This is a genomic window from Rhizobium acaciae, assembly GCF_025941625.1.
Taxonomy (GTDB): domain Bacteria; phylum Pseudomonadota; class Alphaproteobacteria; order Rhizobiales; family Rhizobiaceae; genus Rhizobium; species Rhizobium acaciae.
The window spans coordinates 1-56,224 of record NZ_JAPCZO010000012.1; the positions used below are offsets into that span (position 1 = coordinate 1).

The following is a 56,224-nucleotide window of genomic DNA, read 5'->3' on the forward strand; positions in this document are numbered from 1 at the left end:
ACCGGATCGCCGCCGCAAGACCAGCCGGGCCTGCACCGACGATCACAACGTCAAATTCCATGCTCTCGCGTTCGGGCAGCTCAGTCGTCTCGGTCATTCACTCGTCTCCGCTTGGCGGCACGCGGCCGTCATCCCGTCATGGCACTTTCTTGTCAAAACGAGAAAGCATTGTCGAGCCGGGATACGACAGCCAATCTTCCAATTCGCCCAATGATGAGGCCTCGTGGAAAAGAATTACATAACGCTTACGTCAACGTCAATTATCAAACGCTGCCGAACCGGTTACATCCCCTTTCCTTTTCCGCCGCTTGCGCCTTATACATCGCTCAAAGCTATCGGAGGACAATCATGGATCTCGGCATCAAGGGCAAACGGGCACTCGTCCTCGCCTCCTCGCGCGGCCTCGGCCTGGGCATCGCCGTGGCGCTGGCGCGTGAGGGCGCGAACGTGCTGCTCTGCGGGCGCAGCGGCGAACAGCTGGAGGCCAATTGCAAGGCGATCAATGGCGAAGGCAAAGGCCGGGCCGACTGGATCTGGGCCGATCTCGGGGACGAACGCTTCGTCGAGATGGTGACGACGGCGGTGAAGGAAAAGTTCGGCGGGCTCGATATCCTCGTCAACAATACCGGCGGACCGACGCCCGGTACGACGGAGGACATGACGGGCGAAAAGCTCGAAAGTTATTTCCTCTCCATGGTCGCTCGCGTGATCACGCTCACCAATGCGCTGCTGCCCGGCATGAAGGCGCAGGGCTGGGGCCGCATCCTGACGGTTGCCTCGTCCGGCGTGATCGAACCAATCGCCAATCTGGCGCTGTCGAATACGCTGCGCCCGGCCCTTGCCGGCTGGAGCAAGACGCTTGCCTCCGAAGTGGCGGGCTTCGGCGTCACCACCAACCTGCTCTTGCCCGGCAGCATCCTGACGGCGCGGCTCGACGATCTCGACGGAGCTGCGGCAAAGCGGACCGGCAAGAGCATCGAGGAGATCCGCACCGACAAGGAAGCGCGCATTCCGGTCGGCCGCTACGGCAGGGTGGAAGAATTCGCCGCAACGGCGGCCTTCCTCTGCAGCCAACCGGCAAGCTATATCACCGGCTCGCTCATCCGCTGCGATGGCGGCGCGGCACGATCCGTCTGACATTCCCTCTCAGCCGACGCGGGCAGCCGCCGCCCATGTCGCCACACTTCGGATCATCTGTTCGACGTTCGCCGGATCGTCCGCAAGTTCGGCGAGCTCGGACAGGCGATGGAAGCCGGTCAGGATCGCAATGCGCCGCCGGTCGAGCCTGCGTCCGGTCAGCATTTCATAGGCCGATACGATGCGTGCGGTCAGATCGGGCGAGATGAAGTTCGAGTAGATGAATTCCTGGTGCAGCGGACCAAAGCCGGAATCGGCGAAATCATAGATGCCGTTCAGCCTCCTTTGCGCATGGTCGAAGGCCATGTTCCAGCCATGACCGTCGAAGAAGCCGTAGATGTTGCCGTAGGGATCGGGCGGCAAGGCTTCGAAATCGGAAATAATGGCCTGCGCAAAGCTCCTGATGTCGGGCGGCAGCAGCGGCAAAGCCTTTATTCGCACCGTCTCGGGCGATTGCCATGGCTGGATAGCCCCGGCACCGGCGGACCGTATGCGATCGGCATCGAGCACATGCAGCTCGGCGTAAAAACGCGCGAGATCTTCAGCGAGGCGCTGACGATCGCCTTCGCCAAGCGCATCGTAATCTTCGGCAATGAGATGTTCGCCGTCGAGCTTGGCATGGCTGGAGAAGATCGGCGGCCCGTCGTGAATGCGCATGTCGGGAACCGCCATCGACAGCGACGGCCGAACGACATCGAGCAAGGCAGCTTCCTTCACAAGCGCTCTTTCCGCACTCGAATCGCGGGGAAACTTGAAGATCAGCGTGTCATCGACGTCGACGGCAAGCGAATCCCAGCCCTTCGCCGCCAGCCTGAAGACGGAGGCCGTGAGTTCAGGATATATGCTCGTTATGAGAGAGCGAAACTCGCTGGCGTCCAACTCAGTCATGACGATCTGCCTTCTCTGGTTTTTCCGCGTTCTTCCCGCGCGATGGACGGCATACGGGTCGGCATCGTCGCCGGGCGAACCGCCTTCGCCTCCGCCGTCGGACGGCATCGGATTACACTGGCTCTATATTAGTATAGTTTGAATATTACGGAATATTCATTACAAAATTTTAAGCCGTTATAACCACTTAGTGATCGCGCACCGGGAATTATGTCTTTTTTGCGCCGCAATATAAGCAGCTCAATCAGAGCATAAATTTTGCAACCTTGCTCAAGACCGGTTCTCGCCCATGAAGAAATTTTGGATCACCGTCAGCGTTATCGCAATTGCCGCTATCGGCGTCTGGCAATTCGGGAATCTGGTCCCTTATGCCTCCCGCATTCCCTACCTCTCGCAGTTCATCAAGCAGCCGGCCGGCGGCAATGGCGGCGGGCAGCAGGCACAGGCCGATCAGCAGGCCAATCAGGCGCAAGCCAATCAGGGGCAGGATGGTGGCCAACATCAGGGCGGCGGGCGCAGACGCGGCGGCGGCGGCCCAACCGTCGTCAAGACCGTCGCAGCCGTGAAAACGACGCTGCCGATGGATGTCACGGCGACCGGCTGGGCCGATGCCGATGACAATACGACCATTGCCGCACAGGAACAGGGCCTGATCGTCAGCATCGATGCGCAGGATGGGGCGACTGTGAAAGCCGGCGACCTGATCGCCAAGCTGGACGACCGGACGGCCAAGGCCACCGTTGACAAGGACAATGCGATGATCGTGCGCGACGCGGCAACCCTTTCGGAAGCCGAGACCGCATTGACGCGCGCGCAGGACCTCTTCAACCAGAAGGCCGGCACTCAGCAGAGCCTCGACCAGGCAGTCGCCGCCCGCGATACCGCCGCAGCCACTGTTGACGCCGACAAGGCTTCGCTGGCCTCCGATCAGATCTTGCTGGAGCACACCGACATCCGCGCTCCCTTCGACGGCCGGCTCGGCGATATTGTTGTCAGCAAGGGCGCTTTCCTCAGCGCCGGCGCGGCAATCGTCACTATTGCGAAATACGATCCGATCTATGTGAAATTCCATCTGCAGGAACGCTATTTGCGGGAGCTGAAGAGCGCTCTGGCAGGCGGACCGGTCGAGGTCAGCACCGCCCCCAATTCCACCAAGGGGCAAGTGCGAAAGGGTGAGATCAGCTTCTACGACAATACGGTCGACACCGCCTCGGGCACGATCCTTGCCAAGGCGAAATTCGAGAATGCCTCCGGTGCGCTCTGGCCCGGCCAGTCGGTCAACATCGTGGTGCATTTCAACAATGACGAACAGCAGGTGGTGGTGCCGACGGTTGCCGTCAGCCCCGGCCCGGAGGGGTTCTTCGCCTTCGTCGCCAAGGACGGCAAATCGCATCTGACGGCCGTCACCGTTGCCCGCGCAAATGGCGGCTTCACTGCCATAGAATCGGGTCTTCAGGCAGGCGACCACGTCGTCGTCGAGGGCCAGGGCCAGCTCAGCGACCAGCAGGCGATCAACGAGCAGTTCGATGAAAAGGCGCTTGATGTCGCCTCCGCCGAAGAGCCTCGGCAACAGCAGCCCTCCGAGACGATCGCGGTGGGAGCTCAGCAATGATCCCGAATTTCTGTATCCAGCGCCCCGTCGCGACGACGCTGCTTGCGATCGGCGTCATTCTGGCCGGTCTTGCCGGTTATCAGCTCGTACCCGTCGCAGCGCTACCGCAGGTCGATTTTCCCACCATCAACGTTTCGGCGCAGTTAAGCGGCGCCTCGCCGCAGACGATGGCGACCTCGGTTTCGACGCCGCTGATCAAGCAATTCGAGACCATTCCCGGGATCACCGAAATCAGCGCCTCCAGTTCGCTCGGCAGCACCAGCATCGTGCTGCAGTTCGACCTCAGTCGTAATATCGATGCGGCCGCAGCCGATGTGCAGGCGGCGATTTCGCATGCCACCCGGCAACTGCCCGACAATCTGACGACGCCGCCGAGTTATCGCAAGACGAACCCGGCCGATGCGCCTGTCATGCTGCTCTCGGTGCAGAGCAACACCATGCCGCGCAGCAAGCTTGACGACATCGCCGAGAACATCATCTCGCCGTCGCTTTCGACGCTTCCCGGCGTTGCCCAGGTCAGCGTCTACGGTGCGCAGACCTATGCCGTTCGCGTCGAGGTCGATCCCAACAAGCTTTTGACCCGCGGCATCGGCATCGACACAGTGAACAAGGCGCTTGCTGCCGCCAACAGCCAGCAGCCTGTGGGAACGCTGCAGAACAATTCGCAGAGCATGACCATCACGGCGAACACGCAGCGCACCAGCGCCGAACAATTCCGTTCGCTCGTCATTGCCAATCCGAACGGCGCGCCGATCCACCTCGGCGATATTGCCGATGTGCAAGACAGTGTTGAGAATCAATATACCGGCAGCTGGTATGACGGCCAGCGCGGCATCATCCTCGCCATCCAGCGCCAGCCGGATGCCAATACGGTCGATGTCGTTGATGCGATCAACGCCAAGCTGCCGCAGCTTCACGCCGAAATCCCACCCTCGGTCAACACGGTCGTCATGAATGACGCCGCAAAGCCGATTCGCGATGCCATCTCCGACGTGAAGTTCACGCTGCTGCTGACGATCGGCCTCGTCGTTCTCGTCATCTACCTCTTTACCGGCCATGCGACAGCAACGATCATTCCCGGGCTTGCCGTTCCGCTGTCGCTGATCTCGACCTTCGGTATGATGTATGTGCTGGGCTACAGTATCGACAACATCTCGCTGCTCGGGCTGACGCTCGCGGTGGGGCTCGTGGTGGACGACGCCATCGTCATGCTCGAAAACATTCTGCGCCATGTCGAGGAAGGCATGCCCGTGCGGGAAGCGGCGATCAAGGGTGCGGGCGAAGTCAGCTACACCATCATTTCCATGTCGGTTTCGTTGATCGCGGTGTTCATCCCGATCCTGCTGATGGGCGGCGTTGTCGGCCGCGTGTTCAACGAATTCGGCATGGTGGTTGCGATTGCGATCATCTCCTCGGCAATCGTCTCGCTGACCGTGACGCCGATGCTCGCCTCGCGTCTGTCCAACCACCAGAGCCGCCCGCCGCTCATCATCCGCATCTTCGATGCCGGCTTCGAACGGACGCTGCGCGGTTATGACAGGGCTGTCGGCTGGTGCCTTCGCCACCGCCCCACGATCCTCGGCGTTTTCCTCGCCTCTGTCGCACTGACGATCTATTTCTTCATGACGCTGCCGACGAGCTTCTTCCCGCAGGAAGATATCGGCCGCCTGACGATCAGCACGCAAGCTCGTCAGGATATTTCCTATTCCGCCATGGCGGCGCTGCAGCAGCAGGCGGCAGCCGTCGTCAAGGCGAACCCGGCGGTCAACCATGTGATGTCGACGATCGGCGGCAATCCCAACAAACCGCAGAACAACGGCTCGATGTTCGTCGAACTCAAGGACAAGAAGGAACGTCCGCCGCTTGACCAGACGCTGCGCGAACTGCGCACGGCGATCAACAAGATCCCCGGCCTGCAGGCCTTCGTGACACCGAACCAGAGCCTGCGCTTCGGCGGTCGCCAGACGGCCAGCCAATATCAGCTGGTCGTGCAGGCACTGAACGCCGACCAGACCAACCTCTGGGCCGGCAAGATCCAGGCGGCGATGCGCAAGGATCGCCTCTTCACGGACGTGACGTCGGACGCGCAGAACAACGCCCTGCAGGCCAATATCGTCATCGATACCGAGCGGGCCTCCGCCTACGGGATCGACAATGACACGCTGCGCACGACGCTGCAGGAATCCTTCAGCGGATATGCAGCGGCGGAAATCCAGTCGACCGGCGACAGCTACGACGTCATCGTCGAATATGACACCAGCAAGCCCTGGGACGACCAGAAGCTCTCGGAAATCCGTGTCGCCTCGGCCAATGGCAGCCTGGTGCCGCTTTCAAACTTCGCGCATGTCGAGCGCACGGTCGGCCCTGTGACAATCAACCAGACGGGCCAGCTTGTCTCGACCACCGTTTCCTTCAACCTGCCGGAAGGCGTCTCGCTCAGCGACGCGACGGCGGCAATCGACCAGATCAAGACGGAAATGAGCATGCCGGCCGACGTCTTCACCTCCTATGGCGGTACAGCGCAGATCTTCGAGCAGTCTCAGGGCAATACGCCATATCTCATCCTGGCGGCGGTGCTGACCATCTATGTCGTGCTCGGCGTGCTCTACGAGAGCTTCATCCACCCGCTCACCATCCTTTCCGGTTTGCCTGCGGCGGCATTCGGTGCGCTGCTGGCGCTAAAGATCATGGGTTTCGACCTGTCGATCATCGCCCTTATCGGCCTGCTGATGCTGATCGGCATCGTCAAGAAGAACGCGATCATGATGATCGACGTGGCGGTGGAGACCATGCGCACGACCGGCGAAAAGGCGACGGTGGCGATCCACGAGGCCTGCGTGCGACGCTTCCGGCCGATCATGATGACGACCTTCTGCGCCCTGCTCGGCGCCCTGCCGATCGCGCTCGGCACCGGCGCAAGCTCGGAACTGCGCCAGCCGCTCGGCATCGCCGTCGTCGGCGGCCTGATCGTCTCGCAGATGCTGACGCTCTTCATCACCCCAGTCATCTTCGTCGAGATGGACCGCTTCGGAAACTTCCTCGGCCGCCTGATCGGCCACAGGAAGGTCGTGGAGCCGGAGCTGGAAGAGGCAAGGGCAATGGCCGCCGAGTGATGACGGCCCTCTGAATTCGGCATTGCCGATTGACCCTTGCGGCGCACTTCTTCTTCTAACCGGGAGAAGAAGTGCGCCCGCGATCACATCAACTTCCGCTCCTCTTGAATATGTCACGCCCCTGTGGCATCACCCGCCCTCCTGATTCCGGGGCGTGCTTACGCCCTCTCGCGGAGCGATGCTCCGTCTCCAATAACAATCGGCATGAAGAGGTGCGGGCATGGCTCAGGCGCTGGGTTTCGACTTCGGCACGACGAATACGGTTCTCGCCATGGCGGATGGCGGGGCGACACGTTCGATGGCGTTCACGAGCACGGAGGGTACGGCAGACAGCATGCGCACGGCGCTTTCCTTCATGAAGGATGCCCAGCTCGGCGCTTCGGCGCTGAAGGTGGAAGCAGGCCATGCGGCGATCCGCCAATTCATCGACAATCCCGGCGAATGTCGCTTCCTGCAATCGATCAAGACCTTTGCGGCAAGTGCGCTGTTCCAGGGCACGCTGATTTTCGCCAAGCGGCATAATTTCGAGGATCTGATGGAGATCTTCGTGCGGCGGCTGCGCAACTATGCCGGCGACAACTGGCCTTCGGATGTCGGTCGCATCGTCACGGGCCGGCCGGTGCACTTTGCCGGCGCCAGCCCCGATCCGGCGCTGGCGACCGAGCGCTACAACGCGGCGCTGTCGCGCTTCGGCTTTCCCGAAATCCACTATGTCTACGAGCCGGTCGCCGCCGCCTTCTATTTCGCGCAGAACCTGAAGCAGGATGCCACCGTGCTGGTCGCCGACTTCGGCGGCGGCACGACCGACTATTCGCTGATCCGCTTCGAGACCGTCGCCGGCAAGCTGACGGCAACGCCGATCGGCCATTCCGGCGTCGGCGTCGCCGGCGACCATTTCGACTACAGGATGATCGACAACATCGTCGCACCGCTGATCGGCAAGGGCAGCCATTTCAAAAGCTTCGACAAAATCCTCGAAGTGCCGTCCAACTACTATTCCAGCTTCGGCCGCTGGAACCAGCTGTCGATCTTCAAGACGACGCGCGAATTCGAGGATCTGAAGAAGCTGGTGCGCACCAGCCTGGAACCGGAAAAGCTCGAAATCTTCATCGACCTGATCGATCATGACGAGGGCTACCCGCTCTATCAGGCGGTGTCGGCGACGAAGATGGCGCTCTCGGCATCAGAGGAAGCGCCCTTCGATTTCGCGCCGCTTGGCCGCAGCGGACATCGCAGCATCAAGCGGAGCGACTTCGAAGGCTGGATCGCCGATGATCTCGCCCGCATCGAAAGCGCACTCGATGACGTGCTCGACAAGACCGAGACGAAGCCTGCGGAGATCGACAAGGTGTTTCTGACCGGCGGCACCTCCTTCGTGCCGGCGGTGCGCCGCATCTTTACCGAACGCTTCGAGCGCGACCGGATCGAAAGCGGCGGCGAGCTGTTGTCGATTGCCCATGGCCTGGCGCTGATCGGCGAACGCGACGACATCACGCAATGGACTGTGCAATAGAGCCGGCAAGGGCGGGCAATCGGCCGCCCGCCCTTTCAATGCCACTGTCACTCCGCTAAGCTTGCCCGCATGATCTCCGCCAACGACCTTTCCCCAGCCGAGCTCGCAGCGCTTCTGCATTTCCATGCCGATGCCGGCGTGGAATGGCTGCTGGAGGAAGAGGCGATCGACCGCTTCGCCGAGTTCGAAGCGATGAAGGCCGCCCGCCGCCCGGCGGCGGCACAGGCGCAGCAGCAACGTCCCGCCGCTGGGGAACGCCCTGCCCCAGGTCAGGCACCGGTGCGCCCGAATGCAGCGGTGCGCCCAGCGCCTGCCGAACGCGCAGCGTCCGGTCCGCAACCGGCAATCCCGGATGGCGAGGCGGTGCAGCAGGCGCGCTTCGTCGCCGAAACCGCGCGATCGCTCGTCGAGCTCAAGACCGCGATCGAATCCTTCAACGGCTGCAACCTCAAACACAGCGCCCGCTCGACCATCTTTGCCAGCGGCGATGCCGAAAGCAGGATCATGGTGATCGGCTCGGCGCCGAGCGCCGAAGACGATCGCGAGGGCATGCCCTTCTCGGGAAAATCCGGCCAGCTGTTCGACAAGATGCTGGCGGCGATCGGGCTGACGCGCTCAGCCATTCTCTTGACGCAGGTCATCCCCTGGCGACCACCTGGCAATCGTGCGCCCTCGGCCGCGGAAATGGACATCTGCCGACCCTTCATCGAGCGGCAGATCGCGCTTGCCGAACCGAAGGCGATCCTGCTGCTCGGCAATTTTTCGGCGCGTTTCTTTTTCGGCGAAAGCGACACGATTCACGGGTTGCGCGGCCGTTGGAAGGAGATTGCCGCTGCGGACTGTGTCATTCCTGCCATAGCCAGCCTGCATCCGCAGGATCTGTTAACCGCACCTGTAAACAAGCGGCTGGCCTGGAATGACCTGCTCGCCTTTCAAGCGAAGCTTAAGTCCCTCTCTTTGCTTAGAAATTAGCCAAAGTTGAATAATTTGTGAATCAATCTATGCGATTTTCGCATGGCTGCATCCCGCCGTGATGCATTGCGGAATCTATGCTGCATCGCAATATCAGCTGTGTCTTGGGAGGAATCACAGGAACCAAGGCCATGAACAAGCGTTTTCGTCCTATCCATAGCGGGTTTGAAACCCTTCGCCTCGCCGGCGACCAGGTTCGTTCCACTCAGGGCTACAGCCGTTTCGGCTTTGCCACGAACGAACAGATGATTGCCCGCGGCACCGGCATCAACAGCCGTACGGCGCGCCCGAACGCCGTTTTTTCGGACTTCCAGCAATATTGAGCGGCAGGCACTTCGCCTGCCCTTTCGTGTCAAGAGTACCCAACATGTCGACGATCCTGATATCGCTTCTGCGCAACATCGAAACCTTCGAGCACATCCGCGTCGCCGTCTGCGCCGCGCGGGAATATGAACGCGAGCTTTTGGTCAAGCCGGTCGATGTCGGCGCGCCTATTAGAGCAGACGCTACAGCCATCGTTCTCTGATCAGACCGCCATTTCCTCGATCTGGGCCTTCGCCCATTCGAAGGCTTCGTCGACATAGGCGAACTTGACCGCCTGCCAGGCGCAATATTCCTCGACGAAATCCCGCGATATCCAAAGGTGCGTCTTGCGCGGCTCGTCCTGCCAGCCGACGCAGCCGCGTTGCGCCGCTTTTGCCAGCAGCCGCTGCAGATGGGTGCGCGACATCATGAAATCGGCCGCGAGCGCGCGGGTTTCGACACGGCCGACGGACAGCCTCTTCGGCTCGCTGCTTTCCATGGCCATCCGGGCGATGAAGTTGTCGACGACGAGGCCGCCGGCTTCCGTCCAGAGGAAGAGCGCCACCTGCTCCGGCGGCTCGCGCCAGGCGGCATCTTCGAGGCAATGGCGGGCAATGCGCGGCTGAATGAGCCGCATCAGTGATGGATTTGCCTGGAAAAAGGCGGCCCTTTGACCGCCGTCGAGCAGGTCGAGCGCGCCGAGATTGGAAAAAAGCCAGGCAAACATTCCCTGATGGCTGACGTCGGCCGGCTCGAAATGACGTGGCCGCCGCCGCTCGTCACCGGGCGTGTGGGTTATGAAGCGGTAGGTATAGAGTTCTTCGATGAAAGCGAGCACGGTGTTGCGGCTCGCTACCTTGTGCGCGGTGATGCGCCCGGTCAGCCGAACGGCAGTGAAACCCGACGTCGGGTCGCGCGGATCATATTCCAGGTGGAGGGCATAGGCAGTCTGAGTCAGAAGCCAGCGTTGATGGGAGGCGAGCAGTCGCGCCAGCCGCGGACCGGCATCGAACATGCCGCGCATCTGCCCAGCCAAAAAGCGAATGCTCATCAGAAAGGAAGAGTTCCCCACCAATTGCTCCGCTGTGAATGCCATTATGCTTTTCTCCACCCCCGCTCGCCGGCCAGCGTTCGGAGCAACGACACCGAGAGCTCCTCCGGCATCAGCGGCCATTCAGACATGCACAGCTTGGAATAAATGATACTCTCTCATGTTCAACAATCATATTCCACAGGCCGACGGTATCCCAAGAATTCACCATTCTTTTCACTCTTTGAGCGCAAGTTTCAAGCCGCCGCAATCCCTGCGTTAAAACCTTGATAAACATGCGCTTGCAGGCGTCAGGCTTGCGGCGTCGTGGCCTTGCGCGCCTCTCTCTGCTCGATGCCCAGCTGATGCTCGCGATAGATGATGAAGATGCCGGCGGCGACGACGATGACGGTGCCGATCAGCATGGTCACGCTCGGCACGTCGCCGAAGACGAAGTAGGCGACAATGCCGCCGAGCAGGATCGACGTATATTCGAACGGCGCGATGGTGGAGACATCGGCATGGCGGTAACTTTCCGTCAGCAGGATCTGCGCGACGCCGCCGCAAAAACCGGCGGCGATCAGATAGAGCGCCGTCGGCCATGCCAGGATGAGCCAGCCGAAGGGAAGAGAAGCCAGCGAGAAGACCGAGGCGGTGATCGAGAAATAAAGCACGATCGTCGCCGTCTTCTCTTCCTCGACGAGGCGGCGCACCTGGATCATCGCCACGCCGCCGAGAACGGCAGACAGCAGCACGCAGAGCGCGCCGACGGCCTGTTCCGCTTCCATGCCGCCGTCGCGAAACAGCGTGAGTTTCGGCCAGGAAACGATAGCGACGCCGACGATGCCGACCAGGACGGCGCTCCAGCGATAGATGCGCACGGTCTCGCCGAGAAAAACGGCAGCGAAGATGACGGCGACGAGCGGCAGCGCGTAGCCGAGCGCGATCGCCTCCGGCAGCGGCAGATGCAGCAGCCCGTAGAAACCGAAAGCCATCGACAAGATGCCGATCGTGCCGCGCTTCAGGTGACCGATTGGATTGGCGGTGTAGAAGGCGGCGCGCAGCTGCCTGTTATAGGCCAAATAGGCCATGATCGGGAAAAGCGCGAAGAACGACCTGCAGAAGGTGACCTGCCCCGGCGGGATGTCTGAGCCCGCCAGCTTGATGAAGGTCTGCATGGCCAGGAAGACCACGACCGACGAGACTTTCAGCGCAATGCCTCTCATCGGGTTTCTGAGAACCGAGTGCATGATCCTGGCTCTTGATACTGACTTAACCGGAACGGGGAGACGCGTTCGACTCGGGAACGCAGCAGGTGACGTCACCCATCGTAGCGAAAGAAAAACCCGATTGGCGAAAAAACCGCAATCAATATGAGAGAATCATGGAATCGCCGTCAGCCGGGGGCTCAACCGTGCTGCATGCGCGCCACTGCTCTGAAATTTCCCTATTTGAGCCATTCACCCCCAAAATGTTCATCTCCCAGCGCTCGGCGTTAACCAATTGAAAACCATAGGCAAGCATCGTTTTTTATCGCTGATCTCGAAATTTTCTTCACCGCACAAACAATTGCCCGCTCCTTTCAGGATCCCATTTAATGAAGCCGCTTAGCGCCGAAACCATTGCCCAGTCGCAGAATGCGACCCCGCGCTCCATGCGCGTCGTCACCGACGGCATCAGCACCGACCTCGAGCGCTTCAGCGCCGACAACACTCATATCGTCAAGCAGATCAAGCTGCTGGCGATCAATGCGCTGATCGAGGCGGCCAGGGCCGGCGAGACCGGAAAGGGCTTTGCCGTCGTTGCCAACGAGGTGCAGCGGCTGGCGCAGATCGCAACCGATATCACCGGCAGGTTCGAGAGCAACGTGCTCGGCCGCATCGGCCTCAGCCGCGCCATGGCCGATTCGCTGGTCGAGGAGATGGAGGGCGTTCGCCTCACCGATCTGGCGCAGACACTGGTGCAGCTCATCGTCCGCAATCTTTTCGAGCGCACGGCCGATGTGCGCTGGTGGGCGACGGATCCAGCGCTCTGGCAGGCGCTGCAGAACCCGGGCCGGGAAACCGTCGCCTTTGCGGCGGAGCGTCTCGGCGCCATCAACCGCTTCTACACTGTCTATCTCGATCTCGTCATGACCGATCTCTCGGGCAAGGTGATCGCATCCGCCAATCCCAAGTTCCAGCGCAAGATCTCAGGCACGAGCCTTGCCGGCGATCCGTGGTTCCGCGCGGCGTCGGCCTGCTCCTCCGGCGACGCTTATATCGTCGATGATGTCAAAGCGAGCCCGCTCCACGACGCCAGGCATGCGCTCGTTTATGCCACAGGCATCCGCGAAGAGGGCAAGCTCGACGGACGGCTGGTCGGCACGCTCGGCGTCTATTTCGACTGGCAGAACCAGGGCCAGGCGATCGTCGAGAAAGAGGCGAACCTGCCGCCGCAGCTGGCGGAAAAAACGACGGTCATGCTGCTCGACGGCAAGAGCCGGGTGATCGCCACCACCAATCCCGCCTTGCTCTTTTCCCATTTCGCGCTCGCCAATCCGGCCGGCCAGGCGAAAGGCAGCTATTACGACAATAACGGCTCGATCGTCGCCTTCGCGCGCACTCTCGGTTACGAGGATTACGACGGGCTCGGCTGGTACGGCGTCGTTGTGCAGCAGACGGAAAACGACGCGATGATCAAGGCCTCCCTCAATCTTAAGTAGCACTCATCCTGCGCCGGTGGCGTTCATCCACGTCCAATAAGATATTTTGCCCGCGAACTTGGTGTTCGCGGGCAATTTGCTTTAAGTTTAGTTCAGACTTTAATGTAATCATTCCCGGCAAAATTTATGGCAGAGTGCGCCCGCCTCTGTATTCCGCGGTTATCAAATAACGGTCTTCAGGAAACACCATGCGAACAGATACCGGCCAGGTCATTCATCTGGCAGATTACCGTCCCACCGACTTCGTGCTGGAACGTGTGGACCTGACTTTCGAACTCGACCCGACGGAGACAAAGGTCGAGGCACGTCTGATCTTTCATCGTCGCCCGGGCACCGATCCGGCAGCGCCGATCGTTCTCGACGGCGACGAACTGACGCTGTCGGGGCTGCTGTTCGATCAGGTGGAACTGGACCCTTCGCGTTACGACGCAACACCGGAAAGCCTGACGGTGCGCGACCTGCCGGAGAGCGCGCCCTTCGAACTGACGATCACCACCGTCATCAACCCTGAGGCCAATACCAAGCTGATGGGCCTTTACCGCACCGGCGGCATCTACTGCACGCAATGCGAGGCGGAGGGTTTCCGCCGCATCACCTATTTCCCCGACCGGCCCGACGTGCTTGCGCCGTTCACGGTCAACATCATCGCCGACAAGGACGCCAACCCGCTGCTTTTGTCGAACGGCAACTTCCTCGGCGGCGCCGGTTATGGCCCCGGCAAGCATTTCGCCGCCTGGTTCGATCCGCATCCGAAGCCGAGCTATCTCTTTGCGCTCGTCGCCGGCGATCTCGGCGTCGTCGAAGACACGTTCACGACCATGTCCGGCCGCGAGGTGGTGCTGAAGATCTATGTCGAGCACGGCAAGGAGCCGCGCGCAGCCTATGCCATGGACGCGCTGAAACGCTCGATGAAGTGGGATGAAGAGAGGTTCGGCCGCGAATACGATCTCGACATCTTCATGATCGTCGCCGTCTCCGATTTCAACATGGGCGCGATGGAGAACAAGGGCCTCAACGTCTTCAACGACAAATACGTGCTTGCCGATCCCGAGATCGCCACCGATGCTGACTATGCCAATATCGAAACGATCATCGCGCATGAATATTTCCACAACTGGACCGGCAACCGCATCACCTGCCGCGACTGGTTCCAGCTGTGCCTCAAGGAAGGCCTGACGGTCTATCGCGACCACGAATTCTCTTCCGACCAGCGCTCGCGCGCCGTCAAGCGCATCGCCGAAGTGCGCCACCTGAAATCGGAGCAGTTCCCGGAGGATGGCGGCCCGCTCGCCCATCCGGTGCGGCCGACGACATATCGCGAGATCAATAATTTCTACACGACGACCGTCTATGAAAAGGGCAGCGAAGTCACGCGCATGATTGCGACGCTGCTCGGCAAGGACGGCTTCAAGAAAGGCATGGACCTCTATTTCGACCGCCATGACGGTGAGGCCGTGACGATCGAGGATTTCGTCAAATGCTTCGAGGATGCAAGCGGGCGCGACCTCACGCAATTTTCGCTCTGGTACCATCAGGCCGGCACGCCGCTCGTCACCGCATCGGGCAGCTATGATGCGGCGGCCGGCAGCTTCACCCTGTCGCTCGAACAGATGATCCCGGCAACGCCCGGCCAGCCGAGCAAGGAGCCGATGCATATTCCGCTCAGCCTCGCGCTGTTTGGCGAAAACGGCGGCAAGATCGAGCCGACCTCGGTCGACGGCGCGGAATATGCCGGCGAGGTGCTGCATCTCACAGGCCGCACGCAGACGGCCGTGTTCCATGGCGTTGGTTCGCGGCCGGTCGTTTCGATCAACCGCAGCTTCTCGGCGCCGATCAACCTGCATTTCGATCAGAGCCCGGCCGATCTTGCCCATCTCGCCCGCCATGAGACCGATCACTTCGCCCGCTGGCAGGCATTGACCGATCTGGCGCTGCCGAACCTGCTGAAAGCGGCACGCGACGCCCGCGAGGGCAAGCCTGTGATCTGCGAGGCGACCTTCGTCGAGACGCTGATTGCCGCCGCCGCCGACGAGAGCCTCGAGCCCGCCTTCCGCGCCCAGGCGCTGGCTCTGCCGAGCGAATCCGATATCGCCCGTGAACTCGGCGGCAACAACGATCCCGATGCCATCCATGCCGGCCGGCAGGCGGTCCTGAAACAGATCGCCGATGCCGGAAAGGATGTCTTTGCCGGCCTCTACGCAGCGATGACGACATCAGGCGATTTCAACCCGGATGCGAAAAGCGCCGGGTTGCGGGCGCTGCGCAATAGCGCCCTCACCTACCTCTCGCATGCCGAAGAGACGCCGGCCCGCGCCAAGGCCGCCTTCGATGCGGCCAACAATATGACCGATCTCAGCCATGCGCTGACCATCCTCGCCCATCGTTTTCCCGACAGCGCGGAGACGAGCGAGGCGCTCGCCACCTTCCGTGACCGCTTCGAGGAAAATGCGCTCGTCATCGACAAATGGTTCGCGATCCAGGCCGGCATTCCGGGCGCAAAAACCCTGGGACGGGTCCGTGCCCTGATGGACGATCCGCTCTTCAAGCGCACCAATCCGAACCGGATGCGGTCGCTGGTCGGCACCTTCGCCTTTGCCAACCCGACCGGATTCGGCCGCGCCGATGGCGAAGGCTATCGCTTCCTCGCGGATCAGATTCTCGATATCGACGGGCGCAACCCACAGCTTGCCGCCCGCATCCTCACCTCGATGCGCTCCTGGCGCTCGCTCGAACCCGTGCGTGCCGATCACGCCCGCTCGGCGCTGATCGAGATCGAGCGGGCCGCCGATCTTTCGACCGACGTGCGCGATATCGTCGAGCGCACGCTTAAAGGGTAATTTGATTCGACCGGCCATCAGGAAATATTCCACGGCCGGTCGCCCATCACCTCGAATCACCCGGAAAAACCCGAAATTATAAATAGTTAACGGATTTTTACCTTTGCCTCTGGACAAGGCGAATCACCCATGATTCTCTAGGTCAGGTTCGAGCGAGCGGCGCGCGAATCACACGAGGGACAAGGCGAAGAGATGATGGACGTGCGGCGGGCAACCGTGGCCGGAGGACGGCTGCGTGTCGATTTTGACGGGCTCAAAGCCTGGCGCGACAGCCTTTCGGGCCATGCGACATCGGAACCACTTCTCCGTTATCTGCCGAAGGCCGAGCTGGTCTTGAAGCGGGCCATCCCGGCGCTGATCGTCGCCTTCCTCTCCGTCGTCGCCGCCTCGCATTTCTTTGGCATGATGAGCGAATACGGGCGGCTGGAGGCCTCGGCTCGCCATGCCACCGCACTTTCAGCGGCGACCGCCTCTGCGGTGTTTGCCGATGCGGCCGACATCTTCGACAGCGGCGATATCACCGGGGCGCAGGCCCGCCTCGCCAAATACCTGCCGCAGGACCGGCTGGACAGCGGCGCTTTCGTGCTGCTCGTGCAGGCAAGCGGCAAGGTTTTTGCCGCGACCACCGCCGGGCTTTCGCATGTCGGTAGCAATGTCGGCGATTTCTTCCCCGAGGTCTCGGCGATCCGCCGCTTCGGCGATCGCGCCGGCGTCATCGAAACGACGATCGGCGGCGTGCCGCACTATGCCGAGATCACGCTGATGGGCAATGCCGGCGGTTATATCGTCGCCGCCACCTCGCTCGACGAAATCGGGCAGCTTTGGCGCGAGGAACTGGCGCTCAACGTCACGCTGTTTGCCGGCATCTCCTCCATCCTGCTCGTCATCCTCTATGCCTATTACACGCAGGTGAAGCGCGCCCGCGACGCCGACGACATCTTCCTGGAATCGAACCTGCGCGTCGAGACGGCGCTGTCGCGCGGCCGCTGCGGCCTCTGGGATTTCGATTTCGAGAACCGCGAATTCTTCTGGTCGCGCTCGATGTACGACATGCTCGGTCTGCCGGGCTCCGACAAGACGATGGGTTTCGGCGAAGCCGCCCGCCTGATGCATCCCGATGACGGCGGACTCTACGAGATCGCGCGCGCCATCGGCAAGGGCGCTTCCGGCCAGGTCGACCAGATCTTCCGCATGCGCCATGCCGGCGGCCATTATGTCTGGATGCGGGCGCGCGCCCAGGTGATCCGCAGCAATTCCGGCCGTATGCACCTGATCGGCATCGCCATGGACGTGACCGAACAGCATCGGCTCGCCCAGCGCTACGCAGAAGCCGACCAGCGCCTAGCCGACGCCATCGAATGCACCTCGGAAGCCTTCGTGCTCTGGGACAAGAACGATCGGCTGGTCATGTGCAACACGCATTTCCAGCAGGCCTATGGCCTGCCGGACAGCGTGCTCGTGCCCGGCACCGAGCGCTCGACGGTCAATGCCGCCGCCGCCCGGCCTGTCATCGAGCGGCGGATTTCCGATGCCGACGGCTCCGGTTATTCGCGTACGACGGAGGTGCAGCTTGCCGACGAGCGCTGGCTGCAGATCAACGAGCGGCGCACCCGCGACGGCGGCAGGGTCTCGGTCGGAACCGACATCACGCTGATGAAACGCCATCAGGAGCGGCTGCGCGAATCCGAGCGCCGGCTGATGGCGACCATCGGCGATCTCTCCGCCTCGCGCCAGACGCTGGAGATCCAGAAGTCCGAGCTTTCGACGGCCAACGCCAACTACCAGGCAGAGAAGGAACGCGCCGAGGCCGCCAACAAGGCGAAATCGGAGTTCCTCGCCAACATGTCGCATGAGCTGCGCACGCCGCTCAACGCCATCCTCGGCTTCTCGGAAATCCTGCAGAACCAGATGTTCGGTCCGCTCGGCTCGCTGAAATACGACGAATATGCCCGCGATATCCATGACAGCGGCAAACATCTGCTCAACGTCATCAACGACATTCTCGACATGTCGAAGATCGAAGCCGGCCATGTCAGGCTGCATTGCGAGCGCATCGATCTTGTGCCGCTGATCGAGGAAAGCTTGCGCTTCACCGCCATGCCCGCGGCTGAAAAGAACATCGTCATCGAACAGCGCATCTGCTCCGGCCTGACGCTGATGGCCGACCGCCGGGCGATGAAACAGGTGCTGCTCAACCTGCTCTCCAATGCGGTGAAGTTCACCGACAATGGCGGCCGCATCGCAGTGCGCACCCGCCGCGTCGATGGCGCTGTCGTCGTCACCATCGCCGACACCGGCATCGGCATTCCACGCTCGGCGCTGTCGAAGATCGGCCAGCCCTTCGAGCAGGTGCAAAGCCAATATGCCAAGAGCAAGGGTGGCTCCGGCCTCGGGCTCGCCATCTCCCGCTCGCTGACCTCGCTGCATGGCGGCCGCATGAAGATCCGCTCACGCGAAGCGATCGGCACCGTGATCTCGCTGCGCATTCCGGATGATATTTAGAGCCGACCTCATTTAGCCGGCCGATGCGGCGGTGAAAACCGCCAGCTGAGCGGCGAAAGCACGCTTGTATGCCGGCCGCGCTTCGCCGCGGGCGACATAGGCAGAGAGGTTCGGATATTGCTCCAGTATAGCAGATCCCTTCAACCTGAGCAGCACCGACACCATCAGCAGGTCACCGGCGCTGAACGCACCATCGAGCCAGTCGGCTTCGCCAAGGGCACGGGAAAGATCGTCCAGCCGTTTCCGGATGCTGACCTCGAGGGCAGAAAGGCGATGGTCGTACCAAGGCTTGTCGCGCTCGAGGATCATGACGAGAGCGCGGTCGAAGATCGGTGGTTCCACCGTGTTGAGCGCGGCAAACATCCATGTGAGCGCGCGCGCCCGGGCATTCGCATCGTCCGGCAGCAGACCCGCATGGCGCTCGCCGATATGGAAGACGATCGCCCCGGACTCGAACAGTGCGAGATCGCCTTCCTCATAGGTCGGAATCTGCCCGAAAGGCTGAAGAGCCAGATGTGCGGGTTCTCTCATCGTCTTGAACGAAACAAGACGAACGTCGTAAGGCTGGCTCACTTCCTCAAGCGCCCAGCGAACGCGCATGTCACGTGCCAGACCCCTGCCGCGATCGGGCGACCGTTCAAAAGCGGTAATGGTAATCGTCATTGGTGTTCTCCAAAGCTTTGTCCTGAAGACGACTGGCTAAACGAGAATCCTACAGGCCATGCTCGAGATAATCCTCGCGGTCGTTCCCTCTGGTGTGAGATCAGGCTTTCACGACATTCAGGAATATTTTCCGAACCGCTTTCGACAGCCGCTTCACCTCCGCTTCCAACGTCTTGATGTCAGGGCAGTCGCCGGCGCGGCAGACGAGTTCGACAAGACCGGCCGGCGCATCCTTCGGATCGAACAGGCCGTCGATGGAGAGGCGGATCAGCTGCGAAAGTCCGGTGTAAAGCGTGAAGGCCTCGAGACATATATCGAGATCGGACGTCGCCATCAGCCGGTCGCCAAGCACCTTCAGGGCTTCACCAGTGCTCACTCCATTCACGGCAATGCCGACGCCCCTGGTCGGCGCGATCAGCGCCAGATACTGGGCGATGAATTCGAGATCGATGACGCCGCCGGGAATGAGCTTCAGGTCCCACGGGCCGGAGGGCGGCTTTTCCTTGTCGATCAATTCGCGCATCTCGGCGACATCATGCGCCACCTTGGCAATATCGCGATCGGCCGACAGCACCTCGCGGACGATATGTTCCGCCTCGACGATCAGGCTTTCATTGCCGCAAATCAGCCGGGCGCGGCTGAGCGCCATATGCTCCCAGGTCCATGCCTCTTCGCGCTGATACTTGCCGAAGGCATTGATGCGGGTGGCAACCGGCCCCTTGTTCCCGGATGGGCGCAGCCGCATGTCGACCTCATAGAGCACGCCTTCGGCGGTCGGCGCCGACAAGGCGGCCATCAGCCTCTGGGTGATGCGGGTGAAGTAACGCGTCGCATCGAGCGGCTTCGGCCCGTCGGATTCGGAAGCCGCATCGTCATAATCATAGAGCAGGATCAGATCGATGTCGGAACCGGCCGTCAGCTCGAAACTGCCGAGCTTTCCCATGCCGGCGACCGCGATGCGCCCGCCGGGATAGTCGCCGTGCGCGGCCCGCATCTCGCCGACCACGGCATCGAGTGCCGCCGCAATGACGAGGTCGGCGAGATGGGTGAAGGCGCGTGCGGCCATCACGCCGTTGATCGCACCGGTGAGCAGGCGGATGCCGATCAGGAAACGCTGCTCGGCGGCGAAGATGCGCAGCCGGTCGAGCACTTCTTCATAGTGGCGGGCCTGAGCAAGCGAGCCCTTCAGCCGTTCGCCGAGATAATCGCGCGTCGGCAGCTCGGCCATCAGGCCGGGATCGAGCATGCCGTCGAAGACATGCGGCTTGGCGGCGATCACCTCGGCAAGCCGGGGTGCCGAGGACATGATGTTGACGATCAGCGACAGTAGCGCCGGATTGCTGCTGAGCAGCGAGAACAGCTGGATGCCGGAGGGAAGGCCGGAGATAAAGCTGTCGAAACGCAGCAGCGCCTCGTCGGCGCGCTTGCTTTCGCCGAAAACCCGCAGGAGCTCCGGCGCCAGCTCCGTCAGCCTTTCACGCGCCTCGACCGATTGCGTCGCCCGGTAGCGGCCATAGTGCCAGGTGCGGATGATGCGGGAAATATCGGACGGTCTGGTAAAACCGAGTTTCTTCAGCGTCTCCAGCGTATCCGGGTCGTCGCCCTGGCCGGTGAAGACGAGATTTCCGGTGTCGGTGGAAAGCCTGCTCTCCTGCTCAAAGAGGTGGGCATAACGCCGCTCGACCGTCTTCAGCACGGCGACCAGCCGTTCGGAGAAGCTCGGCGTGTCGGAAAAGCCCATCATGAAGGCGATGCGCTTGAGGTCTGCATCCGTTTCCGGCAGCAGGTGGGTCTGCTCGTCGCGCACCATCTGGATGCGATGCTCGACATCGCGCAGGAACCAGTAGGCCTCGGTCAGTTCGTCACGGGTTTCCGCGTCGATCCATTTCGCCTTGGTGAGTTCACCAAGCGTCTCCTCCGTCGCCCGTCCACGCAATGCCGGCATGCGGCCGCCGGCAATCAGCTGCTGCGTCTGGACGAAGAATTCGATCTCGCGAATGCCGCCGCGGCCGAGCTTGACGTTATGGCCCTTGACCGCGATCGCACCGTGGCCCTTATGCGCGTGGATCTGCCGCTTGATCGAATGGATATCGGCAATCGCCGCGTAATCGAGATATTTGCGGAAGACGAAAGGGGCGAGGCCGCGCAGGAAATCGCCGCCCGCGGTCAAGTCGCCGGCAACGGCACGCGCCTTGATGAAAGCCGCCCGTTCCCAGTTCTGGCCCCTCCCCTCATAATAAATCATCGCCGCATCGACCGGGATCGCCAGCGGCGTCGAGCCGGGATCAGGGCGCAATCTGAGATCGGTGCGGAAGACGTAGCCGTCGGCTGTCCGCTCCTGCAGGATACGCACCAGCCGGCGCATCATCCTGGGGAAGACCTCGATCGCGTCATCCGGGTCGGGCACGATGCCCGCCTGTTCGTCGAAGACGACGACGAGGTCGATATCGGAGGAATAGTTGAGTTCGGATGCGCCGAGTTTGCCCATACCGAGCACGATCAGCCCGGAGCCGTCGCTCGGCGCCGCCAGATCCCGCAGCCGCAGCTTTCCACCCTCATGCGCCGAAAGCAGCAGATGGTCGATCGCGGCGGCAACCGAAGCTTCGGCAAGCTCGCTCAGCCAGGCCGTCGTCGCCCGGCCGTCGAAGATGCGCGCGAGATCGGCGAGTGCGACGAGGAAGGCCACCTTGCGCTTGATGATGCGCAGCCTGCTCATCACCACGGATTCCGAAGGCGCGGCCCCCTCTCCGTCCCGCTGCCAGCAGCGCCGCGCGTCGGCGGCCAGCGCCTCGATCTGCGGCTCCAGCGGTTGGGTGATGGCGCCGGCGAGGATGGCAGGATCGAGATTGACGATTTCGCGCAGATAAGGCGACAGCGTCAGCACGGCCGCAATGAAATCGCGAAGCGGGCCTTCCGTCTTCAGCATCGCAGCCACCGACGGCTCGCTCTTGCCGGCCTCCTGAAGGTCGGCCAGCGCCAGCTTCAACTCCGTCTGGTTCAGCGGACGCAGCAGCCCTTCGGCCACATCCTTCAGGCCATGCGTCGATTTCGTCAGCATGCGCTCTCCCTGCTTTAGCGCCTAAGGAACGGTCCCGCAGAATCACGGGAACGCCTCCTTCGACAGGCATTAAACTAGGGTCTTGGCGGAAAACCGCCAATACGCGATTCAGCCGATCATCGGCAGCAGGCCATCAGGCAGCCTTGGCGGGGAAGATCATGCTGACGGTCAATCCGCGCTTTTCGGGCTTGTCGGGATCGGTATCGGAGAGTTCCAAACGGCCGTTGTGCAGCTCCATCACCGCTTCCACCAGCGAAAGCCCGAGCCCCGTTCCCGGCTTCGACCGGCTTTCATCGAGGCGGACGAAGCGCTTCACCACGTCGTCGCGCCTGTCGGCCGGAACACCCGGCCCATGGTCAGCGACCGAAAGGCAGATGCCATCCGGGCGGCGGGCGAGCTTCAGCGTTACCTTGCCCGCCCCTTCCGTATCGGAAGAATATTTGATGGCATTGTCGAGCAGGTTGAAGATCGCCTGGCCGATCAGCTCGCGATTGCCCTGCACCTCGACATCGGGTTCGATGCTGGAGCTCAAGCCAAGCCCCGCCTCCTCCGCCGCCGGTTCGTAAAGCTCGGCGCTATCGGAGACGATGGCCGAAAGCTCCACCGGCGACATCTCGGCGGCGACCGATCCGGCCTCGACGCGGGAGATCATCAACAGCGCGTTGAAGGTGCGGATCAGTTGGTCGGATTCGGAAATGATGCCTTCGAGCGCGGTGCGCCGCGTCTCGCCATCGGCGATATCGAGCGCATCGGCCGCCTTGTTGCGCAACCGCGTCAACGGCGTCTTGAGATCGTGGGCGATGTTGTCGGAGACCTGCCGCAGGCCTTCGTTCAGCTTCTCGATGCGCTCCAGCATGGTATTCAACGACATCGACAAGCGGTCGAATTCATCGCCGGATCCGCCCACCGGCAGGCGCTGCGACAGGTCGCCAGCCATGATCTTCTTGCTGGCATCCGACATGCGGTCGATGCGTTTCAGCGCGTTGCGGCCGATGGCGAACCAGATGATGATGGCGCCAAGCCCCATGATCGCCAGGGCCACCATCAGCGCCTGGCGCACCAGCAGACGGAAACGCTCGGGGTCGCCGAGGTCGCGGCCGATCAGGATTCTGAGGCCATTATCGAGCACGAAAATATTGGCGATCGCCTTGTGGCGGCGCTCGACACCCCCGCCGTCAGTATAGCGTTGGTAGCCGAAGGGCGCGGAGGTCCAGCCGATCTCCTCGAAGACACCCGGCTGCACCGAGGCGACGTTGCCGGCGAGAATATCGCCCGAGGGACCGGCGATGATGTAGAGGTTGGCGCCCGGCTGGCGAGCACGCCGCTCCATCGTGCGCAGGAGAAGGTTCATGCCGCCGGTGTCATAGGCGCGTTGCACCTGCTCCACCTCCTGCCTGACGGCGTCGCGGATCTGGCCCGTCAGCAGCCGTTCCGACATTGCCGTCACATAGAAGACGAGCGTCGCGGCGCAGATGGCGAAAAGCAGGATATAGAGTGCCGAAAGGCGGACTGCGGTGGACTTGAAGAGAACCTTGAAACGGCTCATCCCTCATCCTTGATCATGTACCCCGCGCCGCGAATGGTCTTGAGGAGCGGCTGGCTGTAGTCCTTTTCGATCTTCGAGCGCAGCCGCGAGACATGGACGTCGATGACGTTGGTCTGCGGGTCGAAGTGATAGTCCCAGACGTTTTCGAGCAGCATGGTGCGGGTCACCACCTGGCCGGCATTCTTCATCAGATATTCGAGCAGGCGGAATTCGCGCGGCTGCAGCGGGATCTCCTTGCCGCCGCGGCGCACCTCGTGGGAGAGCCGGTCGAGTTCGAGATCGCCGACGCGATAGACGACGTCCTGATCCGGCGTGCCCTTGCGGCGGCCAAGCACCTCGACGCGTGCCAACAACTCGCTGAAGGCATAGGGCTTCGGCAGGTAATCGTCGCCGCCGGCACGAAGCCCGGTGACGCGGTCATCGACCTGGCCGAGCGCCGAGAGGATGAGGACCGGCGTATGGATGGCCTTGCGGCGCAACTCGCTGATGACGGAAAGCCCGTCGCGGCGCGGCAGCATGCGGTCGATGACGATGACGTCGTAGGTATTTTCCGACCCCATGAACAGGCCGCTCTCGCCGTCGCTGGCGTGATCGGCGACGATGCCCGCCTCGCGAAAGGCTTTCGTGAGGTAGACGGCTGCTTCGAGATCATCTTCGATGATGAGAATCTTCATGCGGCCGACATTACCCGCCGGCTGCGTTTCGGCAAGGCTCAAAGCATCTTCCTGCGGGGCGGCGCTCATGGCGATCATCCTTCAAAGGTCAGAAGAATCGAGCCGCGCGGAGTTTCGTCCGCGCGGCTCCCGTTGTCTTGAAGATCAGCCCTGGCCGTTGATCGGAAGCGCTACGAATCGGCTTCCTTCATTGGACTGGATCTGGAAGAGCGCGCGGGTGCGCCCGTCCTTCTTGGCCTGGTTCAGCACCTTGACGATATCGTCGGCGCTGGAGACCTCCTGGTTGTTGACCGAGGTAATTTTCTCGCCTTCCTTGATGCCCTTGTCGGCGGCATCGGAGTTCGGGTCGATGTCCGTTATCGCCAGACCCTTGCCGTCGTCAGACGGGCCGACCGTCAGGCCGAGATCGGCAAGCGCCTTTTCGGAAGCCGGTGCCTCAGGCTGCTGCGGCTGATTGTTGTCATCGGCAGACGCATCCTTCTGGTCGATCGGCAGCGTACCGAGTTCGACGGTGAGAGGCTGGGCCTTGCCGGCGCGCCAGACCGAAAGCTCGACCTTGCTGCCCGGCTGCATCGCGCCGATGCGACGGCTGAGATCACGGGCATCCTTGATCGTCTCACCATTCAGCGCGGTGACGACGTCACCCGCCTTCATGCCGGCCTTGTCACCCGGCGATCCGGCCTGCGGGGCGACGACGAGGGCGCCGCTCGGCTCGGAAAGGCCGATGGATTCGGCGATGTCCTTGGTCACCGGCTGGATCTGCACACCCAGCCAGCCACGCGAGACCTGGCCGTCCTTCATCAGATCGGCAACGACGTCCCTGGCGGTCGAGGCGGGAATGGCGAAGGCGATGCCGACGCTGCCGCCCGACGGCGAGAAGATCGCGGTGTTGATGCCGACGACTTCACCGCTGAGGTTGAAGGTCGGACCGCCAGAGTTGCCGCGGTTCACGGCGGCATCCACCTGCAGGTAATCGTCATAGGGACCGGAGCCGATATCGCGGCCGCGAGCCGAGACGATGCCGGCTGTGACCGTGCCGCCGAGGCCGAAGGGGTTGCCGACGGCAACGACCCAGTCGCCGACGCGGACATTATTGTCGTCGGCCCAGTTGACGTAGGTGAACTTCTTGCCCTTGCCGTCGACCTTCAGCACGGCAAGGTCGGTGCGCGGATCCTTGCCGATCAGCTTGGCATCGAGCTCGGTGCCGTCATTCATGACCGCAACGAAGGCCTGGCCATCGGAAACGACGTGATTGTTGGTGACGATATAGCCGTCCTCGGAGATGAAGAAGCCGGAACCCTGGGCGACGGGGCGGAGGCGACCCTTGCCGCCCGGACCATTCGGACCGCCATTCGGCCCGTTCTGGCCGAAGCGCCGGGAATGGCCCTGCTGATCATTCGGACCCTCGCCGAACTGCTTGAAGAACCGCTTCAGCGGATGATCGTCGGGAAGGTCGTCGAAGCCGCGGCCGTTGAAATCGAAGGAGAAGCCGTCATTGTTGTCGGAGACGGGATTGACGCGGTTTTCGACCCGGACGGAAACGACAGCCGGCGAAACGGCGTCGACGACATTGGCGAAGCTCGGAACGGCAGGCGCCTGAACCTTGACAGCTTCGGCATAAGACCGGGTGATTTCGAGCGGAACGCCGGTTGCAAGCACAGCGGCTGCGATACCGGCGACGGTAGAAGCCTTGAGCACAGTGGCGAGGGACGGACGTCCGTTGAAATTCTTGAGCATTGGAGCACCTTCTCTTGTTCTTAAATCTTCAGACCGGCGGCGCCGGATCAGTCGATGACTAAAGATATAGGACGCCGCACCTTACTGCGAACTGTCCGGCCAATGAAAAGTTGGTAATGTTTGGCAAAGGGCCAAACGCATATGGCTTGTGCCGCAAGGCTTGACCTCTCGGGTGAAGCCCTCGCCGCTAAACGCGAGACGAGCGATCAGCATATTTTGCATGGTGTAAGTGTCCGTCCAAGAACGGTGGCTGGTCCTGAGGAGTGGCTTAATAGCGGCGATCAGCTTTTGAACCGCGCAATCGTTTAGGGATGTTCTGCGGGCCCAAACCGCCGCCCATCGAATTCAACTAAAACGACGCCATGGAAGGGAAGCCCAGCCACTATCAACTCAGAGGTTAGGCCATTGTCACAAACTGCCACTTTTCGCTGATCGTCAAATTCGCAAGACACTTCGGCTTGACCGGGAACCCGGTACTTAAACTTTTCACCCTTGAATAAAATTGTCGCGCCATCGTCCGAAAATACCGGTGGCATTCTGGCGCAGCCAGAGAGCAGCCCTGCTGCCAGCACCGTCAACACACTAAGGAACTTGGGGATTTTGAGAGCAGCATAGGTCATTGATCTGATTTCCAGCCATAGGGCGCCTCACGTCGTATTCGTCATCGAATGCAATAACATGGATGTCTGGAAGTTCCTGTATTGCGACAAATACGGAGAGGTCGAATGGTCTGGACACCCTCTACCCGGCGTCAACATGATAGAAGCGGCATGCGCTACGCAAGCGATATGGCAGATCGCGAATGGAGCATGATCGAGCCGTTCATGCCAGCTCATCCGCGGCAACGTAGATCTGCGGCCATCCGCCGGACAACTTCAGGAACTCATTGTTGCGACCAATGAATTGCTATCGCTCCTGAAAACTTAGCCTCAAGTCGGCGTCCTTCTATAGCGTTGCCGCCGGCGGGCCGCCTACTTTTTCAAAAGCTCGCTCAGCTTTTCTTGCTCGTCTGCCGTCAGCTTGCTGCCGGTCGGCTTGCCGGCCCTCTTGCGCGCAAAGACCACCAGCGACAGCCCTCCGGCCAGCACCAGCAGCACCGGCGCACCCCAGAGCAGCACCGTCTTCATGCTGACACGCGGCTTCAACAGCACGAACTCGCCGTAGCGCGAGACGATGTAGGTCAGCACCGCCTCGTCGCTGTCGCCATCGCTAATGCGCTCGCGCACCAGCAGGCGCAAGTCCTTGGCCAGATCGGCATTGGAATCGTCGATCGACTGGTTCTGGCAGACCATGCAGCGCAGTTCCGCCGAAAGGGCACGGGCGCGGGCCTCGAGCGCCGGATCGGCCAGCACTTCGTCAGGATTGACGGCGAAGGCGGGGGCCGCCGTCAGCAGCAAAGCGAAAGCCAGGAGCAGACGCCGCATCATTCCGCCGGCTCCATTGCGGGAGCTGCCGGCCTTGCCGGCTTCGCCTTGCGGCGCGGGGCGCCGACACGCAGGCGCCGGTCGCTGAGCGAGACCAGGCCGCCGAAGGCCATGAACACCGCTCCGCCCCAGATGCAGAGAATGAACGGCTTCCACCAGATGCGCACGACGATACCGCCGTCCTTGGTGGCGTCACCCAGAGAAACATAGAGCTGGCTGAGCCCGAAGGTCAGGATGCCCGCCTCGGTCGTCGGCATTTGGCGCGCAGTGTAGAGGCGCTTGGCCGACCAGGTATCGGCAACCGCGACACCGCCACGCCGGACGGTGAAGTGGCCGCGGTCCTCGGTATAGTTCGGCCCAGTCCCCGGCTGCATGCCGTCGAAATGCAGGCTGTAACCGCCGGCCTCGGTCACCTGCCCCGGCTTCATCTCGATGACATGCTCGCTTTCGAACGTCGTGACCGCGACGATGCCGAGCACGGTGACGCCGAGCCCGGCATGGGCAAGGGCCGTGCCGAAGGCCGAACGCGGCAGGCCGGAAAGCCGGCGCCAGGCGAGACTGCCCGCGACCTTGCCGATGCCGGCGCGGTACCAGAGATCGGCGACGGCACCGAAAACCAAGAACAGCCCGGCAGCGAGGCCGAGCACTGACAGCACCGGCCCGCCATGTTGGATATAGAAGAAGGCCAGTGCGGCAAGGAAAGCCAGACCTGCGACGACATAGAGCCGCTGCAGGGCACCGAGCAGATCGCCGCGCTTCCAGGCAAGCATCGGCCCGAAGGGCACGATGACGACCAGCGGCGCCATCAGCAGGCCGAAGGTCAGGTTGAAGAAGGGCGCTCCGACGGAAATCTTGTCGCCGGTCAGCGTTTCCAATAGCAGCGGATAGAGCGTGCCGGTGAGCACCGTACCGCAGGCGACCGTCAGGATCAGATTGTTGACTACGAGTGCGCCTTCGCGCGAGATCGGCGCGAACAGCCCGCCTGCCGACAGCTTCGGCGCGCGGAAGGCAAAGAGCGACAGCGCCCCACCGATGAAGATCAGCAGGATGCAGAGAATGAAGACGCCGCGGGAGGGGTCGCTGGCAAAGGCATGCACCGAGGTCAGCACGCCGGAGCGCACCAGGAAGGTGCCCATCAGCGACAGCGAGAAGGTGAGGATGGCAAGCAGCACCGTCCAGATCTTCAGCGCCTCGCGCTTTTCCATGACGAGCGCCGAATGCAGCAGTGCGGTGCCGGCGAGCCACGGCATGAAGGAGGCGTTTTCCACCGGGTCCCAGAACCACCAGCCGCCCCAGCCGAGTTCGTAATAGGCCCAGTAGGAGCCCATGGCGATGCCAAGCGTCAGAAAGGTCCAGGCCGCCAGCGTCCAGGGCCGCACCCAGCGTGCCCAGGCAGCGTCGATGCGGCCTTCCAGCAGGGCAGCGACCGCAAAAGAGAAACAGACGGAGAAGCCGACATAACCGAGATAGAGCAGCGGCGGGTGGATCGCGAGGCCGACATCCTGAAGAACCGGGTTGAGATCGCGGCCCTCGGCCGGCGCCGGATCGAGACGAAGGAAGGGATTGGAGGTCAAAAGAATGAACAGCGTGAAGGCGACCGAAATCCAGGCCTGCACGGCCAGTACATTGGCCTTCAGCGTCTCCGGCAGATTGCGGCCGAAGACGGCGACCAGCGCGCTGAACAGCGTCAGGATCAACAGCCAGAGCATCATCGACCCTTCGTGATTGCCCCAGACGCCGGAATATTTATAGAGCAGCGGCACCAGTGAATGCGAATTCTCCCAGACGTTCTCGACCGAGAAGTCCGAGACGACATGGGCATAGGTCAGCACGCCGAAGGAGAAGGCGACCAGCGAAAACATCGCCAGCGAGCCGATCGTCGCCACATCCATCATCGCCCGGTCGTGACGACGGGCTCCGATCACCGGCACGATGGAAAGGATGAGCGCCGTGGCGAGCGCCAGCACCAGCGCGTAATGGCCGATCTCGATGATCATGGCGTCGCCTTCACTTGCTGTCCCTTCACCTCCTGGCCCTTCACTTCCTGGCCCTGCCCTTCCTTCCCAGGGCTTTCCTGGCCTTGGCCTTCCTTCCACAGCCCCTGGGATTTCAGCCTGTCGGCCACGTCCTTCGGCATATAGGTCTCGTCATGCTTGGCAAGCACGGTGTCGGCGACGAAGACGTTCGTTCCAGCGGCAAACATGCCTTCGGTGACGACACCCTGGCCCTCGCGGAAGAGATCGGGGAGAATACCGGTATATTTGACCTTCACGGCATTGGTGCTGCCGTCGGTGACGGCAAATTCGACCGTCGAGCCGGTGCCGCGCACAACGCTGCCCTCGCCGACCAGCCCGCCGAGGCGAATGCGGGTTTCCGGCGCCACCGGCGTCTTGGCAAGATCCGCCGGCATGTAGAAATAGGCGACCGACTGGCTGAAGGCGAACATGACCAGCAGCACGGCGGCGATGATGAAGCCCATGCCGCCTGATATCACCGCGAGGCGCTTCTGCTTGCGCGTCATTGCTTCGCTCCCTCCGTGGCTATGCCGAGTTCCCTGGCAAGCGCCAGCAATTGCCTGCCCTGTTCGCCGGGCGGCGGAAAGGCCGCAAGCCCGCGCTTCAGGGCGCCGGCGGCGCGATCCTTGTCGTTCAATACGGCATAAGAGCGGACGAGCCGCACCCATCCCTCGAAATTGTTCGGATCCTCGCTGAGCTTGGCGTCGAGGCTGTCGACCATGCCGCGGATCATCTGCTGCCGGTCGCCGGCGCTCATAGTCTCGGCCGCCGCCACATCTTGCTGCGTGGGATTGCCGGGGGCAGCCTGATTGGCGCCCGAGGCAGCCGGATCGGCGCCCGGGGCAGCCGGATCGGCGCCCGGGGCAGCCGGATCGTTGCCGGCCGGCGCGCCGCCGTTCATGGCGATATGCTGGTTGACCAGCGGCAGCCAGGGCGCATCTGATGGCGATTGTTTTGCCAGCGCCTCGAAGGCCTGGCGCGCCTCGTTCGGCCGTCCCGCCTGCTCCATGCTGAGGGCGATATAGAAACGGGCACGCGGATTGTCAGGTTCGAGCGTCAGCGATTGTTCCAGCACTTGCCGCGCCTCCTCCGTCACCACGCCGTCGGAGACCGCCATCAGCGTCTCGGCAAGGCCATCGAGCCGGACGGGGGTCGGGCCGAGAAGCCGGATGGCATTGCGATAAGCCACTTGCGCATCGTTGACGCGCATTGTGCGGAAATAGATCGGCGCCAGCACGTCCCAGCCCTTGCCGTCATCGGGCTTCTCAGCCAGATGCCGTTCCGCCTTGGTGATCAGCACCGCCACGTCGTTGCCAGGATTTTCCAGCCGCGCTTCCAGCGGCTGCGAGGGCAGGTCCGGCCTGCCCGTCGTCAAATAAAGACAGAGCCCGAGAACCGGCAGGACCAGGAGGACGAAGGCCTCGGTGAAACGGTGATGCCGTGCGGGTTTCGGCGTCTGCTCCAACTCGTCGGCAGAGACGGCGATCAGCCGCCGGCCGATTTCCGCTCTGGCGTAATCGGCCTCCTCCGGCGTGATCAGCCCGCCATTGAGATCGCGGTCGAGTTCGCGCAACTGGTCGCGATAGACCGCCGCCTCGCCCGCACGGATATTCTCCGCCGCCTTCGCTCCACGCAGAAGGGGGTAGAGCAGGATGACGGCGACGACTGCCGTCAAAGCGGCAACGAGAATCCAGAACAACATGTCGCCCAAATACGTGAAGCGCGCCTTTATTCCAACTGCCAAAGCCGGAATGACGAAGATTTGAGGCTATAAGCCGCAATTCAGAGCGGCGACCAGCTGCCGTCGTCATTGCGGCAGGCAGCGCCGCGCACCACGGTGTCCTTGCCATCGACGGTCAGCGTATGGGTATATTGCCGGCAGTTCTGCGAACCGACCTGATAGGGTGCAGCCGCGACCACCTTGCCGGTCACGTCCTTACCGGTCCAGAGCATCGGCTGGCCGACGGCCGCCCCTTCCAGCGCCCGATATTCCGCCTCGAGTGCCCGCTGCTTGTCGCTGTCGTTCAAGTTCACGCCGCTGCGGCCGACGATGCCGCCCTGGAGCGCGGTGATGAAGGCGGCCGATGCCGAGGGCTTGCTCGAAAAAATGCCGCGCGAAGCGGCACTCTTCGTCGTCGTGCAGCCGGACAGCGCGACGGTGACGAGAAGAGCGGAAGCGATCATGCCTTGCGAGCGTAAAATCATTGCGTCGAACCACGATCAGGGGTCAATTTCAGCCGATCGAAGTGCAGCGTCCCCGTGTCAGCATTAAGGCAAAGCATGCTATACATTTGCCAGTATCTTTGTGACATCAAGCAGTTGCTCATGCAACATCCTTTGTGACGCCGGGCAGGATAAGCTTGGCCTTCAGCCCGCCCCATTCACCGCGGGAAAGCTCGAGCCGTCCCTGGTACTCGTTGGAAATCTCGGTGACGATCGAAAGACCCAGCCCGGTTCCGGGTTTGCTTTCGTCGAGCCGGCGGCCGCGCTTCAGCGCCTCGCGGATCTGGTCCGGCTCCAGGCCCGGCCCGTCATCCTCGACGGCGAGTTCCACCCAGTGGCGGCGTGCGCTCGCCTCCACCCCCTTCACATCCTCGCCGGCCTCGACGGCCGAAAGCCGCACCCTGCTTTTGGCAAAACGCGCCGCATTTTCCAGGAGATTGCCGACGGTCTCCTCGAGATCCTGCTGCTCCATGGCAACGGCCAGATGCGGCGGCGAGACCACGAGATCGAATTCGGTATCGACGTTCAACCGGCGCATGACGCGCACCAGCCGCTCGAGCGCCGGCTCGGCATCGGTGCGGGCGAGCACGGATTCGCGCTGCGCGGCGATGCGCGCCCGATTTAGATAGGACTGCACCTGCCCCTGCATCGCTTCCGCCTGGCTGCGTACCAGCTCACCATGGGATTTTTCGAGCACGCGCGCCTCGTTGAGAAGCACGGCGATCGGCGTCTTCAGCGAATGTGCGAGATTGCCGACCTGCATGCGGGCTCGCTCGACGATGCGGCGATTGCTGTCGATCAGCGCGTTCACCTCGTTGGCGAGCGGCAGGATTTCGCGCGGGAAGTCGCCCTTCAGCTGCTCGCTCTCGCCGGCGCGGATGCGCTCCAGTGCGGCACGTGCCTTGTCGAGCGGCTTCAGGCCGTAGAGAATCGCCAGCGCGTTGACAATCAGGCTGCCGACGCCGAAACCGGCGAGCGCCAGATAGAGGCTGTGGGAAAAGGTGCGCACGTCGTCCTCGACGACATCGACATTGCCGGTGACCCGGACGCGCGCCGCGCGCCCGTCAGTGTCGAGCACCACTTCGGTTTCGGCCACCTGCACGCGGTTCCCGGAGGCATCCGTCACCTGGTAGTAGCGCTCGTAATTCTTGTCGAAGGGCGCTTCGACGACAGAGGGAACCGGAATGAGCGCCGAGCCGAGCGAAGGCGACACCAGCGGTGCCGTCGTATAGGTGCCGAGCGGCTCCACCACCCAGTACCAGCCGGTCTTCGGCTGGGCAAAACGCAGGTCGCCGAGCTGCGGGCTGCCGCTGAGCGCGCCCTGATCGCCGATCGTCACCGAATTGATGACGTTGTAGAGCTGCGCCCGCAACAGATCCTGGAAACCGCGTTCGGCGCTCTTGCGGTAGAGGGTGGAGATCAGCAGACCGATCACCACCAGCGCCACCGTCGACCAGACCGTGGTCAGCAACAAAACACGTGCAGTGAGCGACTTAATTCGCATGTTTCGGCGCTTGGATACGGTAACCGAGACCGCGCACCGTTTCGATCAGGTCGACCCCCATTTTCTTGCGCAGGCGACCGACAAAGACCTCGATCGTGTTGGAATCACGGTCGAAATCCTGGTCGTACATATGCTCGACCAGTTCGGTGCGCGAGACGACCTCGCCCATGTGATGCATGAGATAGGAAAGCAGGCGATATTCGTGCGAGGTCAGCTTCAGCGTCGTGCCGTTGACCGTCGCCTTCGACGATTTGGTATCGAGCCGCACCGGCCCGCAGATGATCTCGGATGAAGAATGCCCGGCCGCACGCCGGATCAGCGCCCGAATGCGGGCCAGCACTTCCTCGACATGGAAGGGCTTGGTGACGTAGTCGTCGGCACCGGCGTCGATGCCGGCGACCTTGTCGCTCCAGCGGTCGCGCGCCGTGAGAATCAGCACCGGCACACCGCGCCCGGCGCCGCGCCATTTTTCAAGAACGGTGACCCCGTCCATCTCCGGCAGGCCGATATCGAGAATGATGGCGTCATAGGGTTCGGTGTCGCCGAGGAAATGGCCTTCCTCGCCGTCGAACGCCTGGTCGACGACATAGCCGGCCTCCTTCAGCGTGTCGGCCAGTTGCCGGTTCAGATTAACGTCGTCTTCGACTACCAGGATGCGCATCGGTCCGCCTTCGTCCGCTTCAAATCAATCAATGTCCTGAATAAGCCGATTCCGCCTACATCGGAACCTTTACCGTGACTTTGCGTGGGCGCTGGCCGTTGCCCTGCACAAGAACGGTGATGATGCAGGTATCGCCCACCGGTTGCACGGACAGGAGCTGGCCGCCGGTCTGCTCGACGACCTGGGCTGCGGCGGCGCTGCAATCGCCTCCGATACGCACGACAAAAGTGCTCGCGGCGTCCGGTGAGGGCGCCGATACCACCAGTCCGGCGGCCAATGCTGCGACGCTCAGAGGAAAGGCCATGTGTTATGCTTTCAAGGTAATTCCAACTTGCCCCGAATATGTACTCACGCGACCTGAATGGCAAATGAATGCGCTGTAATGCAGGGTGTTTAGAACTGTTCTCGACTGTTCGGGACAGCCGGTTTCAGCGCCTGGAAACTGCCGCCGTAGCGCCCCAAAACGATGTCCTCCAGCCTTGGAATCCACGCGTTCTTTGTCACCTCCCGTAAAGGTGGGGAGCCGGCGGGACCGACACCATAGTCTTTGTCTGCGAATCGTCCGCGCTCTTCTCATTCCTGCCGACCGCAGCTTTCACCGGCCGGTTGAAACTGTTATGTCCTTGCTGCCCCCGCAGTTCAGACCGTTTCAGCACCTATGCCAAAATCCTCCCGCTTCCGCTCGGCGCAGACGGTCATCGTCCTTGCCGTTAGCCAGCTGATCGGCTGGGGCACGACTTTCGACATGCTCGGGGTCATGGGCCGCGTCGTGGCGCCCGATCTCGGCCTGGCGAACGAAGTGGCGTTTGCCGGCCTGACGATCATGATGGTGGTCAGCGCCATTGTCGGTCCGGCGACCGGCCGCTGGCTCGGCCGCTATGGTGCTGCCCGGGTGCTTTCGGCCGCCTCGCTGACCTTTGCGCTTGGCCTGCTTCTGCTTGCCGCCGCAAACGGCATCGTGCTCTATGCCAGCGCCTGGATCATCATCGGCATCGGCGGCGCATTTGGCCTCTCGGCGCCGGCCTATACCGCCGTCGTCGAGCGCGAAGGGGCAAACGGCAAACGCGTCATCGCCATCCTGATGCTGTTCACCGGGCTTTCGAGCGCCATCTTCTGGCCGATCCTCAGCCTGCTCAACGAGGCGGTCGGCTGGCGCCTCACCTTCCTGGTCTGTGCGGCGCTGCAATTCTTCGTCTGCCTGCCGCTGCATCTTTTCGCCCTGCCGAGGCCGATCGCAACACATGTCGACGGCGGCACAGCCGAAATCGCCCCGGTGCCGCTGTCGAAGGCCAAGCAGCGCAAAGCCTTTCTGCTGATCGCCGCGGCGACGACGATCTCGACCTTCGTCACCTTCGGCATCTCGCCATCGCTGCTCGAAATCTTCCGCCAGTCCGGCGCTTCGCCGGCCTTTGCACTGCAGCTCGGCTCGGCACGCGGCATCCTCGGCATCTCGGCACGTTTCCTCGACATGCTGCTCGGCCGGCGCGGCAATCCCATGCTCAGCGCGGCCATGGGTATCAGCCTGATGATGATGAGCTTCCTTATTATGCTGGTTGCCAGCCCGTCGACGCCGCTGCTCGTCACCTTCGTCCTGTTCTACGGGTTCGGCACCGGCGTCATGACCGTCGCCCGCGCGCTGCTGCCGCTGGCGCTGTTCTCACCGCGCGAATTCGGACTGCAATCGGCCCGGCTGTCGCTGCCGCAGAATCTCGCCAACGCCATCGCCCCCGTCATCTTCACCGCCATCCTCGACCGCGCCGGCACCGGCCCGGCGCTCGCCGCCTGCGCCGTTCTGGCGGCATTGTCGCTCATCTTCGTGCTGATGCTGATGGCGCTGGTGCGCGGCGCCCGCGCATCGGAATCAGCCATTCTTAATATTTCCTGATTATCATCCACGCATTGACGAGAGCGGCTTTCCGTCCACGCAGCGGCCGCTGGGGCAACCTGACTATGAACCAGCAGCCGGTTTTGGCGAATCTTTAGAATCGCTTGCCGCCGCTTTTTCGAAAGTTGAGTCCGGTGGTTCGGAAGTTGAGTCAGCTTCGCAACGATCCGAATCCGGACCATCAGTCATCCATTTGAAATTTCAATAGAATGTAGCTTGGCAGTTAAATGCTTGGGCAAGTCAGAGCGGCCGCGTCACCGCCGTGCGGCTGTCGTAATCGGCTGCGATGCGCTTTTCCCGGAGCGGCCGCACGCGATCGATCGAGAGCTGATAATCGGGATGCGCCTTGTAGGCGGCAAGGGCCGCCTCGTCGTCGAATTCGCCGTAGACCACGAGATCGATCTCGGTGCCCAACTGATCGGTCTTCACATTGGTGCCGATTTCCAGCAGCCGCGCATGCGGAATGCCGGTCAGTATAGAAAGCCCGGCCCTCACCTCCTGCAGATGTTCCTCCTGCACGGTGAAGAAGACGATATGACGGATCACGCGGAAGCTCCTGTCAGATTTATCCAAATGATGGAGCGCCCCTGGCGCATCCTATCGGACGCGCCGCACTCCAGCTGTCAGCCGGGCGATAACATGCGCGCCCCAGGCCTTCAACCGCACGAGCATGCCATGGGCCGCATCGGGACGTATCGCCGCATCGAAGATCATGGCATAGGCGGCGAGCTTTTCCGCCCGGTCGGTACCATTGACGATGCGGCGCGCATTCACCCAGTCCGCGGTCGTCGCGTTCAGGTGATCGGCGAGCTTGTGGCCGGTAAAGCTGCCTTGCAGCATGCCTTCGATCAGGATCGTCACCGCCGCATCCATCTCCATAGCCCGGTCGGGATCGGCAACGAGGTCGATCCCCGTCAACACACTCATCGCCTCGTAGTTCCGCTTGTGGGTGAGCTGCACCAGGCCGCGTCCGAGCCAGCTGCGGCCATCCTCGCCCGGCCGCCAGTAGGGCGTCTTCACCCAGGAGAGCCGGCCTGCGGCAAAGGCCGTCTCAAGGATCTCGACCGCGCGCGCATCGCTTTCCGCCAGCGTCTCGCGCACCGGCTGCATCGTATAAGCGGTCTCGTGGTAAGCGGTTGCGAGGATATAGGCGAGCCACCGCCGGTCGGCATCGGCAAACCGTTCTTCCCAAGCGTCGAGAATCGCCGTGATACCCACTACCTGAGGCTGAGTCAGGTTTCCCTTGAAGAGTCCGTGCCGTACAGTATCGAAAAAGAATGCCCGGTCCATGTGGACAACCATTCCGCGCTTCCCTCGAATATCATGGTTAAAACCGTCTTAATCGATTAAATTCGATTTAATCGTTTAAAGTGTTTAAGCCACTGATTTACACGCCTTTTGTCTTATGCAATGCATCTTCTTGCCCCGAAGCCTTACCACGAACAGAGGAGACTTCCGATGCAGACGCCCGCCAATAGCCAAACCACCATTCCCCAGCATGTCGTCGATCAGATGGAAAACGAATGGCGCCAGGTTCGCCCTGAACGGGAAAATACGCGTCCGGCCCAGCAGCCTCAACAACAACGTTGAAATAGACGCAAAGCGATACCGATGTAAGCTCGAGCGCCGCGCAGCGCCCGATCAATGCCCCGGCCAGTTACTCGTGGCCGGGTGAATTTTTTCATAGGTACAACAAACATCCCAGCGGTTTGACCGCCCCTCATCGCAGTCCAGCCCCTCATCGGGTCACAGCATCCAACCGTTTCGCCAGCGTGTCCAAGGACCGGGTGAAAACCATCCTGTCGTCCAACGCACGCGACAGCACCAGCGCGCCCTGAATGCCCGCGACGCCCTCCTCGGCGAGCGTTTGCGCCTCCCCCTCAGGGCAGCCTGCCCGCATCAACGCCGACCGCAAGGCGTCGATCCAGCGGATGAAATAATCGCCGATCTCTGCCGAAAACCGCTCGCGGGTCTCGTCAAGCGCAAAAGCGCCGACGAGGCAGATGCGGCGGCCGGAGCGGAAGTAATCGCTCACATTCGTCCACATCGCCGCGATCGCCTGATCGGCGTCGTCCTTTCTCAGCGGCTGATAGATCGCATGTTCAAACCAGGCATCGACATCGGCGAGCACGGCACCCGCCATCTCCTGCTTGCCGCCGGGGAAGAAGTGGTAAAGGCTGCCCTTGCCGATGCCGGTGCGTTCGGTGATGCGGCTGAGCGACGTGCCCTCATAGCCAAGCTCGCGGAAGATTTCGGCGAGCAGCGGCACGATGTCGGCGCGTTCGTAGACTGTCTTCAACCGCGGCTTTCCCTAATGCTTCAGAGGCCGAGTTCGGTCAGACCGGGATGGTCGTCCGGCCGCCGGCCGAGCGGCCAATGGTATTTGCGTTCCGATTCGCGGATCGGCAGGTCGTTGATGCAGGCGAAGCGGCGCTGCATCAGGCCGGCGGCGTCGAATTCCCAGTTCTCGTTGCCGTAGGAGCGGAACCAGTTGTCGCTGTCATCGTGCCATTCATAGGCGAAGCGCACGGCGATGCGATGATCGGTGAAGGCCCAGATCTCCTTGATCAGCCGGTAATCCAGCTCCTTTGCCCATTTGCGGGTGAGGAAGGCGACAATCTCGGCACGGCCGGTGATGAATTCGGCGCGGTTCCGCCAGCGGCTGTCCGGCGTATAGACGAGGGAGACGCGCTCGGGATCACGGCTGTTCCAACCGTCCTCGGCAAGACGGACTTTCTGGGTGGCGGTCTCAAGGGTGAAAGGCGGGACGAGGCTGGACATGGGTTCTCCGGGCGCTCCTGTACTGAACGGTTATCACTGTACCGATAGGTACAAAGATTGGCAAGCCGGTTCGAGGGGGCGTTTCGCCTCAGAGGTTGGAATGCAGGCTCCACCGCAGCGGCAGGGCGTCCGGGCGAAGCACGATCTTTTCGGGCGTGAAACGCCACAGCCTTTCCGCCCGTTGAAAGGCGGCGACCTCGGGCGAATCCAGCAGCACCTCGACCCTCCCCGTCATCTGCAGCATGTCGCCGGTTTCGAAATCGATGAAGACCAGCCCTGCCTTCGGGTTGACGAGGAAATTACCCAGCGTGTTGAAGAACCGATTGCCGGGAAAATCAGGAACCGTCAGCACGCCGTCGGCGCCGACACGCACGAAGCCGGCGTTGCCGCCGCGATGGGACACGTCCACCTGCCGCTCGCCATTCTCCCGATCGACATAGGAGGCGACAAAGAAGGTATCGGCGCCCTCGATCATCCCCAGTGCCCGATCGTCGAGCTGACCGGAGTGAAGCGGCAGCATTGCAGTCGGCATATCGGGATCGCGGGCGAAGGCGGAAGAGCGAAGCTGGATATATTGCGGGCAATTGCCGAAGCTCTGGCCGACGCGCACCTGGAAAGCTCCAGCATCCGTCCTGCGGATCACGCCGTTCAGCCGGTTGCGCCGCCGGGTCTCGAGCTGGATCCCGAGCATTCCGATCGCGTCGCCATCCTCCATGCCGGTATCGGCAGGATCGGCTGCGTCGCGCGGCAGGCGGACCTCGAGAATCTCCGGCTCCGGCGAGGCCATGAAACCCGGGCGCTCAGCCCTGACCGTTGCCCAGACATCGCCCTTCGCATCGACGGCGCCGAGCACGACGAAAGGCAGCATCGGAAAGAAGGCGCGATGCTGCTCCGGCATGGCCTTGCGGACGAAATTACGGCCCGGCCCGTCCATGCGTTCGGCGACACCGACGCTGCGCTGCATGGCGAGTTCGCCTGCATGCCAGGGCGATGTGGTGTCCTGTCTTGTCTGTTCCAGCATCACGGCCTCCTTTTGGGCACCATTTGGGGAACCGGGACAGCGACGTGCCCCAGTGGTTTTTCACGCGGCAAGGCCGATCTTGGTCTTGCGAAAGCCGACGAAACCCGGCAGGGCCTCGATGCGCGCAAGCCAGGCACGAAGGCTTGGATAGGCCGAGATATCGACATTGCCTTCCGGCGCATTGGCGATGTAGCTGTAGAGCGCCACGTCGGCGATCACAGGATTGTCGCCGAGCAGGAAGCTGCGGCCTTGGAGTTCGGCCTCGATCAGCGCGAGAATGCGATGCGCTCGGGCAATCACCTCGTCGGTACGGAAATCGGCGCCGAAGACGGTGACCAGGCGCGCAGCGCATGGCCCGTAGGCGATCTCGCCCGCTGCAACCGAGAGCCATTTCTGTATCCGCGCCGCGGCCACCGCCTCTTCCGGCAGCCAGTCGGTGCGGCCGTATTTGCGCGCGAGATAGACGAGGATGGCAGATGAATCGGCAATGACGGTGCCATTGTCGTCGAGTACCGGCACCTGGCCAAAGGGATTGAGCTGCAGAAAGTCCGGCGCCTTGTGAGCGCCAGCCGCCAGGTCGACCTCGACCAGTTCATAGGGCACGCCAAGCAGCGACAGGAACAGGTGAGCCCGGTGGGCATGGCCGGAAAGCGGGTGGTGATAGAGTTTCATGATGGTTCCTCTGGTCTTCTAATCGACGGGACGCGGTTGGCGATGGCCGCTTCGAACCATCTGCGGCACAATTTACTGCCTTCCATCTGGCTGCAGTAGAATGCTAATCTGGGAGGCATCTTACCAATTCATGGAAGGATAGAATGGACCGCCTCGACGCCATGACCGTGCTTCTTGCCGTTGTCGAACAGGGCAGCCTGTCGGCCGCCTCACGGCATCTGCGATCCCCGCTCGCAACCGTCAGCCGCAAGGTTTCGGAACTGGAAGCCCATCTCAACGCCCAGCTGCTGCAACGGAGCAACCGGAAGATCACGCTGACGGAAGCCGGCCGCTCTTATGTCGAGGCGGCGCGGGAGATTCTCGATCGGGTGGAAGAGGCGGAACGGACGGCCGCCGGTGAATACAGCGCCCCGAAGGGCGAGTTGACGATGACCGCACCGATCGTCTTCGGGCGGCTGCATGTCCTACCCGTCGTGGTGGATTTCCTGAAAGCCTATCCCGATATCAATCTGCGCCTGATGCTTGGCGACCGGGTATCGAACCTCATCGAGGATCATATCGACGTGGCACTTAGGATCGGCAACCTGCCTGATAGTAACCTGATCGCCACAAGGCTCGGCGCGATCCGCCGTACGGTCTATGCCAGCCCGGATTATCTGACGCGGCACGCCCTGCCCCGGCATCCAGGCGATCTCGCTCGGCATGACTGCGTCACCTTCGAGGGCATGGCCTCGATGCTGAGCTGGACATTCACCGAGGGGAAACATGATCTCGCGGTGCCGATCCGCTCGCGGCTGGCCGTCAACACCGCCGAGGCCGCGGTCGATGCGACCGTCGCCGGCCTCGGCATTACCCGCGTGCTCTCCTACCAGGCCGCACGCGCCGAGATGGCCGGCCTGCTGGTGCCGCTGCTCCAAGATTTCGAACCGCCGCCGGCGCCGGTGCATCTCGTCTATCCCGCGCAGGGACTGGTGCCCCTGAAACTGCGGGCACTGCTCGATTTCGCGACGCCGCGCTTGCGCGCGACGCTAAAGAAGCCCTAAGCGAGCTTGCCCTCTTCCGCCTTGTAGAAATACTGGCTGGCGACCAGCCAGCCCTTCAGCGGCCGCAGCGGCGGAATGCACGTGGCGAGCATGAAGGGACCGGTGACCAGAAGCTGCACCCAGATCGGCGCCGAAAAGGCCACCTCCAGCCAGACGCCGAGCAGCACGCTCGGGATGCAGGCGAAGCAGATAACGAAGAAGGCCGGACCGTCGGCCGGATCGGCAAAGGAATAATCGAGACCGCAGACCTCGCATTCCGGCCGCAACGTCAGGAAGCCCTTGAACATATGGCCCTGGCCGCAGCGCGGGCAGCGTCCCTTGATGCCGGTCTGCATCGGAGGAAGTGGGGGATATTCCGTATCCATGACGATCTCGCTTTCTTGCTCCGCAAAACATTGATACACTCAATATCCGCAATGACTGCATGCAATATAATTACATTATGGGGAAATTGCCAGTCAATTCGCCAGAATGCCGCAGAGCTCCCCAGCGCATGCCGGCAGCAAGCTGACTGCAGATTTATCAAGCAGCATTTGGGGCCGCAGCCAGGCATGGCAGTCTGGGCGAATCAGACGTGAACGTGGTGGTGAACGTGACGATTACGCTTCGCCCATGCCCGGACAGATCTGGGCGCGACCGATCTGATCTCGACCGCCTCCGGCTTTCGTCCGTGCCTGATCAGCCCGGAGCTGGGTTTCGCGTCAGAAGAACGACGCTGCCATTTCCGGCGGGCCTTCCAGCGCATGGGCCATGAATTCCAGTGCGCCCTGCAGTTTCTCCCGGGTGATCGGTCCGCCAAGGCAGACACGCACGGCCTCGGGCGCCGCGCCCTCGACCGTGAAGGCATCGCTTGCGACGACGCCGATGCCGGAAGAACGGGTGTGGCTGCCGAAGGTCGAGCGGGTCCAGCCGTTGGAGAGCGGCAGCCAGATGTTGAAACTGATCGGATCGGCGCGGTAGCTGCCGGCCGGCAGGATGGCGGCGACCATCTGCTGGCGGGCGGCGGCCTCGGCGCGGATGAAACGCAGGATCGTATCGGCGGTGCCGTCCTCGATCCAGCGGGTGGCGAGCGCCACGGTCAGCGGCGAGGCCATAACATTGTTGGCGCGCATGGCGCTGACGAAGGGCCACACGGCCTTGCTGTCCGGCGCTACGACATAAGCAAGTCGCAGACCCGCGCCGATGCATTTCGCCAGTCCGCCGATATGCCAGGTCAGATCGGGCGCTGTTGCGGCGAGCGGCGCCGGGCCATGCTGCGGAATGAAGCCATAGGCATCGTCCTCGACGATCGGCACGTGATATTTGCGGGCAACGGCGCAGATCTCCTCGCGGCGCCTGGCCGGAATGGTCAGCGTCGTCGGGTTCTGCAGCGTCGGATTGAGATAGAGCGCCTTCGGCTTCAATCTCTCGCAGGCCTCGGCAAAGGCGTCCGGCAGGATACCGTCCTCGTCCATCGGCAGGCCGGCCAGATTGAGCCGCAGCTGGGCGGCGATCGAGCGCATGCCGGGATAGGTGATGATTTCCGAAAGCACGGTTTCGCCCGGTTTTGCCAGCAGGCCGAAGATCGCCAGCAGGGCCGGATGGGCGCCGGGTGTGACGAAGATTCGCTCCTGCGAGGGCACCAGCCCGCGACGGCTGAGCCAGGAGGCGGCAGCCTCCTTGTCCATGCTGGAGCCGCCGAAGCCCTGATAGCGCAGAAGCGGAATGAGGTTCGCCGTCACCGCCGACATGCCCTCGCGCATGCGGGCGATCAGCTCGGGATCATCAGGTTCCGGCGGCATGTTCATCGAGAAATCGACGATGGAGGCGCGGCGGGGATCGGGCGCGGCGTCGGGCGCGAATCCCTGGCGCCCCTTGTCCGTGCCACCGGTAACGAAGGTGCCTCGGCCGACATGCGAATCCACAAGCCCGCGCTTCTGCGCCTCGACATAACCTCTCGCCACCGTCGTGAAATCGACGTTCAGCCGCTTGGCGAGTTCGCGTTGCGGCGGCAGCCGGTCCCCAACCACCAGATGCCCGCTGCGCAGATCCATTTCGATCACATCGGCGATCGCCATATAACGCGGGCTGCTGCTGCGGCTGAGATCGGGATGCCAGTCTTTCATGTCGTGATCCGTGTCGGTCTGATTCCTGATGAGATTGACCGTATATTGTTGCACAATGCCGCTGTCACGAAAAATGTCGCGCGCCAAGTCCGGAGAACGAGGCAGGACGGAATGGCGCAGCTTTTGCGCATGCCTTGATACGTTTTAATGACGGATTGTCGCCGGACTTGACTGCTATCTGCGCAAATACAATCCGTCACGGCGACCGCGCTGTCGCAGGCCGATTTCGGCAGCGTGCGCGCCAATGACGCTTTCACCCGAGAAGGCCCGGGTGAGGCGCGAGGACGGCAAGACAATCGGCTGCGTCTTCAGCGCGAATTGACGAGGGTTTGCCGCGCTATGGCTTCAGGCGTAGGCCGCGAAAGCGTCAATGCCGGTCAGCCTTGCCGACAAGATCCACAGGCGTGCCGCCTCCTCGGGATCGGCTGCATGGTCGCTGACGCCGCCGGGTTCTCCAACCGTTGCGCGGATGGCGATATCGCAGTCCTCGCAATAGAGGCCACCCATACCGTCGAGTTGCGGCGAGGTCGCCGCCCAAACCTGCGTCGCGGCCCCCTGGAATGGCGTCTTGAATGTCGGATCAATCGGGTTGCCGTCCGCATCGATCCAGCCGGCACTGACCATTTCCTCCTTTGCGAGATGGCGCTGCAAGGGGGTAAGGATCTTGCCCGGGTGCAGCGAGAAGGCGCGGATGCCGGTGTCGCGCCCGAGCCTGTCCAGATGCACGGCGAAAAGTGCGTTGGCGGTCTTCGACTGGCCGTAGGCTCGCCATTTGTCGTAACCGGTCTCGAACTGCACATCCTCCCATCGTATGGCCGAGTTGTGATGGCCACCGGAGGAAACCGCAACGATGCGAGCGCCGGGCGAGATCGCCGGCCAAAGGCGGTTGACCAAGGCGAAATGGCCGAGATGATTGGTCGCGAACTGTGCCTCCCATCCGTCGCCGACACGCGTTTCCGGGCAGGCCATGATGCCGGCGCTGTTGATCAGGATGTCGATGCTGCGGCCAGACGCGACCAACCGCTCGGCAAAGACGCGAACGCTTTCGAGGTTGGAAAGGTCGAGCCGATCAATCTCTACACCATCGATACCGGCCACGGCCCTACGCGCCGCCTCGATGCTCCTTGCGCCGATCGTCACCTGAGCGCCGGCGCCCGCCAGAGCGCGCGTGGTTTCGAGCCCGAGGCCGGAATGGCCGCCGGTGACGATGACGCGCTTGCCGGAAAGATCGAGACCGGCCAGAACCTCGTCGGCCGTCGTGTGGGCTCCAAATCCGGAGCCGATGGGGACTTGTTTGTCACTCATGATAATTACCTTTGTTCTGCGGCGTTGCCGTCGCTCGGGATGACGGTCGCGAGAATAAGGCGTGGTCTCCAGACGATCCATGCGCTAAAGTCCGACATCTCTTCGCCATCGTCCGGATTTTTACATGGACCCGTTATCGGATGTTCTCGCTTTACTCAAACCGCGCAGCTATGTTTCCGCGGGGCTTGAGGCTGGCAGCGCTTGGGCGATCGATTTTCCGCCCCCTGATGGCATCAAGTTCAACGCGGTGATTTCAGGCGCCTGCTGGCTGAGCGTCGATGGCGTCCCCGAAGCTGTCCGCCTGGAGGAAAGCGACTGCTTTCTGCTGACCAGCCGCCGAGCCTTTCGTCTCGCCAGCGATCCGGCTCTGGAAGCGATCCCGTCCGACGCGATCTATTCGATCGCCCGCGACGGCATTGCGACTTGCAATGGCGGCGGCGATTTCTTCCTGATCGGCAGCCGTTTTTCCTTTTCGGGAGGGAATTCGGACATCCTTCTCGGAATCCTGCCGCCGATCGTCCATGTGAAGAGGGATTCCGATCACGCCGCCGTGCTGCGCTGGTGCCTCGATCGGATGACGCGCGAATTGCGCGACCAGCAGCCGGGTGGCTTTCTGATGGCGGAGCATTTTGCTCATGTCATGCTCATGCAGGTGTTGCGCCTCCATATCGCATCGCCGAATGCGCGCGGTGTCGGCTGGCTTTTCGCGCTTACCGACCGACGGATCGGTGCGGCTATCGGTGCCCTGCATGCCGATCCAGCCCGCAAGTGGACCTTGCAGTCGCTGGCTGAACGGGCCTCGATGTCCCGGTCCAGTTTTGCCCTCCACTTCAAGGAAAAGGTCGGGCTTGCGCCGATGGATTATCTGACGCGCTGGCGCATGCTTCTCGCAGGTGACCGATTGACAAGCTCGGCCGAAGCAATTGCCGGTGTCGCCCTGTCGCTCGGTTATGAATCCGAAAGCGCATTCAGCACCGCTTTCAAGAGAGTGATGGGATGCTCGCCGCGGCAATATGGTCGCGCTCAGCCGCCCGCCGGTGCCATGCGAGATAGTCTCGGCGTTCAGTGAAACCTTGATTGGTGCAGGCATCGGAGGGAGGTCGCGCGTTGGCCTGCCGAAATTCCCTCCGATACGGTCTTGCACCCGCCGTTCATTCTCTTACCTATTCAAGGAAGAATGCGCCGGCGCCCATCGGGATGAAAGCATGAATATCGATCCGATTTTGCGGTCAGTCGTGGCCGTCCGTTCCTCCATTCCGGAAGATGCCTTCACGGCGGAGACGCTGGGCACTGTCCGGGAGGGTAGCGGCGTGGTCATTCGCGACAACGGGCTGGTGCTGACCATCGGTTATCTCATCACCGAGGCCGAAGAGGTCTGGTTGACGACCCATGACGGGCGTGTGGTTCCCGCGCATGCGCTTGCCTATGATCAGGAAAGCGGCTTCGGCCTGGTCCAGGCGCTTGGGCCCCTGAATGCACCGGCGGTGGATCTCGGCGACGCGGCGACGGCCAAAGCCGGCGATCCCGTTGTGCTGGCCGATGGCATTGGAGAATTCGTCGAGGCAAATATCGTCGCCCGGCAGGAATTCGCCGGCTATTGGGAATATCTGCTCGACGAGGCGATTTTCACGGCACCAGCCCATCCCTCATGGGGCGGCGCGGCCCTGATCGGTTCGGACGGCAAGCTTCTCGGCATCGGTTCGCTTCGCCTGCAGATGAGCGATGGCGACGAGGTTGCCGATATCAACATGGTCGTGCCGATCGACCTTTTGCCGCCGATCCTCGACGATCTCTTGAACCGCGGCCAGGTCAACAGACCGCCGCGGCCCTGGCTCGGCGCCTTCTCCGCCGAAAGCAATGGCGGCGTGGTGGTCATGAGCGTGGCCGAAGGCGGTCCGGCCGCCCAGGCGGGCCTGCGTCAGGGCGACATCATTTCGGAGATCCGCGACGAAGAGGTCGATGGCCTGGCCGATTTTTATCGCAAGATCTGGAGCAGCGGCCCCGCCGGCGCCGAGATTCCCATGCGGATCCTCAGGAATGGTCGGGAAGCCTGGCTGCGCGTCAAATCCGCCGACCGCAACAGCTTTCTCAGAAAGCCGCAGCTGCAGTAAGGTCGCGCCGGCATCGTGAAAGCCGCTGGCGCCCATTCGATCGGATTGTCTGGGCATCCTCATCCCGCCTCAGAGATTTTCCGGCGTGATCGTCAGGAAGCGCACCGGCTCGGCGCTGACCTCCACCTCGATGAGACCCAGCCTGTTCAGGGCAAGATCTATCGATCGCCTCGCCTGCACCTCCGGCGCCTGGTCGAGCACGATCGACATGATGCCGCGGCGGAGATAGTCCTGCGTCTCTCCGGTCAATTCGTGGCCGACCCAGAACGGTCGCCTAGCCTTGTTTGCCTCGAGCACCCTGGCAACACCCTTGTTATCGCCGCCCGCACTATAGACGCCGATGATGCCGGGTTCGCGCCGGAGGGCCGCGTGCAGCAGCTCGATGGCGTTGTGCTCGTCATCGAGGTCGAACATGACCTCGATGAAACGGTGCTCGTTTGAACCATTCTCTGAGAGATAGCTGGAGAAGCCGCGGATCCGCTCCTTATGGTTCTCATAGGCGCCGCTGTGGCAGAGAGCGACGAACGAACCGGGGCGCTGCGCCAGCATGCCCGACATGTAGTGAGCCGCGGTGCGTCCGGCAGCGTAGTTGTCGATGCCGACATAGGGCAGTTCGGGGGCCGGACGGGTCATGATCTGGACGACGGGAATGCCGAGACCGGCCGCCTTCCGCACGCTGGTGACGACATCGGCATGGTCGGGAGCAACCACGATCAGCGCTGACCGGCGTCCCGCCGGGTGGGCGATGTAGCGGGCGAATTGCGCCGGTTCGTTCTCGCGGACGAAGGTGCGGTGAACGACAATGCTGTCGTCGAGCGAGGCGGCAATGCGCTCGAACGCCCGGTTCAGACGCGAATAGAAGCTGGTCTCCGGACGAACGAGGATGACCTCTATCCGGATCAGCCCGCGATGGGCGACCGGCAGGCTCTGCCGGTATTCAAGCCGTCTTGCCGCCAGGAAGACTTTCTCCACCGTCTCTGGCCGCACGCCGCCGCGGCCGTTGAGGACGCGCTCCACGGTCGCGGTGCCGACGCCGGCTTGGCTTGCGACATCCTTCAAAGTCACCTTCATCAGGGCTCACTCACTCCCAAAGCTGACACAGCAGAGCATCGGCACGCTGCGCCGTCAATGATCAAATTTGATCAAGGAAGCATTGGAGCATGGGGGCGCCGCGGCAGTATCGTGCCAGCAATCCGGGAGGAGCACCGGACGTCCGAAACAACCGAGATCAAGGATCATCCGCCGGCACGACGCGGCCGGGGATGACGGAGGAGCCAGATGAAGATCGCACTCGACCCACATATGCACCGTCACCTCAATCTGCGCGATCTCTGCCGCAAGGCGGCGGAGCTCGGTTATGAGCATATCGAGCTTTCACCGCGCGACGATTTTCTGCCCTGGTGGGTGCGCCCGCGGGCACACAAGGAACGCATCGCGGAATTCAAGTCGGCCCTGAAGGATCACGGCGTCCAGCTCGCTTCGATCCTGCCGATGTATCGCTGGGCGAGCCCGCACGAGGACGAGCGGCAGGCAGCGGTGCGCTACTGGAAGGAAGCCATCGCGATTTCGGCCGAGATGGGCTGCGATACGATGAACTCGGAATTTGGCCGCGGGCCGTCGCCGGATCGCAGCCACCGCGCCAGTTGCTGCGGCGGCATGCATACCCACGAGCACAGCGAGGCTGCCTGGTGGCGCTCGATGGAAGAGCTCGTTCCGGTGTTCGAGCGCGAGGGCGTCACGCTCAACATGGAACCGCATCCGGAAGACTGGTGCGAGACGCTGCATCCGGGGATCGACATGCTGAAGACCATCGGCTCGAAGAACGTCAAATTCCTCTATTGCGCGCCGCATACCTTCTATTTCGGTGACGACATGGCGGGAATGATCCGCGATGCCGGCCCGCTGATTGCCCATGTGCATGTGGCCGATACCTATAATCACAAGGCGTCATCGGGGCTGCGCTACATCATCAATCCGCCGGGCGCGAAGGTCACCATCCATCAGCACATGGATATGTACCAGGGCGAGATCAATTGGGATGTCTTCTTCTCCTCGCTCGCCGCGGTCGGATTCGACGGCATCATCACCGCCTGCGTCTTCGGCTGGGAGGAGCGTGCCGATGATTCCGGCCGCTTCATGCGCTCCGAAATCCAGAAATATGTCGACAAATACTGGCCCGGGAAACTTGGCTGATCGTCAACATCCGCTCGGGCACCACCATTTTTCAGGAATAAAACCGTGACCATCACGATTACGACAGCCCCCTGCTGCTGGGGCGTTGATGACGTCAACAATCCAAATCTTCCCGCCTGGGAGCGCGTCTTCGACGAGGCGGCGGCAGCCGGCTATGGCGGTCTCGAACTCGGACCGTACGGCTATGTGCCGCTCGATGATGCGCTCGTTACAAAGGCACTCGCCGAGCGCAACCTCTTCATCGTCGCCGGCACGATCTTCGACGATCTGGTCTCTCCTGAAAATCGCGAGACTTTGCTGCGGCAGACGGATGAAATCTGCGCCGTCATCACCAGGCTGCCGCAGCCGGAACAGGTGGCAGGCCAGCGGTTCAGGACGCCCTATCTCACGGTCATGGACTGGGGGCACGACGAGCGGGACTATGCCGCCGGCCATTCCGATCGTGCGCCGCGTCTCGACGACAAGGCCTGGGCCGGGATGGTCGCGAACATCACGGCGATCGCCGAACTCGCGGCGCGCAAATACGGCGTGCGCGCCGTCATCCACCCGCATGCGGGCGGCTATATCGAATTCGCCGATGAGATCGAGCGGGTGGCAGGTAACATTCCGCAGGAGATCGCCGGCTTCTGCCTCGACACCGGCCATAGCTATTATGCCGGCATGGATCCCGTGGAGATGCTTCGCCGCTATGCCGACAGGCTCGACTACGTCCACTTCAAGGACATCGACCAGACCGTCTTCGACCGTGTGCTTGGCGAGAAGATCCGCTTCTTCGAGGCCTGCGGACAGGGCGTCATGTGCCCGATCGGCCGCGGCGTCATCGATTATCCCGCCGTCAGGCGGACGCTCGAGGAGATCGGCTATCACGGCTTCATCACCGTCGAGCAGGAGCGCAATCCGCTCAATGTCGCCGGCAGCCTCGAAGACGTGAAGCAAAGCCGCGACTATCTCAGGTCGGTCGGGTTTTAGGGAAGATAGCATGACAAACGACAGGAGAAAGCCGATCCGCTGGGGCATGGTCGGCGGCGGCAAGGGCAGCCAGATCGGCTATATTCATCGCTCGGCAGCGCATCGCGACGATGTCTTTGCCCTTGCGGCGGGCGCCTTCGATATCGATCCGGAACGCGGCCGCGCCTACGGCGTCGATCTCGGGCTCGACGAAGCCAGGAGCTACCGGGACTATGCGGCGATGTTTGCGGCTGAAGCCGGGCGGGCCGACGGCATCGAGGCCGTGTCGATCGCAACACCCAACAACACCCATTTCGCGATCTGCAAGGCAGCGCTCGAACATGATCTGCATGTGATCTGCGAAAAGCCGCTCTGCTTCACGACCGCCGAAGCCGAGGAGCTGAAGGCGCTTTCGAAGGCGCGCAGCCGTATCGTCGGCGTGACCTATGGTTATGCCGGCCATCAGATGATCGAGCAGGCGCGCGCGATGGTCAGGAATGGCGATCTCGGCGAAATCCGCATCGTCAACCTGCAATTCGCCCATGGTTTCCATAGTGCTGCGGTGGAGGAGCAGAACCCCGCGACGCGGTGGCGCGTCGATCCGAAATTCGCAGGTCCCAGCTATGTCCTCGGCGATGTCGGGACCCACCCGCTTTATATCGCCAAGGTCATCCTGCCGCATCTGAAGATCAGGCGGCTGCTCTGCACCCGCCAGAGCTTCGTCAAAAGCCGCGCGCCGCTCGAAGACAATGCGGTGACCCTGATGGAATATGATAATGGCGCGATCGCCACCATCTGGTCGAGCGCCGTCAATGCCGGCTCCATGCATGGCCAGAAGATCCGCATAGTCGGCTCGAAGGCCAGCATCGAATGGTGGGACGAGCGGCCGAACCAACTCTCCTACGAGATCCAGGGCGAACCGGCCCGCATTCTCGAGCGTGGCATGGACTATCTCTATCCCGAGGCCAGGATCGACGACCGGATCGGCGGCGGTCACCCGGAAGGTCTCTTCGAAGCCTGGGCGAACCTCTATCGCCGCTTCGGCTTTGCCATCAACAGAGAGCGCGGCCTCGCTCCTGCGGGGATCGAAGAGCTCGTCTTTCCCGATGTCGATGCCGGACTGGAAGGTGTGCGCTGGGTGGAAAACTGCGTACGGTCCGCCGACGCCGGCGGGGTCTGGCTGGACTATCGCTAAAGCATGTCGCGCAAAAGTGTGCCGCGGTTTTGCGACAACGGCATGCGTAAAAAGAAAGAGCTAAAGCGCGACGAGCGAATCCGAAAGATCGCGACGCGCTTTAGGTCGTGAACTGCGGTGCGGCGCTGTGCTCAGATAAGCGGGTCGCCATCTTCCGCCGCCTGCGGCGCGCGGCGAGGCGTGCTGTCGTTGGCGGCTTTCTTGGGCCCCTCGGCGGCTGCCTCAGGAACTTTCTTGACGCTTTCGCCGCCGGCGTCTTCTGCGGCTGGCTTCGGGTCGCTCTTTTTCACGAAACGGATCATGGGTCATTTCCTGCTTCAACAGTGGGAGCGCTCCGCACATATATCGGAGCGCTCTGGAAAAACGGTGTCAGACGGCAAGCGCTGTGGCGCAGCCTTGAACACTTCGGCTATCGGCTGAAGTCTGGCCGGGCATAGTCGCCCAACCGCCGGCCTCAACGAACTGACGCTGCTTGTAGCCTTCGGTAATCGCCTTGAACTCGATCAATTTAGCGCTCGCATCCGGCGCCGCCTTGAATCGCTCGACGCAAATGGCCGACGCCAGTTCTCCGCGTGCGGTGTCGCCGGCAGCGGCTGCCGCTTTGCTTGATGTGCCGCCTGTGACCCAACCTCCCCAGCTGAAGCCGATGATCATCGTGGCGATCGCCGTGACGACGCAGGCCCAGGCGAGAAGCGTCTTGGACGGCTGGTAACTGTCGAAACGCTGGGTAATCGATGTCTTGCTGCTGCTCTGTACGGACATTGGAATTCTCCCTGTCTGTTATTCGGGTTGTGCCGTCCGGCGACGCCGGACCGGGTCAAGCTGGCCTCAGTATCCCATAGCGCCCATGCCGCCATTTCCGGCAGCAGGCGCAGAATCTTTCGCGGGAATGTCGGCGATCATCACCTCGGCGGTGATCAGCAGCGCCGCGATCGAACCGGCGTCCTGCAGAGCGGTGCGCACGACCTTGGCAGGATCGACGATGCCGGCCTCGATCATATCGACATAGGTCTCCGTCTGTGCGTCGAAGCCCTGATTGTGATCATTGCTGTCGGCGAGTTTGCCGACGACGATGGAGCCTTCGAACCCGGCATTGTCGGCGATCTGCCGGATCGGGGCTTCGAGCGCCCTGAGCACGATCGAGATGCCCGCCGTCACGTCGGCGTTCTCCCCGGTCAGGCCCATGAGCGCCGACTTGGCGCGCAACAGTGCCACGCCGCCGCCGGGCACGATGCCCTCTTCGACCGCCGCACGGGTGGCGTTCAGCGCGTCGTCGATGCGGTCCTTCTTTTCCTTGACCTCCGTCTCGGTCGCGCCGCCGACGCGGATGACCGCAACGCCGCCGGCGAGTTTCGCCAGGCGTTCCTGCAGTTTTTCCTTGTCGTAATCGGAGGTGGTGTCTTCGATCTGCGCCTTGATCTGCTGGATGCGCGCCTGGATGGCCGCTTTGTCGCCGGAGCCGTCGATGATCGTGGTGCTTTCCTTGTCGATCAGCACGCGTTTGGCGTGGCCGAGCATATCGAGCGTGACGTTCTCGAGCTTGATGCCGAGATCCTCGGAAATCATCTGGCCGGCGGTCAGCACGGCAATGTCTTCGAGCATCGCCTTGCGGCGATCGCCGAAGCCCGGCGCCTTGACGGCTGCGACCTTCAGGCCGCCGCGCAGCTTGTTGACGACAAGCGTCGCCAGCGCCTCGCCTTCGACGTCCTCCGAGATGAGGAGCAGCGGTTTGCCGGTCTGTACGACGGCTTCCAGGATCGGCAGCAGCGCCTGCAGGCTGCCGAGTTTCTTCTCGTGAACGAGGATATAGGGCTCCTCCAGTTCCACACGCATCTTCTCGGCATTGGTGACGAAATAGGGCGAGAGATATCCACGATCGAACTGCATGCCCTCGACGACATCGAGTTCGGTCTCGGCGGTTCGCGCCTCTTCGACTGTTATGACGCCCTCATTGCCGACTTTGTCCATCGCCCTGGCGATCATCTCCCCGATGGTGGCGTCGCCATTGGCGGCAATGGTGCCGACCTGGGCGATCTCGCCTGACGATTTGACCTTCATCGCCCGCGCCTTGATTTCCTTGACGACGGCGATAACGCCGAGATCGATGCCGCGCCTCAGATCCATCGGGTTCATGCCGGCAGCGACGAACTTTGCGCCTTCGCGGAAGATGGAGGCGGCAAGCACCGTTGCCGTCGTCGTGCCGTCGCCGGCAAGATCATTTGTCTTCGAAGCCACCTCGCGCACCATTTGCGCGCCCATGTTTTCGAACTTGTCTTCGAGCTCGATCTCCTTGGCGACGCTGACGCCGTCCTTGGTAATGCGCGGTGCACCATAGGCCTTGTCGATGACGACGTTGCGACCTTTCGGGCCAAGCGTCACCTTGACGGCATTGTTGAGCAATTCGACGCCGCGCAGCAGGCGGTCGCGCGCGTCGGTGGAGAACCTGATTTCCTTGGCAGACATGATATTTCTTCCCAGTTCGGTCTTGAGTTGCGGGTCACAAATTCGACCCTCGGGCGGCTTTGCCGGCAGCCGCTTCGGTCTTTTCGACGATGCCCATGATGTCGGTCTCCTTCATGATCAGAAGGGTTTCGCCATCGATCGTGACCTCGGTCCCCGACCATTTTCCAAACAGAATGAGATCGCCGACCTCGACATCGAGCGGGACGAGATTACCGCCTTTGTCGCGCAGGCCCGGGCCGACTGCGACCACTTCGCCTTGCTGCGGCTTCTCCTTGACGGTGTCTGGAATGATGATCCCGCCCTTGGATTTGACATCGCCTTCCGCACGCCGAATGACGACGCGGTCGTGAAGTGAACGGAATTTCATAGAGGTCTTTCTGCTGCCGGCGCGTAGGGCGGCTGCAATTCATAAATAGCACCCGTGGCACTCGATTGATAGGAGTGCCAAGAAATATTGTTCACGCAGGGAATTTCTTTAAAAATTCAGGAAATCAATTTGAGCGGATATTTTGTAATAATCGGGAAATGAATAGAATTTTTACGCCATCGCGCTCAATTTTATTTAACGTATCGTCGAGTTAATTTAGCGTTTTTCATAGATAAATCCGAATTATCTTGATTTAAACTCAATCGAGGCGCAATGATAGGCCTCGTCGATTTGGCCGACTTGGCTTCGCGGTGTCAGAGATCTACGACCCGCCATCACCACTGAATTTTCGATAGCAATCTATGACGTCGTTCCGGCGTCGATTTCGCCTATTCCGATCCGGAATGAGCTTGGCGCTGACCGCGGATGTACCGGCAGCCTCGAGTTCGTCCGGGTCGGATCTCAACGATACAGGAAACGCATCGGTGTCTTCCTGCGGAGGCCTCAGCCGTGACCAGTCGCACCACACAAACCGTCGTCCGCTTTTCATCCCCATTCCGCCTGCCCGGTTTCGACGGGGCGCAGCCAGCCGGAGAATACCGCGTCGATTATGACGAGGAATTGATCGATAGCGTTTCCAGGCTTGCCTGGCTAAGGGTCGGCGCCTTCATCCACCTGCCGGCGATCGCCGCGCAGAGTTCGACGCAGCAGATGATGCCTATCCACCTGTCAGATCTCGAAACCGCGCTGGAAAAGGACCACAAACCGTCATGACCGCTACGCGCATCCCGCAACGCAATGGACGCTCGATCAGGCGCGAGGCAGCAACTCATATCTTCAAAGTGGGGCAGACTGTCCGAGTGAAGGACGGGTTCCTGGTTGTTCCCTCCAAGCTCCCCGACACATACCGTATTACCGCCACGCTGCCTCTCAGGGGAAATATGCTGCAATACCGCATCCGCAGTGACGATGAACGTCATGAGCGGGTCGCGACGGAAGACAGCCTGGAACTGGTAAACCTATCGCCCGCCGGCAGCGGCGCAACACTGATCGAGAGGACGTTTGGCCATGGCCACGGCCCGAATGACGAAAGGTTGACATCGTGAACAGCCATGAAGACGAAGCCGAACGAAGACGGAATGCCTTTGCCGTCCACACATGGGAAGCGCCCGGCCGCTACTCCATGGAGATCGAACACGACCGCCAGATCGAATCCGCCCGTTCGTGGACCGTCTATCGTGCATCTTCAAGCGGTCCCGTGCACGCCGACCATGCCATGATCGGCAAGAGCCGTTCGCAGGCCGGGAAAGACATGATGTCCTTCAATCTCCTCAACATAGGATACCGGAAGGAATGGCTGAGGCTGTCGGGCGCCGCTCGGAGTGCTCGCAAGGTCCCGCCGGTCCAACCATGGCGCTAGCTTTTCTAAACCAAAGCCGTAGCTTCGATGCGGCGAGAAATGCTGTGCGCTTCGTCGGCCATGACGGCATGTTCCAGGTGTTGTTCTTCATCGAGGTTGGCGCGCTGGCGAAATCCGACACGATATTGCAAAGAACCGAGCCTTCGGAAACGAGGTGGCTTTCGGCGTTCGACGCCCTGCGCAACTCCATTCAGGACGTGGCACACAAAGCCTATTCCTACCGCCGCCGCGCCTTCTACACTCTAACTGCGGCGGATTTCCGCTAGGCGGATCCGAACGCGCGGGAACGCTCCATGTTGATCCGTTACGGCTATGAAATCACGCTGACCTGCCCGCAGCCGACCGCATTGGTATGCCTGTTGTCGGTTCATGATGATCGTGCGGCCGACATCAGAATTCCGGAAACGGTCTTCACGACGCCCGATGTTCCCACATCGACTTATCGCGATCTCTTCGGCAACCGCTGCCTTCGGCTGGTTGCCCCGGCGGGCGACCTGACCATATGGGGCGATGCGACGATCGAAGATGACGGCCAGGCGGACAGGTCGCTGCCAGGCGCCAGGGAAGTCCCGGTTTCGGAGTTGCCGGATGATTGCCTC

Annotated in this window: 54 protein-coding genes and 1 pseudogene (1 of these 55 cut by a window edge); 24 read left to right on the top strand and 31 right to left on the bottom strand. The window is 62.1% G+C overall.

The features are described from left to right. The first annotated feature begins 348 nt into the window (after positions 1–348). Complete coding sequence (locus OLZ32_RS19295) at positions 349–1,137, top strand: SDR family oxidoreductase (protein WP_264399728.1); 789 nt, start codon at positions 349–351, stop codon at positions 1,135–1,137. A 9-nt stretch (positions 1,138–1,146) separates the two neighbouring features. On the opposite strand, the gene OLZ32_RS19300 is transcribed toward OLZ32_RS19295, so the two are convergent. After that, positions 1,147–2,025 (bottom strand): phosphotransferase family protein, encoded by an 879-nt coding sequence (locus OLZ32_RS19300; protein ID WP_264399727.1) that lies wholly within the window; start codon positions 2,023–2,025, stop codon positions 1,147–1,149. A gap of 289 nt (positions 2,026–2,314) precedes the next feature. Here OLZ32_RS19300 and OLZ32_RS19305 point away from each other — a divergent pair, with 289 nt between their 5' ends. From OLZ32_RS19305 to OLZ32_RS19330, 6 genes are all read left to right on the top strand, one after another. Beyond that, the gene (locus OLZ32_RS19305) at positions 2,315–3,637 is read left to right on the top strand and encodes an efflux RND transporter periplasmic adaptor subunit (RefSeq protein WP_003546810.1); all 1,323 of its coding nucleotides are present in this window, start codon (positions 2,315–2,317) and stop codon (positions 3,635–3,637) included. After that, positions 3,634–6,750, top strand: a complete 3,117-nt coding sequence (locus OLZ32_RS19310; protein WP_003546808.1) for an efflux RND transporter permease subunit — start codon at positions 3,634–3,636, stop codon at positions 6,748–6,750. The genes OLZ32_RS19305 and OLZ32_RS19310 overlap by 4 nt, the downstream gene beginning before the upstream one ends. 220 nt (positions 6,751–6,970) lie before the next feature. Then, positions 6,971–8,263, top strand: a complete 1,293-nt coding sequence (locus OLZ32_RS19315) for an Hsp70 family protein (protein ID WP_017990858.1) — start codon at positions 6,971–6,973, stop codon at positions 8,261–8,263. A gap of 69 nt (positions 8,264–8,332) precedes the next feature. Continuing rightward, complete coding sequence (locus tag OLZ32_RS19320) at positions 8,333–9,235, top strand: uracil-DNA glycosylase (RefSeq protein ID WP_264399726.1); 903 nt, start codon at positions 8,333–8,335, stop codon at positions 9,233–9,235. Positions 9,236–9,366: 131 nt separating this feature from the next. Further along, entirely contained in the window at positions 9,367–9,558 is a 192-nt protein-coding gene (locus tag OLZ32_RS19325; RefSeq protein ID WP_264399725.1) for a hypothetical protein, read from the top strand. Positions 9,559–9,602: 44 nt separating this feature from the next. Continuing rightward, complete coding sequence (locus tag OLZ32_RS19330) at positions 9,603–9,761, top strand: hypothetical protein (RefSeq protein WP_003546800.1); 159 nt, start codon at positions 9,603–9,605, stop codon at positions 9,759–9,761. On the opposite strand, the gene OLZ32_RS19335 is transcribed toward OLZ32_RS19330, so the two are convergent. Then, entirely contained in the window at positions 9,762–10,634 is an 873-nt protein-coding gene (locus OLZ32_RS19335) for a hypothetical protein (protein WP_028741501.1), read from the bottom strand. It lies immediately after the preceding gene. 245 nt (positions 10,635–10,879) lie between these two features. After that, positions 10,880–11,818, bottom strand: a complete 939-nt coding sequence (locus OLZ32_RS19340) for a DMT family transporter (RefSeq protein WP_003546796.1) — start codon at positions 11,816–11,818, stop codon at positions 10,880–10,882. Positions 11,819–12,165: 347 nt separating this feature from the next. Here OLZ32_RS19340 and OLZ32_RS39250 point away from each other — a divergent pair, with 347 nt between their 5' ends. From OLZ32_RS39250 to OLZ32_RS19355, 3 genes are all read left to right on the top strand, one after another. Further along, entirely contained in the window at positions 12,166–13,272 is a 1,107-nt protein-coding gene (locus OLZ32_RS39250) for a methyl-accepting chemotaxis protein (protein WP_319641121.1), read from the top strand. Between the two features lie 188 nt (positions 13,273–13,460). Beyond that, positions 13,461–16,109 carry an aminopeptidase N gene (pepN, locus tag OLZ32_RS19350; RefSeq protein ID WP_003546792.1) on the top strand — a complete coding sequence of 883 codons (2,649 nt, stop codon included), beginning with the start codon at positions 13,461–13,463 and terminating at the stop codon, positions 16,107–16,109. A 192-nt stretch (positions 16,110–16,301) separates the two neighbouring features. Beyond that, positions 16,302–18,611, top strand: a complete 2,310-nt coding sequence (locus OLZ32_RS19355) for a PAS domain-containing sensor histidine kinase (RefSeq protein WP_264422101.1) — start codon at positions 16,302–16,304, stop codon at positions 18,609–18,611. Between the two features lie 12 nt (positions 18,612–18,623). Here the strand turns inward: OLZ32_RS19355 and OLZ32_RS19360 are convergent, their stop codons facing one another. From OLZ32_RS19360 to OLZ32_RS19385, 6 genes are all read right to left on the bottom strand, one after another. After that, positions 18,624–19,274 carry a glutathione S-transferase family protein gene (locus tag OLZ32_RS19360; RefSeq protein WP_264399722.1) on the bottom strand — a complete coding sequence of 217 codons (651 nt, stop codon included), beginning with the start codon at positions 19,272–19,274 and terminating at the stop codon, positions 18,624–18,626. Positions 19,275–19,374: 100 nt separating this feature from the next. Beyond that, positions 19,375–22,332: a bifunctional [glutamine synthetase] adenylyltransferase/[glutamine synthetase]-adenylyl-L-tyrosine phosphorylase gene (locus tag OLZ32_RS19365; protein ID WP_264422103.1), complete on the bottom strand. Its 2,958-nt coding sequence runs from the start codon at positions 22,330–22,332 to the stop codon at positions 19,375–19,377. Positions 22,333–22,465: 133 nt separating this feature from the next. After that, complete coding sequence (locus OLZ32_RS19370) at positions 22,466–23,878, bottom strand: sensor histidine kinase (RefSeq protein ID WP_003546783.1); 1,413 nt, start codon at positions 23,876–23,878, stop codon at positions 22,466–22,468. Beyond that, the gene (locus tag OLZ32_RS19375) at positions 23,875–24,630 is read right to left on the bottom strand and encodes a response regulator transcription factor (protein ID WP_017990850.1); all 756 of its coding nucleotides are present in this window, start codon (positions 24,628–24,630) and stop codon (positions 23,875–23,877) included. Before OLZ32_RS19375 ends, OLZ32_RS19370 begins: the two co-directional genes overlap by 4 nt. Before the next feature lie 66 nt (positions 24,631–24,696). Continuing rightward, on the bottom strand, positions 24,697–26,289 hold the full coding sequence (locus OLZ32_RS19380; protein WP_264422105.1) for a Do family serine endopeptidase: 1,593 nt from the start codon (positions 26,287–26,289) through the stop codon (positions 24,697–24,699). 305 nt (positions 26,290–26,594) lie between these two features. Continuing rightward, the gene (locus OLZ32_RS19385; protein WP_017990849.1) at positions 26,595–26,909 is read right to left on the bottom strand and encodes a hypothetical protein; all 315 of its coding nucleotides are present in this window, start codon (positions 26,907–26,909) and stop codon (positions 26,595–26,597) included. A gap of 105 nt (positions 26,910–27,014) precedes the next feature. On the opposite strand from OLZ32_RS19385, the pseudogene OLZ32_RS19390 reads away from it, so the two are divergent. Then, positions 27,015–27,119 (top strand): annotated as a pseudogene (locus OLZ32_RS19390) (IS5/IS1182 family transposase); the annotation flags it as partial. Positions 27,120–27,260: 141 nt separating this feature from the next. On the opposite strand, the gene OLZ32_RS19395 reads toward OLZ32_RS19390, so the two are convergent. From OLZ32_RS19395 to OLZ32_RS19430, 8 genes are all read right to left on the bottom strand, one after another. After that, entirely contained in the window at positions 27,261–27,716 is a 456-nt protein-coding gene (locus OLZ32_RS19395; protein ID WP_003546778.1) for a cytochrome c-type biogenesis protein, read from the bottom strand. After that, positions 27,713–29,710, bottom strand: a complete 1,998-nt coding sequence (locus tag OLZ32_RS19400) for a heme lyase CcmF/NrfE family subunit (RefSeq protein WP_264422108.1) — start codon at positions 29,708–29,710, stop codon at positions 27,713–27,715. Before OLZ32_RS19400 ends, OLZ32_RS19395 begins: the two co-directional genes overlap by 4 nt. Continuing rightward, positions 29,707–30,234, bottom strand: a complete 528-nt coding sequence (gene ccmE / locus OLZ32_RS19405) for a cytochrome c maturation protein CcmE (RefSeq protein ID WP_264399716.1) — start codon at positions 30,232–30,234, stop codon at positions 29,707–29,709. The genes OLZ32_RS19400 and ccmE overlap by 4 nt, the downstream gene beginning before the upstream one ends. Then, positions 30,231–31,430, bottom strand: a complete 1,200-nt coding sequence (gene ccmI, locus OLZ32_RS19410; protein ID WP_454824382.1) for a c-type cytochrome biogenesis protein CcmI — start codon at positions 31,428–31,430, stop codon at positions 30,231–30,233. The genes ccmE and ccmI overlap by 4 nt, the downstream gene beginning before the upstream one ends. Before the next feature lie 80 nt (positions 31,431–31,510). Continuing rightward, positions 31,511–31,933 carry a hypothetical protein gene (locus OLZ32_RS19415; protein WP_264422110.1) on the bottom strand — a complete coding sequence of 141 codons (423 nt, stop codon included), beginning with the start codon at positions 31,931–31,933 and terminating at the stop codon, positions 31,511–31,513. A gap of 118 nt (positions 31,934–32,051) precedes the next feature. Further along, positions 32,052–33,455 carry a sensor histidine kinase gene (locus OLZ32_RS19420; protein ID WP_003546769.1) on the bottom strand — a complete coding sequence of 468 codons (1,404 nt, stop codon included), beginning with the start codon at positions 33,453–33,455 and terminating at the stop codon, positions 32,052–32,054. Continuing rightward, positions 33,445–34,116 carry a response regulator transcription factor gene (locus tag OLZ32_RS19425; RefSeq protein WP_003546765.1) on the bottom strand — a complete coding sequence of 224 codons (672 nt, stop codon included), beginning with the start codon at positions 34,114–34,116 and terminating at the stop codon, positions 33,445–33,447. Before OLZ32_RS19425 ends, OLZ32_RS19420 begins: the two co-directional genes overlap by 11 nt. 55 nt (positions 34,117–34,171) lie before the next feature. After that, positions 34,172–34,420 (bottom strand): hypothetical protein, encoded by a 249-nt coding sequence (locus OLZ32_RS19430; RefSeq protein WP_003546763.1) that lies wholly within the window; start codon positions 34,418–34,420, stop codon positions 34,172–34,174. Positions 34,421–34,774: 354 nt separating this feature from the next. Here OLZ32_RS19430 and OLZ32_RS19435 point away from each other — a divergent pair, with 354 nt between their 5' ends. After that, complete coding sequence (locus tag OLZ32_RS19435) at positions 34,775–36,001, top strand: MFS transporter (protein ID WP_264422112.1); 1,227 nt, start codon at positions 34,775–34,777, stop codon at positions 35,999–36,001. A gap of 240 nt (positions 36,002–36,241) precedes the next feature. On the opposite strand, the gene OLZ32_RS19440 is transcribed toward OLZ32_RS19435, so the two are convergent. Continuing rightward, positions 36,242–36,547, bottom strand: a complete 306-nt coding sequence (locus OLZ32_RS19440) for a Dabb family protein (protein WP_003546748.1) — start codon at positions 36,545–36,547, stop codon at positions 36,242–36,244. 51 nt (positions 36,548–36,598) lie between these two features. Beyond that, positions 36,599–37,303 (bottom strand): hypothetical protein, encoded by a 705-nt coding sequence (locus OLZ32_RS19445; protein ID WP_003546732.1) that lies wholly within the window; start codon positions 37,301–37,303, stop codon positions 36,599–36,601. 156 nt (positions 37,304–37,459) lie between these two features. On the opposite strand from OLZ32_RS19445, the gene OLZ32_RS19450 reads away from it, so the two are divergent. Further along, positions 37,460–37,591, top strand: a complete 132-nt coding sequence (locus OLZ32_RS19450) for a hypothetical protein (RefSeq protein ID WP_003546730.1) — start codon at positions 37,460–37,462, stop codon at positions 37,589–37,591. Between the two features lie 148 nt (positions 37,592–37,739). Here OLZ32_RS19450 and OLZ32_RS19455 read toward each other — a convergent pair whose 3' ends face one another. From OLZ32_RS19455 to OLZ32_RS19470, 4 genes are all read right to left on the bottom strand, one after another. Next, on the bottom strand, positions 37,740–38,300 hold the full coding sequence (locus OLZ32_RS19455) for a TetR/AcrR family transcriptional regulator (RefSeq protein ID WP_264422115.1): 561 nt from the start codon (positions 38,298–38,300) through the stop codon (positions 37,740–37,742). 20 nt (positions 38,301–38,320) lie between these two features. Next, on the bottom strand, positions 38,321–38,782 hold the full coding sequence (locus OLZ32_RS19460; protein ID WP_264422117.1) for a nuclear transport factor 2 family protein: 462 nt from the start codon (positions 38,780–38,782) through the stop codon (positions 38,321–38,323). An 88-nt stretch (positions 38,783–38,870) separates the two neighbouring features. After that, a complete protein-coding gene (locus tag OLZ32_RS19465; RefSeq protein WP_264422120.1) occupies positions 38,871–39,803 on the bottom strand; it encodes a pyridoxamine 5'-phosphate oxidase family protein in 933 nt (310 codons plus the stop codon). 60 nt (positions 39,804–39,863) lie between these two features. Further along, positions 39,864–40,475, bottom strand: a complete 612-nt coding sequence (locus OLZ32_RS19470) for a glutathione S-transferase family protein (RefSeq protein ID WP_264422122.1) — start codon at positions 40,473–40,475, stop codon at positions 39,864–39,866. A 143-nt stretch (positions 40,476–40,618) separates the two neighbouring features. Between OLZ32_RS19470 and OLZ32_RS19475 the strand changes: the two genes are divergently transcribed. After that, a complete protein-coding gene (locus OLZ32_RS19475) occupies positions 40,619–41,518 on the top strand; it encodes a LysR family transcriptional regulator (RefSeq protein ID WP_264422124.1) in 900 nt (299 codons plus the stop codon). Here OLZ32_RS19475 and OLZ32_RS19480 read toward each other — a convergent pair. The 3 genes from OLZ32_RS19480 to OLZ32_RS19490 form a co-directional block, all read right to left on the bottom strand. Beyond that, the gene (locus OLZ32_RS19480) at positions 41,515–41,883 is read right to left on the bottom strand and encodes a DUF983 domain-containing protein (RefSeq protein WP_003546717.1); all 369 of its coding nucleotides are present in this window, start codon (positions 41,881–41,883) and stop codon (positions 41,515–41,517) included. The two genes, OLZ32_RS19475 and OLZ32_RS19480, sit on opposite strands and share 4 nt — an antisense overlap. A gap of 336 nt (positions 41,884–42,219) precedes the next feature. Then, positions 42,220–43,623 (bottom strand): aminotransferase-like domain-containing protein, encoded by a 1,404-nt coding sequence (locus OLZ32_RS19485; RefSeq protein WP_264422126.1) that lies wholly within the window; start codon positions 43,621–43,623, stop codon positions 42,220–42,222. Positions 43,624–43,968: 345 nt separating this feature from the next. After that, positions 43,969–44,928: an SDR family NAD(P)-dependent oxidoreductase gene (locus OLZ32_RS19490; protein WP_264422128.1), complete on the bottom strand. Its 960-nt coding sequence runs from the start codon at positions 44,926–44,928 to the stop codon at positions 43,969–43,971. A gap of 124 nt (positions 44,929–45,052) precedes the next feature. Between OLZ32_RS19490 and OLZ32_RS19495 the strand changes: the two genes are divergently transcribed. Together OLZ32_RS19495 and OLZ32_RS19500 are read left to right on the top strand one after the other, a co-directional pair. Continuing rightward, a complete protein-coding gene (locus OLZ32_RS19495; RefSeq protein WP_264422130.1) occupies positions 45,053–45,997 on the top strand; it encodes an AraC family transcriptional regulator in 945 nt (314 codons plus the stop codon). Between the two features lie 136 nt (positions 45,998–46,133). Beyond that, positions 46,134–47,039, top strand: coding sequence for a S1C family serine protease (locus OLZ32_RS19500; RefSeq protein ID WP_264422132.1), 906 nt, complete (start codon positions 46,134–46,136; stop codon positions 47,037–47,039). A gap of 69 nt (positions 47,040–47,108) precedes the next feature. Here OLZ32_RS19500 and OLZ32_RS19505 read toward each other — a convergent pair whose 3' ends face one another. Next, positions 47,109–48,110 carry a LacI family DNA-binding transcriptional regulator gene (locus tag OLZ32_RS19505; RefSeq protein ID WP_264422134.1) on the bottom strand — a complete coding sequence of 334 codons (1,002 nt, stop codon included), beginning with the start codon at positions 48,108–48,110 and terminating at the stop codon, positions 47,109–47,111. Positions 48,111–48,317: 207 nt separating this feature from the next. Between OLZ32_RS19505 and OLZ32_RS19510 the strand changes: the two genes are divergently transcribed. From OLZ32_RS19510 to OLZ32_RS19520, 3 genes are read left to right on the top strand one after another with little or no spacing between them, the layout of a single operon-like run. Continuing rightward, the gene (locus tag OLZ32_RS19510) at positions 48,318–49,232 is read left to right on the top strand and encodes a sugar phosphate isomerase/epimerase family protein (protein WP_264422136.1); all 915 of its coding nucleotides are present in this window, start codon (positions 48,318–48,320) and stop codon (positions 49,230–49,232) included. A gap of 45 nt (positions 49,233–49,277) precedes the next feature. Continuing rightward, positions 49,278–50,201: a sugar phosphate isomerase/epimerase gene (locus tag OLZ32_RS19515; RefSeq protein ID WP_264422138.1), complete on the top strand. Its 924-nt coding sequence runs from the start codon at positions 49,278–49,280 to the stop codon at positions 50,199–50,201. 10 nt (positions 50,202–50,211) lie between these two features. Further along, a complete protein-coding gene (locus tag OLZ32_RS19520; RefSeq protein WP_029875273.1) occupies positions 50,212–51,375 on the top strand; it encodes a Gfo/Idh/MocA family protein in 1,164 nt (387 codons plus the stop codon). A gap of 131 nt (positions 51,376–51,506) precedes the next feature. On the opposite strand, the gene OLZ32_RS19525 is transcribed toward OLZ32_RS19520, so the two are convergent. The 4 genes from OLZ32_RS19525 to OLZ32_RS19540 form a co-directional block, all read right to left on the bottom strand. Then, positions 51,507–51,677, bottom strand: coding sequence for a hypothetical protein (locus OLZ32_RS19525; RefSeq protein WP_172643831.1), 171 nt, complete (start codon positions 51,675–51,677; stop codon positions 51,507–51,509). A 67-nt stretch (positions 51,678–51,744) separates the two neighbouring features. After that, positions 51,745–52,137: a hypothetical protein gene (locus OLZ32_RS19530; protein WP_003546705.1), complete on the bottom strand. Its 393-nt coding sequence runs from the start codon at positions 52,135–52,137 to the stop codon at positions 51,745–51,747. Positions 52,138–52,203: 66 nt separating this feature from the next. Beyond that, entirely contained in the window at positions 52,204–53,838 is a 1,635-nt protein-coding gene (gene groL / locus OLZ32_RS19535) for a chaperonin GroEL (protein ID WP_264422143.1), read from the bottom strand. A 34-nt stretch (positions 53,839–53,872) separates the two neighbouring features. Further along, positions 53,873–54,205, bottom strand: coding sequence for a co-chaperone GroES (locus OLZ32_RS19540; RefSeq protein ID WP_264422145.1), 333 nt, complete (start codon positions 54,203–54,205; stop codon positions 53,873–53,875). Between the two features lie 510 nt (positions 54,206–54,715). Here OLZ32_RS19540 and OLZ32_RS19545 point away from each other — a divergent pair. The 5 genes in view from OLZ32_RS19545 to OLZ32_RS19565 are tightly spaced (at most 27 nt apart) and all read left to right on the top strand, a layout consistent with a single transcriptional unit that may run on beyond the window. Beyond that, the gene (locus OLZ32_RS19545) at positions 54,716–54,979 is read left to right on the top strand and encodes a hypothetical protein (RefSeq protein WP_003546697.1); all 264 of its coding nucleotides are present in this window, start codon (positions 54,716–54,718) and stop codon (positions 54,977–54,979) included. Continuing rightward, a complete protein-coding gene (locus tag OLZ32_RS19550; protein WP_028741524.1) occupies positions 54,976–55,311 on the top strand; it encodes a hypothetical protein in 336 nt (111 codons plus the stop codon). The genes OLZ32_RS19545 and OLZ32_RS19550 overlap by 4 nt, the downstream gene beginning before the upstream one ends. Continuing rightward, positions 55,308–55,625 carry a hypothetical protein gene (locus OLZ32_RS19555; RefSeq protein ID WP_168276546.1) on the top strand — a complete coding sequence of 106 codons (318 nt, stop codon included), beginning with the start codon at positions 55,308–55,310 and terminating at the stop codon, positions 55,623–55,625. The genes OLZ32_RS19550 and OLZ32_RS19555 overlap by 4 nt, the downstream gene beginning before the upstream one ends. Further along, positions 55,616–55,891, top strand: a complete 276-nt coding sequence (locus OLZ32_RS19560) for a DUF1488 family protein (RefSeq protein WP_264422365.1) — start codon at positions 55,616–55,618, stop codon at positions 55,889–55,891. The genes OLZ32_RS19555 and OLZ32_RS19560 overlap by 10 nt, the downstream gene beginning before the upstream one ends. Positions 55,892–55,918: 27 nt before the next feature. After that, positions 55,919–56,224: the 5' portion of a transglutaminase-like domain-containing protein gene (locus OLZ32_RS19565; RefSeq protein WP_264422149.1), read on the top strand. Its footprint extends 537 nt past the window's final position; 306 of the gene's 843 nt are visible here — the first part of the coding sequence; its start codon is at positions 55,919–55,921; the stop codon falls past the right edge of the window.

Excerpts from the sequence above, each read along its gene's own strand:
- OLZ32_RS19465 (WP_264422120.1), bottom strand. The coding sequence starts at position 39,803 with ATGCTGGAACAGACAAGACAGGACACCACATCGCCCTGGCATGCAGGC.
- OLZ32_RS19490 (WP_264422128.1), bottom strand. The coding sequence starts at position 44,928 with ATGAGTGACAAACAAGTCCCCATCGGCTCCGGATTTGGAGCCCACACG.
- OLZ32_RS19500 (WP_264422132.1), top strand. The coding sequence starts at position 46,134 with ATGAATATCGATCCGATTTTGCGGTCAGTCGTGGCCGTCCGTTCCTCC.
- OLZ32_RS19445 (WP_003546732.1), bottom strand. The coding sequence starts at position 37,303 with ATGGTTGTCCACATGGACCGGGCATTCTTTTTCGATACTGTACGGCAC.
- OLZ32_RS19425 (WP_003546765.1), bottom strand. The coding sequence starts at position 34,116 with ATGCGCATCCTGGTAGTCGAAGACGACGTTAATCTGAACCGGCAACTG.
- OLZ32_RS19415 (WP_264422110.1), bottom strand. The coding sequence starts at position 31,933 with ATGATTTTACGCTCGCAAGGCATGATCGCTTCCGCTCTTCTCGTCACC.
- OLZ32_RS19360 (WP_264399722.1), bottom strand. The coding sequence starts at position 19,274 with ATGACGATTACCATTACCGCTTTTGAACGGTCGCCCGATCGCGGCAGG.
- OLZ32_RS19330 (WP_003546800.1), top strand. The coding sequence starts at position 9,603 with ATGTCGACGATCCTGATATCGCTTCTGCGCAACATCGAAACCTTCGAG.
- OLZ32_RS19385 (WP_017990849.1), bottom strand. The coding sequence starts at position 26,909 with ATGACCTATGCTGCTCTCAAAATCCCCAAGTTCCTTAGTGTGTTGACG.
- OLZ32_RS19520 (WP_029875273.1), top strand. The coding sequence starts at position 50,212 with ATGACAAACGACAGGAGAAAGCCGATCCGCTGGGGCATGGTCGGCGGC.
- groL (WP_264422143.1), bottom strand. The coding sequence starts at position 53,838 with ATGTCTGCCAAGGAAATCAGGTTCTCCACCGACGCGCGCGACCGCCTG.
- OLZ32_RS19470 (WP_264422122.1), bottom strand. The coding sequence starts at position 40,475 with ATGAAACTCTATCACCACCCGCTTTCCGGCCATGCCCACCGGGCTCAC.
- OLZ32_RS19300 (WP_264399727.1), bottom strand. The coding sequence starts at position 2,025 with ATGACTGAGTTGGACGCCAGCGAGTTTCGCTCTCTCATAACGAGCATA.
- OLZ32_RS19335 (WP_028741501.1), bottom strand. The coding sequence starts at position 10,634 with ATGGCATTCACAGCGGAGCAATTGGTGGGGAACTCTTCCTTTCTGATG.
- OLZ32_RS19325 (WP_264399725.1), top strand. The coding sequence starts at position 9,367 with ATGAACAAGCGTTTTCGTCCTATCCATAGCGGGTTTGAAACCCTTCGC.
- OLZ32_RS19475 (WP_264422124.1), top strand. The coding sequence starts at position 40,619 with ATGGACCGCCTCGACGCCATGACCGTGCTTCTTGCCGTTGTCGAACAG.
- OLZ32_RS19525 (WP_172643831.1), bottom strand. The coding sequence starts at position 51,677 with ATGATCCGTTTCGTGAAAAAGAGCGACCCGAAGCCAGCCGCAGAAGAC.
- OLZ32_RS19400 (WP_264422108.1), bottom strand. The coding sequence starts at position 29,710 with ATGATCATCGAGATCGGCCATTACGCGCTGGTGCTGGCGCTCGCCACG.
- OLZ32_RS19485 (WP_264422126.1), bottom strand. The coding sequence starts at position 43,623 with ATGAAAGACTGGCATCCCGATCTCAGCCGCAGCAGCAGCCCGCGTTAT.
- OLZ32_RS39250 (WP_319641121.1), top strand. The coding sequence starts at position 12,166 with ATGAAGCCGCTTAGCGCCGAAACCATTGCCCAGTCGCAGAATGCGACC.
- OLZ32_RS19505 (WP_264422134.1), bottom strand. The coding sequence starts at position 48,110 with ATGAAGGTGACTTTGAAGGATGTCGCAAGCCAAGCCGGCGTCGGCACC.
- OLZ32_RS19540 (WP_264422145.1), bottom strand. The coding sequence starts at position 54,205 with ATGAAATTCCGTTCACTTCACGACCGCGTCGTCATTCGGCGTGCGGAA.
- OLZ32_RS19295 (WP_264399728.1), top strand. The coding sequence starts at position 349 with ATGGATCTCGGCATCAAGGGCAAACGGGCACTCGTCCTCGCCTCCTCG.
- OLZ32_RS19510 (WP_264422136.1), top strand. The coding sequence starts at position 48,318 with ATGAAGATCGCACTCGACCCACATATGCACCGTCACCTCAATCTGCGC.
- OLZ32_RS19530 (WP_003546705.1), bottom strand. The coding sequence starts at position 52,137 with ATGTCCGTACAGAGCAGCAGCAAGACATCGATTACCCAGCGTTTCGAC.
- OLZ32_RS19480 (WP_003546717.1), bottom strand. The coding sequence starts at position 41,883 with ATGGATACGGAATATCCCCCACTTCCTCCGATGCAGACCGGCATCAAG.
- OLZ32_RS19495 (WP_264422130.1), top strand. The coding sequence starts at position 45,053 with ATGGACCCGTTATCGGATGTTCTCGCTTTACTCAAACCGCGCAGCTAT.
- OLZ32_RS19380 (WP_264422105.1), bottom strand. The coding sequence starts at position 26,289 with ATGCTCAAGAATTTCAACGGACGTCCGTCCCTCGCCACTGTGCTCAAG.
- OLZ32_RS19375 (WP_017990850.1), bottom strand. The coding sequence starts at position 24,630 with ATGATCGCCATGAGCGCCGCCCCGCAGGAAGATGCTTTGAGCCTTGCC.
- OLZ32_RS19420 (WP_003546769.1), bottom strand. The coding sequence starts at position 33,455 with ATGCGAATTAAGTCGCTCACTGCACGTGTTTTGTTGCTGACCACGGTC.
- OLZ32_RS19430 (WP_003546763.1), bottom strand. The coding sequence starts at position 34,420 with ATGGCCTTTCCTCTGAGCGTCGCAGCATTGGCCGCCGGACTGGTGGTA.
- OLZ32_RS19395 (WP_003546778.1), bottom strand. The coding sequence starts at position 27,716 with ATGATGCGGCGTCTGCTCCTGGCTTTCGCTTTGCTGCTGACGGCGGCC.
- OLZ32_RS19435 (WP_264422112.1), top strand. The coding sequence starts at position 34,775 with ATGCCAAAATCCTCCCGCTTCCGCTCGGCGCAGACGGTCATCGTCCTT.
- OLZ32_RS19550 (WP_028741524.1), top strand. The coding sequence starts at position 54,976 with ATGACCGCTACGCGCATCCCGCAACGCAATGGACGCTCGATCAGGCGC.
- OLZ32_RS19365 (WP_264422103.1), bottom strand. The coding sequence starts at position 22,332 with ATGCTGACGAAATCGACGCATGGCCTGAAGGATGTGGCCGAAGGGCTG.
- ccmI (WP_454824382.1), bottom strand. The coding sequence starts at position 31,430 with ATGTTGTTCTGGATTCTCGTTGCCGCTTTGACGGCAGTCGTCGCCGTC.
- pepN (WP_003546792.1), top strand. The coding sequence starts at position 13,461 with ATGCGAACAGATACCGGCCAGGTCATTCATCTGGCAGATTACCGTCCC.
- OLZ32_RS19450 (WP_003546730.1), top strand. The coding sequence starts at position 37,460 with ATGCAGACGCCCGCCAATAGCCAAACCACCATTCCCCAGCATGTCGTC.
- OLZ32_RS19355 (WP_264422101.1), top strand. The coding sequence starts at position 16,302 with ATGATGGACGTGCGGCGGGCAACCGTGGCCGGAGGACGGCTGCGTGTC.
- OLZ32_RS19460 (WP_264422117.1), bottom strand. The coding sequence starts at position 38,782 with ATGTCCAGCCTCGTCCCGCCTTTCACCCTTGAGACCGCCACCCAGAAA.
- OLZ32_RS19340 (WP_003546796.1), bottom strand. The coding sequence starts at position 11,818 with ATGCACTCGGTTCTCAGAAACCCGATGAGAGGCATTGCGCTGAAAGTC.
- OLZ32_RS19370 (WP_003546783.1), bottom strand. The coding sequence starts at position 23,878 with ATGAGCCGTTTCAAGGTTCTCTTCAAGTCCACCGCAGTCCGCCTTTCG.
- OLZ32_RS19560 (WP_264422365.1), top strand. The coding sequence starts at position 55,616 with ATGGCGCTAGCTTTTCTAAACCAAAGCCGTAGCTTCGATGCGGCGAGA.
- ccmE (WP_264399716.1), bottom strand. The coding sequence starts at position 30,234 with ATGACGCGCAAGCAGAAGCGCCTCGCGGTGATATCAGGCGGCATGGGC.
- OLZ32_RS19315 (WP_017990858.1), top strand. The coding sequence starts at position 6,971 with ATGGCTCAGGCGCTGGGTTTCGACTTCGGCACGACGAATACGGTTCTC.
- OLZ32_RS19305 (WP_003546810.1), top strand. The coding sequence starts at position 2,315 with ATGAAGAAATTTTGGATCACCGTCAGCGTTATCGCAATTGCCGCTATC.
- OLZ32_RS19320 (WP_264399726.1), top strand. The coding sequence starts at position 8,333 with ATGATCTCCGCCAACGACCTTTCCCCAGCCGAGCTCGCAGCGCTTCTG.
- OLZ32_RS19310 (WP_003546808.1), top strand. The coding sequence starts at position 3,634 with ATGATCCCGAATTTCTGTATCCAGCGCCCCGTCGCGACGACGCTGCTT.